The organism is Legionella santicrucis (assembly GCF_001468135.1).
Lineage (GTDB): Bacteria > Pseudomonadota > Gammaproteobacteria > Legionellales > Legionellaceae > Legionella > Legionella santicrucis.
The window spans coordinates 1-57,671 of sequence record NZ_LNYU01000009.1; the positions used below are offsets into that span (position 1 = coordinate 1).

The following is a 57,671-nucleotide window of genomic DNA, read 5'->3' on the forward strand; positions in this document are numbered from 1 at the left end:
CAAACTCATTGTTAGAGCAAACCAAATTGCTTGGCAGGAGCTCAAAAATATGACCGCTTAAAACTGAGTGTGCGTAACATGAGTTAATTATCTAGTTCATTCTGATCTAAGTTTAATTCAAGTTGAATGCCCTCATGGATTTTCTCTTGCTTCAATTTGATTCCGATACCTAACAATCTTACTGGTATCCGTTTTCTCAAAAATCCTTCGTGTATGAGTTGGCATAAACTATTTAAATCGAGTCTGTCATGCATGCATTCCACCGTGGTTTGCTGAAAATCATTAAATTTTAATTTAACAAAAAGAGTGTGTATTGAAGAGGAGGCTTCCGCGCGCTTAATTCGTTCTTCAAGACGCACCATTAATTCAGGTAAAGCAGTAAAACAGGCTTCCACATCCGGTAAGTCCTGTAAATAAGTTTCTTCAACACTAATGGATTTGCGAATGCGCTCAGGATTAACAGGACGCTCATCAACTCCACGTGCTAAATCATAAAGTCGCTGCCCCATTACACCAAATTCATTGGATAAATACTCCATGGAATAATGGTGTAAATCACCACATGTTTTAATATTTAACGTCTTTAGTTTTTCCTCCATTTTAGGGCCGACGCCAAATAATTTGCGGACCGGCAAGTCGATCATAAATGCCGCAATTTCCTCGGGCCGAATTACCTTCTGTCCATTAGGTTTATGCCAATCACTGGCAATTTTTGCCAAACTTTTGTTCGGGGCAATTCCGGCACTCGAGGTCAAGTGTCGTGTCTGATAAATTCGCGCACGTAGTTCTTGTGCCATCCACGTAGCACTTCCTTTGTAATTAGGAGAATCCGTCACATCAAGATAAGCTTCATCCAAGGATAAAGGTTCAATAAGATCGGTATATTCTTCAAACAAGGCTCTGATGTACTGACTTTCATTTCGATAAACCTCCATACGCACAGGCCGCAAGACGAGATGTCGACATAATTTCAATGCCTGTGCGGTGGACATGGCTGAGCGCACACCAAATGCTCGTGCCGCATAATTGCACGTTGCAATAACTCCTCTTCGGTCAGCTGCTCCTCCTACCGCGATGGGTTTATTCGCAAGCTCAGGAAAATCACGCATTTCGATTGCAGCATAAAAACAATCCATATCAATATGAATGATTTTTCTTATCGGATTTCTATCCTTTAGTTCATTCATAATTTACTCTTTCAACACAAATGAACTTGGGGTTTTCCCGCATATCCAGCCCAAACTGGCAATGAACACTTATATCTAATGCTCATTAACTTAATGATTATTTTTTCGTGTATTTGCTAATTTTGAAATTTAAACCCATTATAGAGAAACAAAGTTAAATTATATAACCTTGTTACTCATATCCACTTTATATTAAATTCCTTATAATTCAGGAGGGCGTGGCTGCTCATCTGCCGGGGGATTATGTAATCTAGTATTAGCTACTTTAAAAAAAGTATGTATTGCAGAGGCGACAGATCTTGTTTCAGAGTAATCCGTTAATGCTGCGCGATAAGTATATAATATAGATGCTTGTGTTGTTGGAGCATCAGCGATGGCATCCTGAATAATATTTTTCATTGCAGGATCAGAGTGAGCGAGCTCTTCGAATCTGTCACTAGCTAATTTACGATTTTCTTCTGTTTGAGCTTGATCTTGGACTACTTGATATAATTGGACTAATTCATTATATAAAGCTGTTTTCATTTACTTGACTCCAAATTTAATATGTCCATATTTTAAACTATTTGGTAAGTAAATACAATATCTATGGTGTTATCATGGTGTTATGGCTATATTTGTAGCTCACTGTATGTTTTAAGCATTTTCAGAATAAGTGATTTCTTCATTTTTTACTTTGTCAATAAATGCCTTAAGTGATAAATATTTGCCATAACCTAAGTGTGTTCCAATAATTTTTTGAATTGGTACACCAAGTTTATGAAGATGAAGAATCTTATCTTTGTCTTTATCGTACATAGATGCTTGAATAACCCCCTTGGGCTTGCCAAGCTTGATGCCTTTGGCAACACGCGCACGTAATCCCTCTTTGGTGCGTTCGGAAATAAAATCTCTTTCTAATTCGGCAAGCGTGGAAAAAATAGTAATCAGCACTTTATTGGCCACATTGTTTTTAGCAATAGGATTTAAATCTAGGTTTTGTTTGATCAAAATTAATCTTGCCTGTTTATCTTGAGTAATCGTTTCTATTGTATCAAGCGTTTCCTTAATTGAGCGTCCAAGCCGTGATAATTCAGAAGAAATAATGACGTCACCTGGTAATAATTTATTTAATAGCTCATCGATTCGACGATGCGCGGTGGACTTCCGTGAAGACATTTCCAGCTCTATCCATTCATCAACCATCAGTTTTTGATCAATGCAATAGCGACTGATGCTATTTTTCTGACTATCAACACTTTGATCTTGGGTGCTCACCCGAACGTATCCATAAATCATATAAATTTCATCCAATTTTTTATTTCTTTTGTATTAAGGTCATTTTGACACATAACACCATAGATTTTATTATCGTTTATAATGCACCAATATGACATAGTTTCTCGCCCAATAAAACGAGCGTTAAAAGAATTAAATTTGATTTCCTGGATGTACCTTAATGGCAAAGCTTGAAATACTGACCCCGGCAGAACAAACTATTTTCAATGCTCCGCCAAATTTTTCCCCGTATGAACAAAATAAATATTTTGGTTTACCACCAGAGTTAACAGCCTGGCTGGAAAGCGTGGATAGCATCATCAATAAAGCTGGATTTATTTTATTGTTTGGGTATTGCCTGGCAGGAGCGCGATTCTACCAGCCAAGACAGTTTTATGAATCTGATCTCAAGGCCATATGCCAGCAATACGGCTTTGATAGCAATGAGGTGCAACTAAAAAAATATAATCAACGGACGTTTAATTACCACAAACAGAAAATTCGTGAATATCTTGCGATAAAACCCTTTGATGAAGAGGCAAAAACATTGTTCAGGGAGAGCATCCATGATCGCGTTGCCCGTCGTTACCCACCAAGACAGATTTTACAGGATGTATTCGATCTTCTGAAAGCCAGGCGTATTGAGATCCCTCGCTATAATCGATTTGCCTTGAGCATCACAGAGATAATCAGTGATTATGATAAACATCTGGTTTATATGATTGAGGATCAATTATCCGATGATCAAAAAATCAGTATGGATGCTCTTCTAAAAATAGAGGATGCTGATTCTTCAACCATTGCCAGACTTAAAACCATTAGTCACTCAAGAAAACCAAAGGAAATCAAGGAAAGTGTCGAGGATTATCAACTAATCCAAGGCCTATATAATAATATCATCCCCTTGCTGGACAGACTAAATCTTCACAATGATACAATCAAGCATTATGCAACCTGGGTTCGCAAGGCCAGTCTGTTTCAGATTAATCAGCTTCAGTCCGATAAACGCTATCTCCATATAATCTGTTTTCTGGTTCATCAGTATCAGTTAAGACAGGATATTTTTGCAGATATTTTACTGAACTGTGTGAAGGCAACGGAAAACGCCGCTACGAAAAATGAAAAGGAACATATCTTTAAACAAAAAGACCAGCAAAAGGAAACGCTGCAATTATTATCAGATGCAAGAATATCCTATAAGGCTCAATTGAAAAAAATTGAAAAGCTGGCAACATCACCTATATTAAGTGATTCGGAGAAGGTTCAGCAAATCAGGCAACTGCTGGAGGAATATCACCAACACCTGGAAATCCATCCACCGGAACCAAAACTGGATGAATGTACAAAACAGGCGCTCGATGAGATGAACGCACAAAACTATTACCAGATTCTGGAAGATTTATCCCTTAAATTACAGAACAGAGTGGCTGATATTTTGCGCAATATTGCATTTGATATTTCGGAAAATCAGGATATTCCTGCCATTTTGGTAGCTATCAAACACTATCAGGCTAAAACAGGTAACGTGGGGAAAGAGGCGCCAGTCAGCTTTTTATCTGAAAATGAGCAGGCGGCACTCTATTCCAGTGAAGGTAAATTCAGAGTATCCCTTTATAAGGTTCTTCTGTATTTTTACACGGCAGATTCTTTAAAAGCAGGTGTTATCAGTTTGAAACCAGCCTATCGCTACCTGTCACTGGAAAATTATTTACACCCAAAAGAACATTGGCAGGCTAACAAAAACCGGCTATTGGAAGAAGCAGGGCTGATCGGTTTTGCAGACATTGATCAATTAATGGCAACCCTTCAAAAAAAGCTTCATGGGGCATATCATAAAACCAATCGCCGTATTAAGGCAGACAAAAATCCGCACATCAAATTTGATTCAAAAGGACGAATGGTTCTGGCAACACCTAAAGTCGAAAAGATAAATACGCAGTCGGTATCTTCTCTATTTGCTGATCAGAAATACACATCGGTACTGAAAATATTGAGTGATATTCAACGGTTAACTCGTTACCTTGAGTGCTTTCGCCATCATAGCGTTAAGGACAAGAGAATCTTACCCAAAACATCCATATTTTATGCGGCAATTTTAGGGATGGGATGCAATATTGGCATCAGCAAGATGGCTAATGTTTCCAAAGGGATTACGGAAGATGTCCTGGAAAACTTTGTAAACTGGCACATGAGTCTTGATAATATTAATGCAGCCAATCAATGCATTCTTGATCTGCTTGGTAAGCTATCATTAGCCAGCATCTATCAAAAAAATCCTGGTGAATTACATACATCAAGCGATGGGCGAAAAGTCAGCGTAGTTGTTGAGTCATTGAATGCTAATAAATCGTTCAAATATTTTGGTAGTGGCTCAGGATCTTCCCTCTACAGCTTTATCGATGAACTGAATCGCCTGTTTTATACCACATCCATCAGTAGCTCCGAGCGAGAGGCAGCCTATGTCGCCGACGGGTTACTACATAACCTTTCAATAAAAAGTACCATCCATTCCACTGATACACATGGTTATTCCGAAGCAATTTTTGGAATATTGAACATGCTGGGAATTTATTTCGCACCAAGAATTAAAGGTCTGAAGAAAGCAACCCTATACAGTTTTAACTCTAGAGGCACCTATGAAACCAAAGGGTATAAAATACTCCCGCATCGCTATATCGACACGGATTTAATTAAAACACATTGGGATGATATTTTACGTTTGATGGTTACGATTAAACTTAAATCCACAACGGCATCACAACTGTTCAAGCGTCTCAGTTCATATTCTAAACAGCATCCATTGTACTGTGCCATCAAGGAATTTGGACGGATCATTAAAAGTCTGTTTATTCTTCGGTATATTGATGATGTGGAATTACGGCAGGCTGTTGAAAAACAGTTAAATCGCATTGAGCTATCGAATAAATTCTCAAAAGCCATCCTGTTTGGTAACAACCAGGAAATTCAATACAGCAGTAAAGATGAACAGGAAATGGTTGTTGGTTGCCAACGCCTAATCCAGAATGCAATTGTATTATGGAATGAGCTGTATCTTTCGCAAAAATTGGCTCTGCTGGAAGATGAAGAAAGCCGAAAGGCGCTGTTAACCATTATTCGCAATGGATCGACTTTAATCTGGCATTACGTCAATTTGCATGGGGAATATGATTTTACTCAGGATATTGAAGAGCAGGATATGTTGTTCGATATAGATAAAATATTGGCACTTAAGGTCGCTTAACTATCTCATTGCCAGTTTGGGCTGGATATGCGGTAAAACCCAACTTGAGGAACTTCAGACCATCGCGTGGTATAAGCAGGTGATTTAAGCTCGGCACGCATTGCCCAGGGTTTTGAATATCCTTCAGCTGCGAGTCGAATCGTGCTTCTTCCATACTTTTGATTGATATGATCAAACACACTCATCAGCTGTTCTGTATGATGTAATTGCTCATCACTGGGCTGATGAAACATATCCAGCTGGCGAGGGTTTTTAGGAATTAAATCTTCAAGACAAACACCTGCTTTTTTATAGTAATACCCGGATTTAAAAATTCGTTGTAAGCAGTGTTTGGCAATTTTGGTAATTAGACGCAAATCATCGGTTGCATTAACAAAACGAAACTCCATGGCTTGAAAGTGTTGTGCCAAATCCTCCCGAAACCGATTGGTATGTACAAATACAAACATGCGCTGTGCCACCAAGTGCTGGTTGCGCATTTTCTCAACCGCTCGGGCACAATGACCACTCACCGATTCGGCAATAGAAGCGTATCGGGTTTGCATCTGTCCAAAACTTTTTGACGACATGATACTTTGTTTTGGCTCAACTTCTTCTAAACCATTACAAGAAACTCCTTGAAGCTCCATGGCCGTACGCATTAACACGACATTAAAACTCCTCTTCAAAAGATGAGTATTGGTCATTGCCAAATCATAGGCAGTATGAATACCTCGCGATATTAATTTATTTTCCCATTGCCGCCCTACTCCCCATATGTCCCCTACTGATATTTGCTTTAATAATTGCTCACGATTTGACGTGATATTAAATACAGGAATCTTAAAAACCTTTTTGCATAAATGATTGGCCACTTTAGCCAGCGTTTTGGTGGCTCCAATACCAATTGAGGTAGGTATTCCCGTATGTTTTAAAATTTTCTTCTGTAATTCCTGGCAAAAAGTGTCATGACAATCAATCGGTAAACTTCTTAAATCAAGAAACGCTTCATCAATGGAGTAGATTTCCACGTGCGGCCAGTTTTCTTCAATAGTGCACATCACACGATGACTTATGTTGCCATAAAGTGTGTAATTTGAAGAAAAGGCTATCACTCCATGCTGCTTGCATAAATTTTTAATTTTGAAATAAGGCTCGCCCATTGCAATACCCAATGCCTTGGCTTCATTTGAGCGTGCAATGCAACAGCCATCATTATTAGACAGCACCACTATGGGAACATCTCTTAAATCAGGGCGAAATATACGTTCGCAACTGGCATAAAAGTTATTGCAATCGACAAGGGCAAACATGTTAGGCAAGCTCATGAAGAACTAAAGTGACCACACCCCAAATCACCATCTCACACTCTTGCGTAATATCGATGGGTTTAAATTTGGGATTAGCAGGAAGTAATTGCACCCTACCCCCTTTTTTCGAAAGACGTTTCACGGTGAGCTCGCCATTAACTGCTGCAATTACAATGCGCCCGTCAGAAGGCTCTATGCTTCTATCGACTAACAACCAATCACCTGAAAAAATTCCCGCATCCACCATAGAATCTCCCGTGGCCTGCAGAACAAATGTGGCGGAAGGATGTTTAATGAATTTGGTATTTAAATCGAGATATCCTTCGATGTAATCATCTACAGGGGATGGGAATCCTGCTTGAACTTTACTTGCAAATATGGGCAATTGATGCGCTGTGCGATTCTTTAATTGTTCTAATTCGGCAATTGTGGCTACCGGAAGACGAACTGCTTTGGTAGGCTCCCCTCTAGGACGCCCTGCACCTGCCCTTTTTCCGCCTCGTGGTGACATGATGACTCTTTTTTTGATTTAAGTACAAGTATCATAGACAAGGAAAAATAAGCTGTAAATCCCACATCAAGGCCACATGAGCTGAAATCACCATTAAGTCTTCGAGAATATTAAGAAAAAATATTTTTAACTTTTTTATTTAGATAATAGTTCCATCGCCAAGGGATGGTCAAAGTCTGCCTTATTCATTAAATTAGTGACCCGATATCCTTCCAAATCCTCATAAGGATAAGGTTTCAAAAGTCCTATCAATTGTGCTTTATCACATTGCGTGTTATTAAGCCAAATGGCTTGAGCCTCTTCATCTAAAATAACAGGCATCCGATGATGCACTGGCATCATTAAGGGGTTCGCATCAGTAGTAATGAGACAACAGGAATGGATTACTTCTTCTTCATGCTGCCAGGTATCCCAAAGAGCCGCAACAGCCAGTAAGTCACGATTCTTTTTTTGAAAGAAATAAGGTTGTTTAATCCCATCCTCTTGGTGCCATTCGTAAAAACCACTCATGGGCATTAAACAGCGTTTGGATTTCATCGCTTGACGAAATGCTGGTTTTTCAAAAAGGGTTTCGGCGCGTGCATTAATGAGGCTACCTATTTTTTTTCTATCTGTTGCCCCAAGAAGGAAGAAGTCCCCAGTGCAATAACACACTTTGAATTTCATGAGCTTCGATTTCTACAAGACACACCAACTCAGCCCCTGGTGCAATATTAAATCTAGGGGTAATTTCAATCGAATTAGAAAGATGAAATTGATATTTTAACTTGTGATAAGACGCGACATAAGCAAATCGACCGCACATGTTTTCATCCATTTAGTAAGTTTTATCAGTATAGTCCTTAATCCCGATTAATGAGAAAAGTCTCATGAACTACTCATAAAGAAAATTTATAGCGTTTGCTTGATTCAGGAAATTAAAACACAGCTCAAAAAATTTGAGTTAATGGAGGGGAAATTTTTTGCTCATTATTTACGCAAAAAATCTTCTCATCGAAGGATGATGGCAATGCCAACAATAAGGAAAAACCATCCAAGTGATTTTTCTTATTGAGACGCCATCCTAAGCGATGCATTTTCCTGCCAATTTATAATGTAAGGATTTTCATATCCTTCAATTGCAGCAACTTGCAATGCCCATTGTTTTTCCCAGGAACTTGGAGGAAATGTTTTATTCCAGACCATAAACAATTGTTTTTGCGAGGAGCTTAAGGATAATCCATAATGTTCCGCCATAAATAAGTAAGCACGTGCCACCACTCCTTTAGCAGAATCAGGCGGTTCAGCACGTCGCAATTTTTTATCAATTTTCATGGTACATCCCAAGTAATCGGGTTGTGTAGGTAGCACGCTAAATCGATAGTTCGATCGGGCTTGATTCACCACCCCTACTTCTGGCCATAAATTATAAAGTTCGGCTTCCACATGACGAAATTGTTCATCGATTTTTTCACAACATCGTCGCCCTTTATAAGGTTTTCCATGTTTGTCGTCGCACATGAGTTCACGCCAACATGCAAATTGCCGCCCAAAATGTTCAGCAGCCATAATATGCTCCCACTCAATGCGATGTGCTCGTTTGTATGAATCAGCAGCTTGCATGCCACAACTGGCTAAATTGACTTCTTTATCTTCATAACTACATTGGCAATATATAGTTTGAGGGTGTTTCTGAAATAACTGTGCCGCAATTTTCTTAGATTGTGAAAAAGAGCCTGGAGACTGGGCATAACTTAGAGAGATACAGCACAGTAAAACTAAGATTCGAAGCATAAGATACCATGAAGAAAAAAATAGGTGCCATTATAAAATGATTCTTTGTTTTTTCTATTAGAAAATATCAGTGCCTTGTAAAAGATTAAGTAGGATTCAGGCTTGCATACACCACAATACCACCTATTTTTAGTATTCAGCCCAATCAATAATTGTTGGAATCCTGAATACAGAATATCCCAAGCTTGTTGACCAAATTGCTGCTTAACCTGCTCACGCTTTTGTTCAAAAGAATCTAATAAAATTGTATACCAGTGAATAAAAGTGCTCGCTGAGATCAACACTTTCTTTAAATGTCCATCCAGTTGCAGAGAGCCGCTTCTTTAATTCAGGTAAATAAATTGGATTAAAACGAGAGGCTGTTTTTGACCATGGAAAGGGGCTTTGAATTGGTATCACATCGGGTCTTGAATAATCAAATAAAACAAGTGTCCCTTGAGAATCTGAAAGCTGTGATAATTTTTTTAACGCAATTTCTTGAGACTCAAAACAAAAAAAGGCACTGAAGCTATAGATACATTGAAATGATTTGTGGGCAAGCTTCGTGCTGCTCAAAATATCTTCGCATATAAATTGTACATCAGGATAGCTCGTCTTTGCATGATCAATAAGATTTTTAACGATATCAACGCCAGTAACTATGCCCCATCCTTTTTGTTGTACATAATGAGCAGTCCCAGCTAATCCACATCCTACATCTAATAAAAGTGCCTTCTTGTCTTTAATAATAGGAGACATTGTAAGCTCAATCGCTTCAATTTCACCAGGATGGGCAAAATCACCTTCTCTTAATGTCGCCAATATTTGTTTGGTGTATTCCATAATGTTAACCCAACGCGATGGCATATTAAGAATATCATATGTTCATGCCTGACGATACCTTACGCTATACATGTATGTATAGCATTATTGTAAATGAATGGGCTACTGTTAATAATCATCTACGTTATTTGATCGAGCATCACGAAACAAAATCTATTTTTAGTGATTAAACATTAAAACTCTGAACGAGATAACGGATAGAATGAAGATACTCATTGATACTTTTTTAAATCTCATACTCAAAAATCACAGGATATCTATCTTGCATCATAGGAGATTTTTTAACACCGATTTTAATACATCCCATTTTTTTATAGAATGGTTCAGCGCCAGGATCACTCCATAAAGTGAATCTGCTGACCCCAATCAATTTAAAGTCTTCTATCATCGTAGACCACATTTTCTTCCCCAATCCTTTACCTATATGATAAAAAAATTATCACATTCTATCTCTTTGTTACTAACCCTAAAACTATAAACCCGATTGCTTTTTCACATTGATCATGCTCTGAAATATAAAAAAGTTTTACAGTATTTCTTTCAAGATATTCTGTCGTCATTTGAAACAATACCATGAATTTTTCCATAAACTTACGCTCATATCCCCAATACGATTTTGATCGATACATTAAGGTATTGATTTTGTTTAAATCATCACGGGCGGCTTGTACACTTTTTACAACTATAAATCACCTAAAAACAGACCATGCCAAAAAATTCATTTACTCACGAATATTACACATCTTTATCAACAGATTTTGTGGATAACTTACGTTAAATTTTCATTAGCCTATCTGTGAATAGCATTATCCACAGAGTCAGTTCCAGTGATAAATTTAATCTTTCTGAATATGTATAATGAATAATATTTACTCAACAGCCTCTTCTATATTTAATTCTTCTTTTTGCTGAAGGAACATTTCAATCGAAGGCATCTCTGCATTTTGCATCACTTCTTGTATAAAAAGATGAAATCTATCTTTTATAAGAATATTTTCCATTCCATTTTTTTCAAATAATGAGAAATAGACTGTCTTTTTTATCTTCGCTTGAAACTGTTGAACTAGGTTGTTCTTTTCAATTTCGGATAAGTTGTTGAACATAGTATCAATATGCTTGCGTTTAAATAGCTCATATTCCTCTATATTTTTTTTATTAAAAATCTGATTCTTAGGATTATCTATTTGTTCTTTTGAACTTACTGGTGATTGGTAATCATCTTTTAATGCCGCCATTAAATATTTTGATAAATTTCTAATTACACCATTTTTATATGGTTCGCTATTAGTTATTAAATTGATTTTTTCTTCTATGTATAATTTATCAAATAGTTTAAGGACCTCATCGATTTGTTTCGATGAAAAGCCGAATTTTTGCTTTAGCTTATCTATTAAATCATTAGATGTATCTTGATCTAAGATTGAATTTTGTTGTTGTTTTTGTCTTATAAGAAATCTAAGCGAAACAACTTGACGGTTAAGCTTCTTAAATTCTGCCTCCACTGACATTAATGTATATTGATTAACTTCATCTACTGCTTTTTTAATAACCCTATTATTCAAATCCCTAAATATCTTATACAAGCCATTCTCAACACCCATTAGCTTTCTAAATGTGTCAAGATCAAACCAAGGAGTATTTCCAATGGATTTATATCTATTACAATTTTCATAAAGAGTTAATCCGTAACTTGATTGAAATTTTGTCTGGATATTAAGATCAATTTTACCGTATCGTACAGGATGGTATAATAATTTCCTCATTTTATTACTATATGAGTATCTACATATAGAACCTCTAATTGATACATCAGAAATAATTGAACTTGCATTCCATATTTCACTATCCTCTGATAACTCATCAATAACATTCCACTCAATTACTGTAGATAAAAGTTTTAATAATGCATCTTTTACTTTTCGATGATCATTACTATCGAATCCGACAAGCTTTGTTAGTTCGGAAATTTGAATTACATGTTCATCTTGAGTCATCAAATTATGATATGCATGAAATAATAATGCATTAGCAATTTTCCTCTGTAGTAAAGTTATCTTTCCATGACAGTGGATTGCCGCAATATGTTTTTTTAATTCAAATTTCTCTTTATTTGTTTTTGTTATTGTCATTTCAAGTCCTTTGTAGACTTCACCTCAAGAAAAGTTAAGCCACTTAACTTTATCCTGTAAACGTCACATCTCGTCAAATATTCTAAAAAATATACAGTAATCGGTCGTAGAGGAAAGTTAAGTGACTTAACTTTATCCCGTAAATGTCACATTTGAATAATTTACATTTAATCTATCTATGTCATTAACCCAACCAAAAGATAAGTCAATTAGTTTTAGCCAGAAAACATCTCAATTTATTACGCATGTCCTAAAAAATTAAGTCGCACCCACTGTAAAGTTAAGTCACTTAACTTTTTCCTGCAAACGTCACATTTGCGTTCCTACATAATTAGAAATTTATAAATTCTGTTTCAACATTAAAAATAATTTCACCTATTAGAATAAAATAGATTAAGACTTGATTAATCTTTGCAAAATAGCTGTTCTCAATATCTTACTTTGAACACCTTCAAGAGAAGGGTAGTCTGTCCTTATATTGATCACTGCATCACTAATTAATGTTTTAAAAGATCTATCTACTGAGATATAGTCCAATTTTTCAAACCCCTGCATTTGATCACTTAACATGACAAGTTCTTTATAATTAGTCATATTTAACAACTCATGTACTGCTTCACAAATCCATTTACTTTTTCCCTTTAAATCATATCCGCTCTTTATCATATCGTTTTTTAAGTCCGATAAGATTAATTCAGAAATCAAGTAACTTATTCTGGCTTTTGTATTTTTTGAATCTAGCTTAATCATTAACTTGTTCCAAATTTGAAATAATAGTTTTTAGGGCTCTTGAAATATCTCTTGGATTATCCATATTTACTTTGGCTAGATTTGTTTTTAACATGCTGTCTTCAACATGATCTAATAAAATACAGAATATTTTCTTTGCTGCATTAATATTATTAATTGAACCCAAACTAATTTTTTTACCTCTTACATAAGACGAAACTGTAACATTTTCATGTTGGTGATTTTTATCAAAATTTATTTCAAGATATTTTTTTAAATCAGCAAGTGTTGCTCCATTCATTGCGTCCTGTATTGCCTTGTATCTGAGATCTAAATCTTTGATTTGGCACAATATAGCAATTTTCTCAATATTAGATATCTTATTTTCAGCGATTATCTTTCTGATATCTTGATCAGCAGCTAAGAGTAACTTTAAATTTGAAGCATGAGGTTTTGAACAACCTATTAAATTACTAATATCTATTGACCGTATATCATTAATATTAAAATTAGAAGCTTTCGCATAAGCGTTTACAATCATTTCAAAATTAAGAAGTCTATCGTGCAATGAAAGGTCTGTTCGTTCGGAATTCTCCACCCATTGCAATAATCTAATTTTAAGCTCATCAGGTTTTTTATCTATTATTTTGGCTTGTATATCTGACTTGCCAATTAAAATAGAAGCTAATGTTCTGCGTTCACCAGCAATTAAACGATAGCTTGCATTTGATTCATACACTATGACTGGATTTAGAATACCATGATCATTTATTGAATTTGCTAATGATTGTAATTCTTCTTTTTCTTTAGATTTTATTTCCAATAAAGGATCGTTCTCAGAAAATCCTTGAAGCAGATCATTCATAGAGATCGTTAATGTTCTTGGATTATCAGGATCAACTTCTATTTTACTTAAAGGGATAACATCAATCCGTAATTGATTTGAGTAGTTTTGAGCTGCAGCAAAAGTCTGTTCTAATCCATCTGATAAAGAACTACCTATAGAAAATACCTTTTTCTTAGCCATTATTAAATACCTTATTCGTTATATATTGACATACATTTTCATACTCAATACGTTCTATACTACTTTCTGAAAGCTCGAAAATACTTTTAGGATTTGCATTTTCAGCAAGTATTTCTGTATAGACAGATCTTTTCTTTATCTCATGAGGAATAACATATTTAGAGGTAAATTCTTTATTTCTTAGATCATTTAGAAAATGCTTATGAATGTTAATATTTCGCACTTGATTAGGTAAAATTCCGATCAATTCAATGGGGTTATCTTTCGATCTTGCATAAGTTTCCTGTTTCCAAAGTTGCAACATCCCATAAATTCCCTCAATAGAAAATTGTTCCATTTGTGCTGGGATAACTAAATGTGTTGCAGCTTTGATTGCTGATATTGTTAAAGGACCTTTTGATGGAGGAGTATCAATAATAATCACATCATATGCTTTTTGTACTTCAGGATCCTCTACAAATTTTTTAATTTGCAAATGTACTTTCTCTTTAACTTCGTGTTTCGTGACAGCTTCAGCTTCTTGTAATCTAATTGAGTGTGCAGGTGCAATTTCAAGATTATTAATCTGTGTAGGGTAGGGAATAACTCCTTCACCATAGAATATATTTGCAATGCCGCTTCTGCCATCCCAGTCTATATCGACATCAGGCTCATAGTCTGGATGCAAAGGAGGGATTTTTCCTCCTTGATAAGCTGGATCATACGTCATTTGAAGATAACGACCAGAAAAGTTAGCCTGTGGATCTAGATCCATTGATAGTACTTTTTTGTTTTTTATTAGCGCCAAATATTCAGCCAATACAATCGAATTGGTTGTCTTTCCCTCACCACCTTTGTGAGTTGCATTTACAATAACTTTTGCCATATTGTTATTATTAAGTAGGTTATGTAAAAACATAATATATGCATTTGCATGTTATATGCAATATAAAGTCTTATAAAAAACAACAACTAACAGTTTGTTTTTTTGTTTAAGTAGTTTAAATAGTTTAATCTATAGTAATTAATTGTTTTTAAATGCTTTTCTTAATTGATATGTGTCATTTACGGGATTTAATGTGACATTTACAGGGAGTTAAGTGACATTAGCAGGATAGATTTGTGACATTTGCGGGATTTTAATGTGACGTTTAGAGGAAATGTGACGTTTGCAGGATTCTTGTCATATGCTCTATGGAGATTCGATTAAGTTATAACATCGAGTCGTTCTTTCTGTCATTTAATGATGTTGTTTATTGCTTTTTCTCATATAATTACTTACTTTTGATAGCAAAATTATTTGTCACTATAAATTGGTTAAGCCACGTTCTTCCTGAAAAATTAATTAGCATAGGTGGGCTTACCATAATGGGGGGGTAGGGCGTTAAATGGATGTTGGAGAGAAGGCTTCTAAAGGGATAGTATATTTACATTGGCTAAACGGAATAACAACATTTAGTTTTGCTATCCTATTTTCATCATTGTCTCTTTACTTAACAAAAAGAATTGGGCTGAGCCAAACAGAATCCAATGGAATTGTAGGTTTTTTTCTTGCTTCGAATTTTATTCTACATTTTGCATCTGGGTATATTGGTGATAGGTTGCTAAGTAATAGGCTATTATTTGCCGCTTCAATTATAATACAAGCGTTTGGGGTAATGGTGCTTAATTGCACTGATTCACTTGTCTATTTAGGATTGAGCTTATTTCTTATTGGTTGTGGCTTAGGTTCTACCTGTATAAACTGCTTAATTACACAACAATTTAATAGTCATGAAGATCAATTAAGGGAAAAAGCCTTTTTTTATAATTACAGTGCAATGAACATAGGTTTTCTGGCGGGTTATATTTTGAGTGGATTCATTGACTTAAAGGATAATTATGAAAACTTATTTAAGGTAAGCAATTTAATTAACGTAATAACAGTATTTCTGATAATCAAATCATGGAAATATTTAATAAGAAAGCCCGCTGAAGCAAAACGGGATATCTACAAAGAAAAACTCGGTATTTTATGCATACTATCAATTATTCCCATTCTTTATATTGGCTTTCATTTTTCTTGGTTAGCAAATTGTCTAATTCTCCTTATAGGAACCTCAGCATTATTTTATATAGCGTTTTTAGGATATGGTTCAAAAGATAAATTTGAGAGAAGAAGAATTTATTCATTCTTATTTTTAACAGTGGCATCAATAATATTTTGGATGCTTTATTTTGTTGGGCCAATGGGCGTCTCTCAATTTTTAAAGAACAACGTTAAGTTATATATCGGGGGTTATTATATTCCTCCACAGTGGATTATGAATTTAAATTCGATATTCGTTATTATTGGTTCACCCATAATTCTTATGATTTTTAACGGCTTACGAAGAAAAAATATAGCGATTTCAATTTCCAAGCAATTTGTAATTTCTCTATTATTTATTGCTTTGTCTTTTCTGATGTTGGCCATTGGTATTCTGGATTCTAGCCCTAAAGGTTTAACAGATATAAGTTGGATAGTTGTGCATTACATTTTTCAATCAATAGGTGAGTTACTAATTGCTCCAGTTGGTTATGCAATGATAGGTAATCTAGCTCCTGAAAAACTTCAAGGTATAATGATGGGGGTATGGATGATGGTTTCTGGAATATCTGCCACATTATCGAATTACTTTTCTAATTTAATGACACAATCTGAGTCAATAAATCCTTTAGTGAGTAATGAACACTATACTAACGCATTTATCCAATTGGGATTGTATGCTTTTTTGGGTGCTTTCATATTATGGATATTTTCTAAAACTGTTGAGAGCAGCATTATAAAATCAAAGATTCAACCAATTGAAATTGCTGCATAATCTACTGTAAAGATAATTCACCTCGGATTTTGGATAATTTTACTTCTTCTTGCATCAATATTTTTAAGAAATTTTCCAATATATTGGGGTTTGTTATTGTCTTGATGTCCCTTTTAATTCCATTAACTAGGCTTTGTTGTACTTGTAACGATGTTTGCAAGTTACTTTTAGGGCCAGGACTATAAGTCAAATCATCCACATTTTGCAGTCGCTTGCTTATAGTCATAGGATCTAAACCAGAGTAGTTAAATTCTTCTTTTTTTATTTTCAATCGAGCAGTATTTTCTTGATCGACTTTTTCTTGATAACGTTGAGCTTCAGGAGAGTGTTTGTTAAAACCTTTAGGTGTTCTCCAACGATTATTACGAAGAAGTTGAGAAACGATATTTATTTTATGTTGGAAAGTATCAATATTTTGAAATTGTTGTTTATTACTTAAGGAAAAAACAACCTCATCTAAAACCTTTTGAGGGGATGATAGCTTTACTCCGTGTTGTTTTTGAATATTCAATAGCATCCCTTTAACTATATTGAGTTCGCTTAGAGGGAGTTTAGTGTCTAATTGATTATGAGTAATATTATTAATTACTCTATTTTTTTCTTTATTATTGGTATCTTCTGAAACAAGATAATCCATTCTCTCGTTTATATCATTTCCAATATTCGCGGTTTTTTCTTTTATTTCTATAGTACGCTCAGGCTCGTTGGGAGATAATTGTAGTTTGCTTTGCAGCGTATCAGTAATTGCTATAAAAGATCGAGGTACACCATAATATTTAAATCGCTTTCGGATAATCAGCCCTTCTTCTAGGTTTTTTAGGTAGATATAAATCCTGCTTTCACTAAATCCGAGTTCTGCAGCAAGATCAGGAATTTTCCTTGTAAACCATAATCTATTTTCACGTTTTAAAAGGGTGCCTTGGTGATGGAATATGATTTTATCTAAAAGCAGAGCTTCTTTAGGGCATTTGGTTAATGAAAGCAGCTTATTAAAACCATGATAATAAATTGAATTATTCATAGTACATCCATGTTTAAAAATATTACTTAATTAATCCAGAAGTGGCCAACATATAGATTAGTTGGGGCGTGGTTTTGCAATTAAAGCTTGTTTTTAAGTCGCTGAGTCGATAGAGAATGTATCTTTTTGATTTTTTTGTATCTTCCGCAATGTCATTAACATGGCTGCCGTTTATTATCATTTTAATAATTTGGCTATCTACATGATCTATTACCATTTAAAACTCCGTTTTCATCTAAAAATGCATTCCAAGTAACATAATTTATAACTTGAAACACATTAATGCAATAAAAATAATTGTTTTTACTAATAAATTTTATTACATGAAATACGGGTTCATTGAATACCCTCATATTCTCTTGTATGATTCATTTATTAATAGGATTTTATATTGATGCCATATGAGTGAATTATCGTGGGATAAGATAAAAGGGGATATAGCTCGGATAAATAAACGCCTCTATGAAATATTAGAGACCATAGATGGTATTCAAAATATGCTTTTTACTGTACTTGAATATCAATATGGACAAATCATTGCAGATGAACATTATTTTTATTTACCAAATACTGGTGGCAAGCTATCAGCAGTTCCTTTCTCAATGGTATTAGAAAAAAATCTGGAAATGTTTATTGAGTTTAAAGGGAAGTCAAGTACACACCAAATCTATAAAGAAGGTGATTTTTTAAGTGTAAGTTCACTTTATAATGCTTCAAATACTCATCATCCTACCGATATATTACAAATATCATCGGGTGCGAGGAATACATTCTTGCTTTGTCCTGTGGCGGATTCAAGGCCTCATGCTAGTTTAGAAAAGTATTTTAAGGCGGATATTCCAGTCCCAGATGATCTGGGAAATCATTATTTAACCTTCAAAAGCTTATGTGATGCGGCTAATTGTAATTGGCGTTCAAGATTATTGGTATTTCCTTCTGAAATTGTAACCTCAATAAAAGAAAATAAATTACCTACTCTTTTAAGTTTAGTGATGGAGTTTGACTCTAATCAGACAGGATATTATGCAAATCTACCTTTTTATAATTATCTAATGGCTTATGTACGAGCAAATAATCCCGAAATATCTCAAAATGAATTCACTAATAATGCGATTAGTCAATTAATTACCATAGGAACAGGACAAGTTCCTGGCTATGGATTGGCTGTAGGTGATGATTTGCTACCCTTAGATTTTATTGTTGACGTGTATCGCAACATATATAAATCCAAATACACTCCCTTTGTTATGGAGCCTGTTCATTTTGATAAAAATAAGAACGATCCTGTTTTTTATTCAATACTCAAAGAAGAAATGGCTTTCAAACCAACATCATTTTCAAATAAACCACAACGCTGTGAATTAATATACGATACTTACTTACAATATTCGGATCATATAAATAAATTAGGTCATTTCAAGAGTACTCCGTTTTTTGAAAGTGCTACAAATCTGGATTTAACGCTTTTTCATGAAAAAAATAACCAAGTGACTAATAACCTATTTAAGTTGCCTAGAGACACAATTTTTTCTTACGATCCTCGGTTTTTAGAAGTAACTGAAAAGCTTGGTTATTCAGTTGAGCAGTTTCCTTCGAAAACAACATTTTTAGTAGGATGTTTTGGTATTAAATACAATGAAAATAAAGAAACTGTTATGCATTGATACCCTTCAGGATTATGAACTAATTGGTTGTGATCAACTCGTTCAATTAGGGATTTCTCCCATTTTTTTGATTAAAGATGCATCTAAGTTTGTTAAAAACAGAGAAAATGTATTAGTAAGCTCATTTTCATTTGAAGATCTACTAGCTATTTGTGATTCGATTCGCCCTGATTATATAGTCTGTTTTTCGGAAGATATGTTTGTTGATATAGCAAAAGTCAGGGAAAATCTAAATATTGCAGGTATGGGCTTGAATACATCGATGCTATTAAGTCATAAAGATCTTATGTATCAAAAATTGGATGGTCTATTTTCATATCCTAAAACAACTACATTGATTGAATCTTCCAACCTAAAATCAATCAAAGAAAAGATAGGTGTACAAGAGATATTTATTAAACCTATTAATTCCTCTGGTTCTTATGAGACATATCATATTAAAACCGAGGAGGAGTTTTGTAATTTTATAACTAATAAGAAAGAGAGTGACGAAAATTATATAGCTCAGGCTTATGTAGCAGATGATTTATACCATTCAGAATTGGCAGTATTTGATGGGCATATATTATTTGTAGAAGCTAGAAAATATACTCATCCAAATCATTTAATGGTCAGTAAAAATTTACCTATATTTAGTCTGAATATTTTAGATGCACATCAGAGAAAATTGATTTTAGATGCTTCAGTTAAGGTGTGCCAGTTATTAGAATTCAATAACGGGATACTTCACACTGAGTTTTTCATGAATGAGGATGGTTATATTCAATTTATTGAAACCAATGCTAGACCTCCAGGTATTGGTCTTAATAAGTTATACCAGAAGAAATACTCCATAAGCCTTGAAACAATTTTATGTTGTATAGTTTGTGGAGTTGAACCTCCTCGTTTAGTAAAGAATAAAAGCCATTATGTTTGTGGTTATTTTCCTAGAAAGAACGGTGTTATAAAAAAAATTAATAAGCCTGAACTTTCTGTACAAAATGAGTGGACACTTTTTGTTAGGCCTGATGATACAAGCGAGCAAATGGCGCATATGTCTAAGTCGGCGATGGTGATTTGTTGGGACGACTCTATTACTGAAATAAATCAAACAGGAAACTTTCTGGCAGAGCAAGATATTGTAGAAATATATTAATTCTAAAAATGGATTATAGCCTCATTTTGGCTGCTGATGAGTTTTTAGTAAGGTCTTTAAACAGTTGTTCGTTCATATTTTCGTCACAATTGTTAAAAATATAAATAAATTATATATGTCGTTTATAAAAAAATCTACGGGTTATAAGAATGCATGAATATCAATTAATAGAGTTTAATTCAGATAGAAAACAAATCCAATTGGTTTCCAATAAATCAAATTTGCAACAAGTATTAGCAGAATTTTATAAAGAAAATTTTGAAAAGATGTTTGACGAAAGTGGTTGTTCAAAGGGATACATTTCCGTATTTGTTAACTCAGGACAGATCTCATCCATTAAAGACATCACTCTTAACCCTAATGATCAGGTGTGTATTGTAACTTCTATTTCAGGAGGGTAGTAGAGTGGATAGATACAAACGCCAAATTTCTGTTATTGGAGAGCAAGGTCAAAAACTTATAAATAATGCAACAATCATGATTGTTGGGCTTGGCGGTATTGGAAGTCCAGTTGCTCAATATCTTGCTGCAGTGGGTATTGGAAAGTTAATTCTTGTCGATTATGATAATGTAGAACTTTCTAACTTGCATAGACAGATTTTATTTAATGAAGCCGATATTGGGTGTTATAAAGCCGAAAAAGCGAAAGATGTTTTAAGTAAAATTAATAAAAATGTGGTTATAGAGGCGTACACTAAAAAATTTGATCTAGATTTTGGCTATTCTTTAGTGTCAGATGTAGACTTGATCATCGATGGTACAGATAATTTTGAAACGAGATACCTTATTAACGATATTTGTGTTTTAAAGAAAAAAGTATTTATCAGCTGTAGTATTTTGGTCAGTATCATTCAGCTTGCTTTATTTGATACAAAGCACCTTTGTTATCGTTGTCTATACCCTAATCCACCACCTATAGGTGTAATACCTAATTGTTCTGAAGCGGGTGTGTTAGGCACTGTGACAGGAATAGCAGGAACCATGGCTGCTAATCTTGCGTTAAATTATTTACTCAAGATAGAGAATGAGAAAGTATCACAGATACGAATAATAGATGCAAAAAACTTCAACATCTCTTCCATGCCCATAAAGCAAAATAATAACTGTTTTGCATGTAAACAAAGAAAAATCAGCTTAGGGTATCTGCAAAATCAAAACGCTGATTATGGAATTTCCTTGGAGCAACTTGATAAAACCAAGCATTTTCTGGTTGATATAAGGCAAAAAGAAGAACGAGAGATTGCTAAGTTAGATGATGATCTATTTTTTCCTATAAAAGAAAATACTGATTATTCGTTTTTCTTATCCTATAAAGATAAAAAGTTGGTATTTTATTGTGCATCAGGATATCGAAGTAAATTGTTTGTATCAGAACTTAGAACCTTAGGCATTGATGCCTATTATCTTAATGAAAGGCTTTCTAAATGATTTTTGAGCAGACAGAAACGTCTTTAAGAGCTCGCAATTACGGCGAAACACTAAGCGTATTGTCTCATTTCAAAAAACTGGCAGGAATTACACGATTAGCTGATTTAACCCATTTGGATTACACAGCGCTACCTGTTTATACTGCAATAAGGCCTAGAGCAAAATCGTTAACTACGAGTCAAGGAAAAGGATTTACAAAAGAAGCGGCTCAGTGCTCGGCATTGATGGAGTCTATTGAAGTATATTTTGCTGAAGAATTAGTCCCACAAGTAACTAATAAGTCAGAGCTTGAGTTAGTTCAAGATAAGGCTGTTTTTTTACCAATAAATCATCTTTCAAAGTCAGTACATTGTATAGATTTATCAAGACCAATGAATTGGGTACAAGCTGAATTAGTATTTGCAGAAAAAACCATTCTCGTACCTTTTGCTGAGTACTCACTAAATTCTTATTTGCCGGAAGTGTTGATTTACTCTCCTGATACAACCGGACTTGTGGGGGGAAATAATTATAAAGAAGCCCTTTTACATGGTATTCTAGAGGTGATAGAACGACAAAATGCGCAACAGATCTCTGAGATCGCTTTTGTTAATGGCAAAATGGTCAAAAATATAACAGAAAAATTTGATTGTCATATTTACTTTCATGAAAATATTTATGAAATTCCTTCATTTGAGGTATTGATTAAATCAAAGAATCCTTTTGAAAATCAAATCCTATTTAAAGGAGGTGGATGTCATCTCAATAAACAAATAGCTTTAAATCGTGCACTAACTGAGGCCATTCAATCGCGAGTAACCACAATAGCAGGCTCCCGCGATGATTTGATTCATACTAAGTATGATTTTAAAACTAGTGAGTTTCCTGTAGTCATAGATAAAAAGGGGTTTGCTGAATTACCCAATTATTCGGTAGAGACGATAGAAGCTGCCCTTTGGTCGCTGTTTGAAAAGATTAAGGGGAAGAATCAGGATATTTTAGTTTATAAATACTATGACAAAGAAATATGCATTTTAAAAGTAAAACTAATTTCTATGGATTTGATAAACCATGTATGAAACAGTAGTTTTCTTAGAAACTTCGTTAACTCATCAAGAGGCGATACATCTACTTCCCAATGCAACGTATTTGCCTTCAATCAAAAAGGGAGATGTGCTTAAGGCAATAAAAGAAGGGTACAAACGGATTGTTATCATCGATGGAAATTTTTCCTGGGTTCCTTCTGTGTGGCATAAAGAAATATTAACAGCATTAGACTACGGTATTGAGGTTTGGGGTTCGGCTTCAATGGGTGCTTTGAGAGCAGCGGAGCTGAATGCTTTTGGCATGAGGGGGCATGGACGTATATATGAGATGTATAAGAATGAAGAAGTAGATGGTGACGATGAAGTAGCTATTGCTTATTCTAAATTCAATAACGTGCAAACTATTCCTTTGATCAATATCCGCCTAACGCTTGAACGACTAAATAGTATTAATAATGAAACTGTTTTAAATTCAATACGATCCATTTTTTATGCTGAAAGAACCTGGGAGAAAATTGCTCAACACGTGTCAGAAGATCTTTATCATTTGATTAAATCTAATTATATAGACGCAAAAAAAGAGGATGCAAAGTCGTTATTGCTTTCCTTAAATCAACAACACATTCTTTTTACGGTTTCTGATTTAAATAGAAAAAAAAGAGAGTTTACTCTTTTTGAAAAAAAATTAATTGAGTCTACTTTGTCTCCTGTTTGGTTGCGTGCTCCTATGCATGAGCAGACAGAATGTTCAGCTTCTCTACAGAGGGCGGAAAATATTCTTAAATTACTATCAATTCCTGAAACAAAAAAGAATAGGATCCGTTATCAATACTTACTGTCTCTTCTTGATCAACAAACGTATGCAATTACAGAATACGAGCTTATATATCAAGTCGAACAATTTAGAGAGGAGCATAATTTGTTAAAAGGAGAGGATTTTTTTAACTGGTTAAAGGACATGGGATTGCATGAGTCTAACCTAGAACAACTCTTTATCGATTATGTAAAACTGATGAAACATTTGATAATTACCTATGATTACAATAGTTACTTTAATTAGCCTATTCATTCTAAAAAAATATTTTCACTTTTTTCATATCCTTGCACCTAGGTGAATGCACCTTCATTTAAATGATGGTTCAATAACCTTTTCGCTTATCAAAATAATCCATTATGACTGTAGAACAAGAAGTATTCGATATTTTAGAGAGTTGTATTTCCTGTTTGCAACAGGCAGCCCTAAACATAGGTGGCTTTGATTTTGATAAACATGCACAAGCGGCGATATATGCATATTCATTATTAAAAAGGCAGCAGTTGTTTTTAATGTATCCGTTTGAAAATGAGACAGTACATTAAGGGATATAGCTAATAGATCAGTATGATCGCTTGGACAAAACGAGGTAAAGGCATTCAGATAAATCGAACAAAATTTTTTAAATGAATAAATATTTATTCATTAATCGCTAGATTAGAACGCAAAAAAATTAAGAAATTTAAAAAATGGGCATCCTATGATGCTCAGAGGATTTCTTTAACCAAAAAAAGGAGGATGTGATGCAAGTTGCTCAAGTAATAAATGATTTTAGCCTATATCGGAATTAAATCAGGCAATTACAAATGAGGGAGCTATTTCAAAATGTTAGTTCTATCAAGCGAAGAGGGTGAAAGCATCATGATGGGTGACAATGTTTGTATCACTATTCTTAAGAATGTTGACGGCAAAGTTGATGTTGGTATATCTGCCCTACGGGAATGGCTGTTCATAGATTAGAAAGGGGGTAAATATTCGTAATAAAAGCTCTGAAAAATAAAAACGTAATATCAATTTGAATTAAAAAAGCTGTTTTATTTATATTAAAGGGAAAAAAATGGAAGCTAAATCGGCTTTGGCTTATTGTCAAAAAAAATATGTAAAATCACTAAATGGTCTGAGTGGAAAGAAAGGAAAACAGATCAATGAATCCTTTCTTGTTTTGGATCAAGAAATAAAGAAGCTCGATCCTATTACTCAAATTAATCTTTATTCAATAACAACTCAGCTGTTAGAAAGTTTGATAAATGAGCCGCATGATGCGATTAATCCAATTGACGTGTTTAATTTAAGATGCCAATCAATCTTGGGGGCAAAATATAATAGCTCCTATTATATCGCTCTAGGATTGGCTCTGATTGGTATTGCCTGTGCTGCATTAGTTACAGGAGGTGCCATAGGTATTGGAATCGGAATTTTGGCTGGCTTGTGGCAAACCCCTCTGATTTATTTAGCATCATTGATGGCTTTTGAAATGCCTGCGCTAGGCGTTGCGGCTCTTAGTGTATCGTTAGGTCTGGGCGTTGGCTTAGCTTCTGGTTTTTTATTTTTTAAAGAGCCCCAAATAGTCACGGCAAAGAATGATTGCATTGAACTGGTTAAGGAAAGTTATTTAGATGATAACGTTGATGAAATAGAAAGATCAGCGTTAACTCATGCATTGGATCAATAAAGATAAACCGTACTCAAATATGTTTGTTTAAAAAATCATTAATGTATGAAAGGGTATAAGGATATTAATATGAATTTTCTTTATAAGAATAAAGCGATAATTGCCAAATCAATTTTATTAACACCAGTTATCATAATGCTTGTGTGTTGCGCTGCGACACAAACGGCGTTGGAGCATCGCACTCTAGAGGTCAGCACCAAACAAAGTGAAACGATTTTTTTAGATCCAGTCTCCAATAATCAAAAAACCGTTTATGTTTCGGTAAAAAACACCTCTGACGAGGAATTGAATATTACGCCACAATTAAAAACTACTTTAAGCTCTCATGGTTACAAGATAGTTAATAACCCCAATTCAGCATATTATCTGCTGCAAGCCAACGTACTCAAGATAGGAAAAATGAGTGTTGCTGCGAGTCAATCCGCATTAGACGGTGGTTACGGTTCCGCGATTGCAGGTGCGGTAGCGGGTACTGCTGCCGGGAGTTTTACTAACTCAAGTACCGGCATGATTGCAGGTGGCCTTGCTGGCGGTGTCATTGGTTTGGCTTCGGACTCATTAGTTAAAGATGTGAATTACACGATGATTACAGACGTGCAAATCAGTGAGCGAGTAGGGAAGGGAGTTAAAGTCAATGAACAATTCCAATCCAATTTAAAAAACGGCAGCAGCTCAGTGACTACTCAAACCTCATCGCGCGATAGCCAATATCAACGCTATAGAACTCGTGTAGTGTCGAATGCTGATAAAGTAAACCTTAAATTTCCAGAAGCACGTAATGCGCTAGAGCAGGGATTAACTAAGGTGATTTCTGGGATCTTTTAAAGAGCGTCCAGAGTTCTAATTTGAAAACAAAGTGACTTATATATGCCCATGAAAAGCGGGTGATAGGATTTTTTTACTTAAAAAAAGGAGAAGAAGCGAAATGAGGCAAAATTTATACAAAAAATCAGCGCTATTTGTAAGTTCTATTGGGTTGTCTGGGGCTGTGTTTTCAGCCTCTGTTGATAAAGACGAATTGGCGAATGAGTGTAAATACCTGGGAGCCAGTTTAAGCCAATTATCCAACGCGAATACGAAAGAGCATTGCTCCGTTGATGTGAGTTATTCAGGCGTCATGATGGAGCAATCTGCTGCATTAATTAAAGAAAATCGGATTCAATTTGCATTAGATAACCTTGGTTTGGTGTATCGAACCCTAGAGCGAGCCCGTTCAAATCACGAGTGTAGGTATTTTTCTTCGATGATGATGCCTTATTTAGAAAAAGCAGACACTTTAGCTCGTGAATTAACGTCAATACCTCATGATTTAGCAAATTAGCAAGGAACGAACTGATATGAACAATTTATTTTCCACCCTTAGAAGCAGGGTATCCAAAATGATGTTTAGTGTTTCAATGGTTATTTTTTCAGGGTTTACCTTTGCTGCACCCTCTCAAGGTGAGGACATCGTAAAAATGTTGGTTGGTGGTTCTTTAGGTAAATCTTTAGGAAAAGATGGGATGATTTGGGTTGTACTGACCGCCGTAACTTTGTTATGCGGTGCCTTCTGGGCCGCAATAAAACACGATCCGAAAGCCTTTATTCCCGCGTTTATTACAGCCGGAATCATTTCAACTATTGTAGGCGTTTTTATTACTTTTTAGTGAGTAAGAAATGGAAAATGAGGAATTATTTTTGATACTTCGTCATTTAGATGAGCCGAAACGCATATTAGGTTTAACTCTGGATGATTGCATTATAGGTGGCTTCTTCATATTTTTGGCCATGCTTTCATCTCTTAAGGTGAAAATCATCCTGTTTTTTGTAGGAGTTGGTTTAAGAATGTTTGTGAGAAAAATGAAAAAGGGAAATCCACCAAGTTACTTATTACTGATGATGTATTGGTATTTTCCTCATTCTCTTACAAAACATTTTTTAAAAGGACTGCCTCCATCACATCAACGATATTGGATTAGTTAGGAGAAATGATGGATTTTCATATTCAAGAAAGCAGGTTATCACAAGTATCTGCACGACTTAATCTGATGGTGGTTTTAGTCTTAGGGTTAATGCTGAGTAACCTCATTTTGGCGTACATGGCATTACATGGTTTAAAACACCAAAAGCGTGAAATTGTGCCTTTTGGATCAAGTAAAGGATATGTGCTGAGTGATGCGTCAGTTGATATTCATTACCTTAATTTAATGGCAGAAAATTTTGTATACACGCGTTTAAATGTGACCCCTGACAATGTCGGCAAAAATCATGGGCAGCTTTTAAATTATGTTGATCCGCTTATTTATGCACCATTTAAGAAAAAATTAGCGAAAGAAGAGTCGGTAATCAAATCAAAAAAAATATCCAGCGTTTTTGAAATAACAGACGTTAACTCAAACAGCACTGATTTATTCACGGTGCTTAAAGGGAATTTAAAGCGCTATGTTGGGTATCGTGCACTTAATGCAGAAGAACGAATCTATCGAATTCAATATCGTTATCAACAAGGGCAATTAACGATTACCGGATTTGCTCAAGAAAAAGGAGAGAGCAATGCCTAAAGTGGCTTTATTATTAATATTACTTTGTTCACTCGCTGCGGCCCATGCGACCAATCAGCGTCCATTTAATGACAATGAGACGCTTACAGTTGAATTAAGTAAAACAAATTACAATCGCTTGCTAGTCAGTCAGGATCGTATTGCCAAGGTACGTTTCCCCGATAAAACGTTAGCCGTTGAATATGCCCCAGATGGAAGTGTCTACATGGATTTGCTCATCGAAGAGCCATTAACGGTATTTGTGACTACACGGGCGGGGCATAATTTTTCCATGACCGTAGAACCTAAAGACTCTTTAGGGAAAACGGTGCAGTTTATCCCTAAAACACCAACTCTTAAAGCCCGCAAAGTGGAACAAAAAACTACCCATGATGAGTTAGTAACTCAGCTAATACAAGCCATGGTAACCAACCGTGTACCTGAGGGGTATGGTGTTCAGTCGCTGTCTACGAGTTATAGACCAATCAATAAAGAATTAAGTTACAAATTAACAAAACAAATTATTGGTTCATCGTATACGGGGGAAGTGTTGACTGTATATAACCGCTCAAGAACACCTCTCGAACTCAATGAGTCATTATTTAAAAGCAAGGATATGAGGGCTTTTTCCGTAAGCAAAACAACCATAGCTCCTCATGGTACGGAAACAATCTATGTGGTACGGGAGAAGGAACATGCTTAAGAATATGAAAATTAATGAAAAAATTAAGAAAGGGCAATTGTTACGGGTATTAGGTTTTGGATTCGGTGGCGTATTGCTTTTGAGTTTTCTTTTTATCGCGACTAAATCAGGACATAAAAAGGGCAGTGCTCCAAGTAAGGTGGACTTTACTGGGGTGATGGATTCGCAGTTTTCTGAAGCTGATGGCGAGAGTGCATTAACCTCACAGCAACTGGATTTAGAAAATCTTCATAAAAAAAATGCGCAGCTTGAAGAGCGAGTAAAAAAATTCCAGGAGCAAAATGAAGCGTTGCTTAATAAGCTGGGAGAAAAAATCATGATGGAAATTGCACAAATCCGTGCCGATAATGAGGTAAAAAAAGCAGAAGCTCCAGCGAATCACACAGTTCTTGCTGCAAATGAGTTCGTACCAGGAGGAGCTGTTCTTTCTGATGCACTGCCTCAGAATCAAACTGTTTTAACGAGCCGTCATAAGTCGGATCACATACATTCCGCCTCTTATCCGTATCGGAAACGAAGGGCAGCTAACCTTTATCGAAATCCAGAAAATTATGTCCCAAGCGGGACTTTTGCGAAAGCGGTGGTATTAGGTGGTGTGGATGCTGATGCTTCAGTGGATGCCCAGATGAAGAATAACGGAGTAATGCTTTTTAAAATAATCAATTCAGGAGTATTACCCAATGGAAAGAGATCCCATTTGGGTGGTTGCTTTGTTACGGCAAGTGCTTATGGCGACATATCCAGTGAACGTGCTTATGTTGCGTTAAACAAAATATCCTGCGTGCACGAAGGAAAACCAATCGTTGATAAAGACATCATCGGATGGGCCTTTTTTGGCGGTAAGGTAGGTATTAAGGGGATTCCGTTGATGCGCGACAGCAAAGTTGTTGCCTGGGCGGGAATTAGTGGGGCACTTTCCGGCGTTGCACAAGCTGCGCAATATGCTCAATCGGTACAGAGTTTTGGCGCTTATGGGGCTACGTCTATAGTTCCTTCAAGTAGCATTGCACCTTTTGCAGGGTATGGTGGGGCGTCAAAAGCCGCTGATCAGTTATCACAATATTACATTAAACGCGCAGAACAATACCACCCGGTGATTCAAGTGGGTGCAGGAAATGTGGTGAATATTGTGTTTAAAGAGGGATTTTATCTTTACGATGAAGAGCCTCAAGAAAAAAATAGATCCCATCAGGACATGTCACGAAATAACGATCCCATTATTCCTAAAGAAGTGATGGCTCAAATTAATCAAGCGCAGTTAGGTGACAAATTGCCCTCATCAGGAGCTTCCGAATGAAATCTTTAATGTATCTGATGTGTGTTATGGCAAGTAGTTTATTGGTGATGTCCTGTTCCAGTATGAACTCAAAATTCAGTTGTAATTTAACTGCTGGGGATTCATGCATGTCGATTGATGAAGTCAATGCATTGACCGAAGGAAAAACCATACACATTATTCGTAAAACACAAATTGCTCCTCCTCCCGTAATAAAAATACAGATTCGGCGCGTTTGGATTGCACCCTTTATTGATAATAAGGGCGTTAAACATGAGGGAGCCTGGATGAATGTGCCTGAAGTTTCAACCAAATAATGTGTTGAAATCACTCAATTCACAGGTTTAAAAAAACACAAAGTAGGATGTGACTATGATTACCACACTTCGTGATAAGAGCCGAAATTGGTCTTATAAGATTGCAAAATGGATGGGAGAGGATGTTTATAGCCCAGACTCCTTAAGTACGATAAAAGAGGCTAACGAAACGTTTCCACTCAGTGCCGCGGCATTTCAGCACGTGCTTCCCTATGAATCCGTCACTCAAGATGAGATTTTTATCAATAGAAAAAGCATCGGATTCGGGCTTTATATTGCTCCAGGTTCAGGAGCAGATATTGCCTTGATTAAGGCACACGCAGAATTAATAAAACATCGTTTGCCAAAAGGTTTTGATATGACCGTGATGCTTTATAAGCATCATTATGTTGCAGAAGAGTTATTCCGTGGGTTTAAGCCGATGATTGAGCAAGGAGGAATTTATGCATCCATTGCTGAGATGAGCCTACGTTATCATGCAAATGCGCTCAAATCAGGATATAAAAATAAACGCAATATTCCCGCCCAATTAACTGATTATCAATGTTATCTCTTTGTGTCCACAAAGAATACAAAAGAAGGTTATCAAGATTTGTGTGATACACGTCTTGATTTTGAATCTGAACTGTCTGTGATGAGCTATCATCATGCGCGGATTTCGGGCGTTGATTTTAAAAAATTAATTCACGTTCTAACCTCACCGAATTTGAATGAATTGGAGTGGCCTGAATGTGATGACCATTCTGAATCTTCTTTGTCTAAAGGTATTATACCTCCAAATACATCAGTTGTAGTTGGTGATGACTCGATTGATATTAATGTGATGGACAGTGATGGTGTGTTGCAGAAGACACGCGTGGTTAGTTTGATGATTGAAAAATGGGCTAAGAAATTTAGTCTTTGGTCACAGCCAGACTTGTTTGCCAACATATTTAAAACGGATAAAGGAATTCAATGTCCCTTTTTAATTAGCTTTACCGTGCGTTCTGTAGATGCAGAGCAGATGAAGGATGAGAGTAAATCAAAATTTGAGTCTTTAGAAAAAGGGAATAACAAAGTACAACGAATGCTCAATCCCAATTTAGAGGATGAGCTAAAGGAGTGGAAATACTGTTACGATCAAATGAGCAAAGGAAACCTGGTATTAAACCCAACGTTTTATAATGTTGTACTGTTCACCAATGAAGCGAATGAGCGAACTCATGTGACTCAAGCCATCAACAGCTATCGTGAATTTGGTTTTGAATTAAATCGAAAAGAGATGGGTTCTTGGTTCCGCTTCTTGGGGAGTTTGCCCTTTATCTTGACGGAAGGGATGTTTGAAAGCCTGGAGCTTATCAATCATACCAAAAGATTAAATCATTACGCATGTGCCAATATGATGCCTTTAATTGCAGATTTTAAAGGTTCTCCTAAAGGGATGTTATTGCCAACCTATCGCCACCAGCTAGCTTATGTCGATACCTTTGATGATAAAAACTTACCCATCAGTAATTATAATTTTGTAACTGTGGGTTCTTCCGGCTCGGGAAAGTCACATTTTACACAGTGGCGGATTTTAAATGGCCTGGCACAAGGGGAAAAAATATTCGTTATTGATTTGGGTGACTCATACAAGCATTTATGTGAAATGTCTGGCGGAACGTACATTAATGCATCGAATATCACGCTTAATCCATTTACCTTATTCGACTTTGATGGGGAAGTCGATATTGATGGTCAGGTTATGAATAACCACACTCAAATTCGAGATTTATTGGCGATTATGGCGAGCCCCCATGCCCCACTGTCAAGTATTCAAAATGATTATTTATTGGATGTCGTCCTTTCCTGTTGGAAAAATTACGGATCAAAAACCTGCATGGATGATGTCTTGCATGAGCTGCAATTAATGAATGATGCTTCATCCTCAGCTCAAGATACCCGATTAACGGATTTAATTATTCATTTGAAAAAATTTGCTCGGGATGGCGTATACGGTCATATGTTTAATAGCGATACCCCATTTATCGCCAATCCTCAGTTCGTGGTATTGGAAATGGGTGAGTTTGAGCAAAATCCAGAGCTACTCGCAATCATCATGTTTGTGATGATTATCATTATTCAAGGGCAATTTTATCATTCAGACAGAATGCTAAGAAAGCTCTGCATTATCGATGAAGCATGGCGATTTTTGGCGCAAGGTTCCAATCCCGTTGCCGCGCGTTTTATTGAGCAAGGATTTAGAACGGCTCGGAAATATAACGGAGGGTTTGGGGTTAACTTTCAACAACTTGAAGACATGATGGGATCAATTCAAGGAAAGGCAGTAGCTTCATCGAGTGACATTAAGTTCATTATGCGACAACGAAATATTGAGCAGTTCTTAACGAATAATCCTGAAATGTTTTCAGAGCGTGATGAACGGCTAATTAAATCATTTGGCGAAGCAGCACAACAAGGTTTTTCCAACCTAATGATCCAATATGGCACCGCAACGACTTTTCACCGTTTCTTCGCAGATCCGTTTACCCGCGTTTTATTTTCCTCAAAAGCAGAAGAATTTGCGGCAATTGAAACATTACAAGAGCAAGGCCTATCGTTGCAACAAGCCGTATATAAAGTGGCAGAACATTATTACGGAGATGAATTATGCGAGGCTTAAATCATCGAGCAGTGATTCTGTTGGTGCTTGCTTTAAATGTATGTGTTCTTGCAGGAATTGGGTATTGGACTGGTTTAAAACCCTCGGTGGTTACTTTTGACAATAAATTGATCATGAAGCAGTTTGTAACGCAGGTGAGCCAAAAAAATTTAAAGGAAGAGCAAACCCAAGCTCTTTCTAAAAAATTTGCCCAGTCGCTCAAGGTTGCATTGGAAGAATACACGCACGCTCATCACAGTATTGTTCTTAAAAAAGAACACACTATGGGATCAAGTAATGACATTACGGAATACATTGCGGTGCGTGTTGCTGAAAAAATGAGAGGCCAACCATGAAAAGGCTCTTCGGTGCGGTTATTTCAATGTCTCTGTGCTGTACCTGTAGTGCTAAATCCCTAGGCGTACTAGGACACACCTTTCCTGTTAAAGAAAAAAGCCTTCTTGTTTTGATTAGTGAGCGGGTACAGATGATGCAAAAAGATGGTCAGTGGGAGGACTTGGAGAGGCGTTGGAAAGATAAGGTGTCCTCTCGCGTTCTAAGACCCAGCCCACTCAATTTGATGCGAGCGAAGCAGAATGAAACCCATTACTACTTGCCCGAGGCAATTGCTTATAAGGACATTCTGAACGATAAAGGCGAGGTGATTGTATCCAAAGGAACACGTGTTAATGCGTTATCTCAACTGCCTTCCTATAGCCCTGTATGGTTGTTTATAAACTTTGATGATCCAGCACAGCAACGATTTGCTCAAAGAATCATTCAGAAACATCCAGAGGTTGATGTGATTTTAACGGGTGGCAATGTTGCTGAGGCGGAACAACAAACGAATCAACCGATTTATTTTGATCAAGAGGCTCGAATTACAGCAAAGCTAAAAATCAATCATGTGCCTGCTTTAGTAACTCGTATTAATGACTCGTTAAAGATAGAGGAGCTGGTAATCGGGGAGAATGGACATGCGCTTTAGACTTTTTATAGTGGTTATATCCTTTTGCTCCTTGTCCTTTGGCAGTCCGTGTACGGGCAATTTTGTCAACCCGATCAATTTATGCTGGAAATGCCTTTTTCCAATTACGATCGGAAATTCCGCTATTGTTCGAAACAAAGACTTACAAGACACGGAAAATCCTTCGAACCCTATTGGTATTTGCGGTGCTCGTGTGGGATTAAACATCGGATTTTGGGAACCCTTTTCAATCGTAGATGTAACCGATACGCCTTATTGCTTGGTTAATTTAGGTGGTCATAAGTTAAATTTGGGCATCAAACAGGGCAAGGGTGGGGTGATGCCTGAGCCTCTAGGAAGCGCTCATGCGTTTTATCATGTTCATTGGTATAAATACCCAGTAATTGCCTGGCTTAATCTTATTTTATCCGCAGGATGCCATGAGATGGGCGATTTTGATGTGGCCTACATGTCGGAACTCGATCCAACCTGGCGTAATTCACGAATGAGCTTTGTATTAAATCCTGAAGCCATACTCTTTTCAAATCCAATTGCTCAAGCTTCTTGTGCCGCGGACAGCATTTCAGTCGCTACATTAAAACAACCTAAAGATAAGTTGTATTGGTGTGCTGGAAGTCAAGGCAGTATGTATCCGTTAAACGGCCATGTCAGTGCGCCTGTTTCTCCGATTCAATCCGCATTACTTTTAGCAGAGCGTATGAATTTTAAGTTACATCAAGAGCATTTGATTGAAGATTCAACGCCAATAAATGGGAGTGTATGTCAGGCACATCATTATCCAGTTCTTCCAAAATCACGTTATCGCTATGAGCTTGTGAATCAAGTCCAGGATGGAAAGCACTGTTATCCCTATGGGTATCCAACACTGGCCTGGGAAGCAGGGAAAATAAAACCCAATAAGCCCCACCAGTTCGGATTTTTAATGTGGCGTAAACGAAATTGTACTTTTTTATGAGGGAAAATATGCGCCGATTAATAATGATTATTTTAGTTGCATGGTGTCAATTTGGATATGCGTCATCTCAAGCGCATCTGTTCATCAGTTTTTCCATGCCCCAACAATTATTGGAAGAAGCCATTCATGATGCTGCAAATCACCACGTGCCTGTAGTATTAAATGGGCTGTATCAAGATTCGATGCGTGAAACGGCAATCAAGCTTTTTGAACTGGCTAAGAAAATTCCGAATGCATCAATACAAATTGATCCTACCGCGTTTGAGCGTTTTAAAATTAATCAAGTTCCTGCGTGGGTTGTGGAGGGAAAGCGCTCTTTTGATGTGGTTTTTGGAAATATTACTTATGACCACGCCCAGGATGAATTTTCTCGTCACGGGGATGTAGTGAAGGAGCATTCATGATCAATGGGCTCATTCTCGGATTAATGATGGTTTCAACGGCTCATGCCAATGATTATTTAGATGGACGAAATGATGCATTAAATGCTCAAGCGAATGCAATGGCCACTTTAGGGCAAATCAATCCCAATGACTATGTCAATCAATACACGGAGCATCCCGCAGAGTCGGGCATAGATCCCCATTCTATTGAGGCCGCAGGTAGAGCAAAAGCAACTACCGATGAAGTAGCACAACAGATTATTGCTAATGAACAAACTGGAGATCATGTTTCCCTTGATCTGAACTCCGATGAAATGAATCAAACAGGACAGGCGATTGAGGGGGCAGATGTTGAAGTTGGCTCGAAACAAATCCCTTGCCATGATGGAACCTGTTTGCCTTTATCGGATGAACCAGGCGATGATTTTAGTGAGGGGGTTACTCAGCTAGGGGCTTTGGGAGGTGTATCAGATGAAGTTCGCTCAATCAAAAATAGTAAAAAAAAGAGACTTGGAATATTTTCAGGTCTAAACGCACAATGTCGTACTGTTGTTAAGCCCATAGGCAGTTGTTGTAATAACAAAGCACATTTAATGCGGTGTAGTAAAACTGAAAAAGCACTTGCCATAGCAAAGAAGGAACATCGAGCTTTTTATGTAGGTACTTATTGTGTGAAGAAAGTGATTTTTTGTCTTGGGTACAAAGAGTCGTGGTGCATGTTTCCAACAAAGTTATCGAGCATCATTCAAATTCAAGGCCGATACGGACAACTTCATATTAATTTTGGAAAAGCTAAAAAAGATTATAACGAAGCGAATTGCCGTGGAATTACTCCTAAGGAGTTGCAACGAATCGATTTTCAAAAGCTAGACCTTCGAAGTTTGACGGAAGAGTATAAAGCACGAGGAACTCCGAAAGACTCTGGCGGTATAGACTCAAAGACAAAACAAAAAGTAGAGCAAATGGAACGAGAGGGGCGACATCATGGTTAGAATCGTAATGCTCCTAATCGGACTTTTTTTTGCACAAAATTCTTTTTCTGAACAGCCTATTGGGTATCTTTGGTATAACGTACCAAAAAAGGAATTCCCCATTAAGAAAAAACAAATCCAGGGTGTTTCCTTTAAATCGTTAACCTATCGCCAACAAGATGCGGTTTTGGCTTATTACACCAAAGAGGCATGGCATAAGGCGATGAACCTACAAACGGTGTCCAATATGAAAAACTATTTGGCATTGCAGCATTACTGGACTGAGCGAGCCACGCAAACCTCTCGGTTATTCGAAAAAACCATGCTTTATTACCCTCAATATCATTACGAAACCAGCCATCCTACGAATGCTATTGGCGTTAAGATTTCTGATGCGCTTCAAACGCAAAAGGAAACCCTGGCTATTACAGCACTTGCAAAAACACACGGGCTATTTTACTTCTATCGAGGTGCGAATCCTTATGATCAAAAGCAAAGCCCAATTATTGATTATTTTGCAAAAAATTATGGGATGACCGTTATTCCAATCAGTGTTGATGGCGTTGTTGATCCCGTATTTCCTAATTCACGTAACGATTCAGGCCAGTCTAAAAAGTTAAACATTCGTTTTTTTCCGGCTCTAATTTTAGTTAACCCCAATACAGGCACAACACAACCTGTTTCTTATGGATTAGTGACTCAAGATACGTTAGCACGCCAATTTTTACTTGTAGCAACCGATTTTGCAAAAGGAGAGCTGTAATGAAAAGATGGAGCCTATTTCTGCTTTTTTTTAGTATTCCGGTGATTGCCCTGGCCCTACCTGGTTCCGCATTGAAAAGCTTGGAGACAGTGCATTATGATGAGAGAAAATCCATACAAGAGATTGAGAAAACTCCAGAAATCAAAAAAGTTGACACATACATTCTCGTTTTATTTTTTTCAAATCAATGCCCGCATTGTGTCTCTTTTGCTCCTGTAGTGAAGCAGTATGCACAAATCAATCACTTATCGATTGAACCAATAACCTTGAATGGCCAAACGTTGCCCGAATTTCCCAAGGCCCAATTTGCTACTCAGGAAATGATTGATTTAGCTTACCAGGGGAAACCCGTTGTTTATCCCGCGTTATTTCTTGCCAACATCAAAAAGCACACGCTTTATCCCGTTTCATTCGGTGAGATGACTTATTCCGAACTATCCGAGCGAATTAATCTGCTCAAAAATCGGGTTGTAGATTATGAGAGGAGCCATTAATGAAAACAAGGATTGCATCCCTGATGCTTTTGGCAAGTTCCATGACGCTTCATGCTGGAATTAGCAGCGATTTAAACAAATTTTTTAATGGCATTGGGTATATGACGAATGCAACAAGTCCGGGGGCTTATTATTCACAAGCAGCAGGTTCGTATGCAGGTGGGTCTTTCTTTGCTCGTAATCCGGTACGCGATTTTCAATTGGTTCATCTTGATTTGCCCAGTTATCGTGCAGGTTGTGGTGGGATCGATTTATACATGGGAAGCATGAGCTTTTTGAGTAAGGACAACATGCAAGCATTATCAAAATCCATTATGAGTAATGGAACGGCATATGCATATGAACTGGCTATGGCAACTACGATTCCCGATCCAAAACATGTAAAAGACATATTGCAGCAAGCAGAGCAGTTTTTGAATCAAAGCAGTATTAATTCATGTCAGTTAGCTGAAAATGCACTGGGCGGTATTTGGCCTAAAACTCAAGCGTCACAAGATAAAATTTGTAAAGACCAAGGAACTATGGGTAAAGAAGGCTTTTTTTCTGATTATGTTCAAGCACGGATGGGATGTTCAGGTGAAAAACATGATCAAGCTATGGATGCAGCCAGCAAAGATACAAAACGAAAAGAACAAGTAGTCTATAACAAAAATATTGTGTGGTCGTTGTTAAAGTCCAAATCATTTCTCTCATCAGATGATGAATTGTGTGAAATGATGATGAGCCTCACAGGAACCATTATCATCGATAAGAATGGGCATATTAAAGACGTTCCCTCATTAGCAAACAGTAAAAATTTGGTTAAAGCACTAATTGGCCGTGAAGGTGGTGGATCAGAAATAGCCAAAATCTGGTCTTGTGACGCCACTGATAAAAAATCATGTATGAACGTCTCGCTAACAGAGGTTGCGTTTAAAGAAGAAAATACGCTGAGATACAAAGTAAATGAGTTGATTCGCAAGATTAAAGACGCATTAAAACAACAAAGCCCCTCAGATAAAGACATTAAAGAAATAGGGGCTTTTGCCTCCATGGTACATATTCCCGTAGTGAAATTTACGGAAGTGTTATTGAGCACAGAATACGGGGATTCGATTGTCGATTTGTCTGAAATTTCCACATTAATTGCTGAGGATATATTACAGCAATATTTCAATGAGCTACTTCAAGAAGTGAATCAAGTTACTGCTACTAGTGAGTTTAATGAGGATTTAATTAAAGAGGTTACGAAACGTGTATCGAAGGCACGAACTGAAGTAAGTCGTCTTAATCCTGAAATTGGTCGTAAGCTTCAGCAAAAGTTTACGTTAATTAAAAACATACAAAATATTGAGCAACAGGTTGCAGCTCGTGTTGCTGATGAATTGGGTTAAGGAGAAAACATGGCAATAACAGTTTATGTCTTAGATTGCGGCGATTTATTTTTTCAGTTATTTAATGTGATTGCTGCGTGGATGAATGCCTCAAATTACATGAGCCTTGTCTCATTTTCGGTTGCATTTGGTTTTTTTGTAGCGGTAGTACGTTCCTTTAAATCGTTTAATCCAATGACCATGGTGAAATGGTTTATCACTTATTTTTTAGTGTTTCAAATCGCGATTCTCCCCAAAACCGATGTGGTGGTTCATGATGTATCGAATCAAAGCAATTATCCTGTGTCCAATGTTCCATTAGTGTTTGCGGTCTTTGCCGAAGGACTAACAGGGTTTGGTTATGGAATGGCACAAATCTTTGATAGCTTATTTGCTACATTAAATAATGCACCTCAAAGTGTGCAATATACTCAAACAGGGTTCTTATTTGGTTCTAAGTTGATTCAAGAATCACGGAATTTTAAGGTGACTGATCCGGTTCTTAAATCGGATTTATCCATGTACTTTAAACGCTGTGTCGTTGGTGATGTGTATGTAAGCCATATTTTATCGCCAACAGAGCTTAAAGAAAGTACTAATATTTGGGAAGCCATTTCAAAAAATCCATCGAAAATACGAAGAACCATTGTAACCAATGAAGAAGGCACTGGTGATAATTTAACGTGCGCTCAAGCAATCCCCAAATTAAAGGAGCGGTTACAAAAGGAAATCAAAAGAGCGTATACCATTTTTGGGATCAATCTATTTGGTAAACCCAAAAACACCCCTTACGAGCAATTATTTTCCACGCATTTACAAAGTGCATTTAATTATTATCAAGACATTCAAACGACAGGGAGTAATTTATTCCTTCAATCGATGATGATTAATTTTATTCAGGATGGGGTTAAAAACTACCAGTCTTATCTGAATTCTTCTGCGAGTGTGATGAATCACGAATTCACCAAGTCTCAATTACAACAAATATACTCTTGGATTATTGGTGGGCAAAATGCAGCATGGATTTTACCCCTGCTTCATAGTGTCATTATGTTTTTATGTATGGCCTTATTTCCACTGATATTGCTGTTTGTCATTGCTTTTAGTGGGCTTGAGTCCTTAAAAAGCTACGCTGTTTTATTTCTATCGTTACAGCTTTGGCCATTGTGTTTTGCGATCTTAAATTTCGTGATGGCTTATTATGGAAGTTCGGTTTCAGAAAACTACGGTGCGATGACGTTTGCTAACTTAGATGACATGGAGCGTCTGCATGCTCAAGTCTCTGCACTTGCAGGCTTTATGATGTTCCCGATACCCTGGCTTGCGTATGGAATACTTACTCGTATTGGTGATTCATTTAATTCGCTATCTCACTCATTTATTTCAGGTTTACAAGGGGCTACTTCTTCTGCCGCAAGTGAGGCTGCAAGCGCGAGTTTTAGTCTGGGGCAAACGAGCTTTTATAATGCGACAGGCAATACGCTTTCAGCCAATAAACATGACACGAACTTCACGTCAATGGCGGGCAATACAACGCGCATGCTTGATTCTGGAGCGACCCTCACCAGAAATACGGATGGGACGGAAGTCATCGATGCATCAGGAACTGTATCGAAAGGAACTACATCAATTAGTAGCAGTAATGCCATTAATGGCATGTTAAGTAATGCGGCTGAAGTTAATTCACAAGCCATTGCGTCTAAATCAAAACAAATGAACTCTTTAGTTTCCGATGGATTTAACCAGTTAAGTCAATTTTCTCAAATGAATAGCCATGATCTACGTTTGGGCGAAGGCGTATCTGAAAGTGAGACGGCACAAATGCAACAGGCCGTTTCTAATGTTTTAGGTTTAGCTAGTACTGTGGCTGAAAAAACTGGAATGACCAAAGAGCAGGCTCTGACAGGCTTAGTTAATGCTGGAATACAAGGGCAGATTGGCGTTAATTCAGAACGTTCCATTTTAGGAAAAGCTGCTGGTTTACTATGGGGAGCTGATGGCAATGTGTATGCTCGTGCTGGTTATGAGAAGTCAGATTCAACCTCAAATCGGTCTTATGACGGATTTGATAAGGTATTGGATTCACGGCAAATGCAAGATTTTAGGCACGATTACAGCATGATGCAGAACTTTTCCAAAACCCATCATTTGGATACTTCAGACTCCAAAGGAGCGAGCCTTATCAATCAAGCTGCGGCTGATTTTCGTCAGGCAGAGCATATCTCATCGAGTTTGGATGCTAATTATTCTCGGGCTGAGCGCATTTCACGCGCTCAAAGTGTTACCCAGACAGGTGGTGCTGCAATTAATCAAAACCTGGATCAAATGTTCCAAGAGTACGTTACCTCGAAGGTGGGACAGGATCAAAGAAATTATCTTTACGGTCATCCAGGTGATCCAGGGGCTAATGCGATGTTATCCGATCTTGCCAATCAATTTATTAGCGATGAAGGCATAAAAAATAAAATTATTGATACTTATGGAAATACTCATCATCAAATTAACCCTGACAAACGTTATGGTTCGGATAGCCACTCCATTGAAGCTCGTGAGAAAGAGTTGCGCGCGCGTTTTTTGGGCAACAAAAATCAATTAACCAGTGAGGCAGAAAATAACGCAGTATCCTTTAGTGAGTCCTCAGCACATGGTTTACAAAACAGAGTAAACACATCCATGACGGGATTGCAGCATGCAACAGGAAACGCAGAAAACGAGTTGGCGTTTAAAACCAAAGTATACGAGCAGAAAGTAGGGAATGAGCTGCAAAAAGGACGAGAAAAATCTCATGCGAAAAGCATTATTAAAGGGGAATAACTATGAATAAATTAGACTATCGTCAGGCATTAAATCAGGATATTCAAACATTAAAGACCGCTCAAATGGAGATTCTTCCTGGTTCAAATGTGTATTATGAATTAAGTGGCATTGTCTTATTGGGATTTCTTTTTATGGTTGGATGCCCCTGGTTTCTTACGATTATCGCTTATAAGGAGACGTTGTCATTAAGTTTTTATGGAGCAGATTTGTTAATCATGGGGGGAATGTATTTGGTAGTCTCATTAATAGTACTGCCCCAAATAGCAGAGTATATTGTCATTAAAAAAACAGTGTTTCCTTTGTTAACTCTTTCTGCCTTATTAAAAAATCGATTGAAAATCTGTTTTACCTTGTTCATGTCCATCACCATTTTATGGTCTTGTGGTTATAGTTTTTTCTTTTTTACGCCAGACTTTTCACATCTCGGTGAGCGGATTTTAACTCTTGTTCCAGGGTTTCTTTTCGGAGTATTTGTTGCTTCAGTCGTCTTTCAAATTGAACTAGCACGAGTCGGATTAGGTACTTTATATGAGGTAATTAAAGCCATGAACACGCCATAGTAGAACCGCCAAAAAGGTAAAAACCAAAACAAAATGTATTTATTTGGTTCCGATAATAAGGATGCCTGGGATTACTTTAACCTAAGAAAATAAGAAGAAGAAAATGAGTCAAGATAAAACAAGTAAACAATTTACACGTGGAGGACAAACAACGTCACACGATTGGAGAATGTTTGTTCAGATAACTAAATTATTAATTTGTGTGTATTTAACGTTCGTATGCTTATTTACCGTGGGCGGTGTGTGGAAGGAAACATCACTTGAAAAAATTCGAAATACGGGCACTTTTTATTATGCACGGTTTTTGGCTGATCTAGGAGGGGCCAGCAAATTAAACATATCCGTGCAAGGGAAAGTTTATCCATTGCCTGTTAAAACGATTGCAATGAATCCATATATTCGTGATGTTGCCGCATCACTTAGGCAAAGTATTTACGATTCGTTTATCAGAGCGCTATTTATTTCCTTTTTTTTAAGTGTGCTTGTGGTGTTTTACTTTATTAAACGAGGAAAAGAACAAAAAGATAATCAATTTATTCGTGGTAGTCGAATTGAATCTTCTGAAGAAGTAAAGAAGGAGATTGTTGCTAAAAAATGCAATTCGGATATTCGTATTGACGGTTTTCCTATGATTAAAGGTTCTGAGGTACAACATTATTTAATTCATGGAACGGTGGGAACAGGAAAATCCCAACTGATCATGAAATTTCTGGATGCATTGCGTGCTCGTGGTGATCGAGTCATTGTTTATGATAAAGGATGTACTTTAATCCCTCATTATTATCGACCAAACCTCGATGTCATTTTAAACCCCTATGATGCACGTTGCCCCTATTGGGATATGTGGCTAGAAGCTCCGAATGATTCTGATTTTGAGAATATGGCGCAAAGCCTTATCCCGATGCAGGGAGAATCCGATCCTTTTTGGGTTAATGCGGCTCGAACGGTCTTTTCATGTTGTTCGTCAAAGATGCGCTCTGATCCAGATCGCAGCCCTGAAAAACTTCTGAAACTCACTGTTACGGGCGAGTTCTCTCATTTAGAAGATTATCTAAAAGGAACGGCAGCAGCCACTTTAGTCAGCGGGAAAATTGAAAAAACTGCAATATCAATACGCTCGGTTTTAACAACGTACTTAAAATCATTATTAACCCTTTCTGGGTTAACTGGAAAAGATAATCATTTTTCTATAAGAGATTATATCTTGAATCAAGATAACAACGGATGGCTATTTATTTCATCCAATGGAGAGCAACACAACACACTGAAACCGTTAATGTCCATGTGGTTGGCGCAAGCCTCTTTAACACTATTAAGTTTAGAGCCTGATAGAAACCGAAGAATTTGGTTTATCTGTGATGAATTACCCACGCTCCATAAATTACCTCATTTAGGAGAAACCATAGCGGAGGTGCGAAAGTTTGGTGGTTGTTTCTTATTGGGTATGCAAAGTCACTCTCAATTAACCCAAATTTATGGCCAATCGGGAGGTGCCAAAGCAATATTTGATTTATTAAATACACGGTTTTTCTTCAGAAGCCCTAGTAGCGATATGGCACGATTAGCGGCAACAGAGTTAGGTGAAGAGGATATTGAGGAATCACGTGAAAATTATTCGTATGGGGCTAATAGCATACGTGATGGGGTTTCTTTAGGACGACAACGTGTATCACGCCAAATAGTAGCTTACCCCCAAATTCAAGAGCTTGATGACATGAAATGTTATCTGCGTCTACCAGGCTCTTATCCAGTAACTCAGTTAGGGCTTAAATTGCAAGAACGAGCATCTGAGGCCGAAGGTTTTATTCAACGGGTAGTGCCTGGTGTTGCTCAAACTCAAGAAGATCCATCTGGAGCCACTGAAACACAAGATTCAGAAGCATCAAGTTCTCTCCATGCGATTAAAAATGGAGTGCGAGAAGTTGAATTCGAAGTGTAACGAGGAGTGAACATGGCGCTTTTATTAATCGAAAAATATCCAGAGCATTTTGAAGAACATCAAATACGAGTCGTAAAGGGATTAAGTGATTTTGAAAAAAACTTGTTGTCAGGGTTTTTCGTTCTGGATGAACTGCAAGAAAAAAATCAATTAAACGCCTTACATGCGCTATGTCGCATGATACATGAGCGTGATCTATGGATCCAATGTGATTGCATTAGAATAGGCCGAAAACCCGTTTTTCGTATTAATAAATCATCTGGGGGTAATCTTTATTTGCATCGTATTACTTCGCGTGCAGATCATACGAATACCTGTATTTTTAAAAGATTAATTTGTGAGAGTTCAGCGGATTCTTCGCAGATCACCAAACCGTTTCTTAAAAAAAACTCACCATTTAATCTTATGGGAAAGAAATCGGAAGGGTTATTAAAAAAGAAAGAAGGAGCCACCTATAAGAATAAAGGGAGCGGGACGCGTAAAACTAAGCTAGCACGAGTTCTATTTCATTTGTTAGAGTCCTCTGGACTCAATAGTGTTGTATCTTCTACCCAAGTGAACTCTCATCAAGCATTAGTCAATGCCTCAAAATATTTGGAATTAACTCATGGGGTTTCTGTAGCGGATTATTTGGAACTAAATCCGAAACGAATTAAATTTAGAGCATGTATGCTTAAAGAGGATGCGAATTTTGCAAAAGATTGCGAAAAACACTTTTTATCATTCGTACACGTGACTTCATTTGATGAACATTCGTTAGATGTGGTTTATCCCGATAAAACAATTCAAAAAATAGCGATTGCTCACCAAGTGAATCAATCTTCAGGGCGATTTTCAGCCAGGAGTGCTCCTTACCTCGCGTTGATTTTAATCGCGTCAACTGCCGAATCCCCTGGTTTTTATCAACCTGTAAAAGCTTATGTAACTCCATGCTATTCCACTACGTCTTATTTTCCTGTCGATAGTTTTTATGAGCGTGAAGTAATGCGTCATTTATATCGTCTGTACTTTGACTCCATAAAGAAAGGATCTCCTTTTCAAATAGTAAAACCGTTATTTGATATTGAGGTCGCTCCAAATTCTTCTAATGAACGCCAATTTGTACTTCCTGATTTTTTACTAAAAAAGGGAGATAAAACCTTAGTACTCGAAGTTAACGGTTCTGTTGAAGAGGAGTATTTAGAGCGCAAGCAGAGAACGCATTCTCTGATGAAGCATTTGGGAGATTTTTTAAGTATCGATGCGTATGAGGCTGAATCAGAACATCGTTTAAATCAAAAAATTTACCATCTAATGAATCAGATTAACGAATGGCTTGTACGTAGTTAAAACCGACACAAGGAATTTTTATGTTAAGTGTTCAACCTTTAAAGTCAGCTCAAGGTGCTGCTGATTATTATGCAGCGGCATTCAATTATTATGCAGGTGATGCACAAGCGTTAAGGTGGCTTGGAAAAGGAGCCGAGTATCTTGGTTTGTCTGGAGTGGTGGAAAAAGAACAAATGCTTCAACTGCTTGAGGGTAAATTACCTAATGGTCAAATATTGCAAAATAAAAAAGGAGAACACCGCCCAGGGTTTGACATGACTTTTTCAGCCCCCAAAAGTGTATCCATTTTAATTGGGTTACAAGCCGATCCGAAGTTGGAGCAGCTTCATGATTTGGCCGTAGAGCGTGCTATAAGTTTCATTGAAAAAGAATTTGCTCAGGCGCGGGTCGTTATTGATGGAAAAGTTCATTATGTTGATACAGGAAAACTTGTAGTAGCGGCTTTTAGGCAACCGTCATCACGTGCAAATGATCCCGCAACGCACACTCATGGGGTAACAATGAATATCACATTGACTTCCGAAGATGGTAAAGCTCGCTCATTAGCTTCTGACATTCATGGATATCAAGGAGTTGTTGAGCAATTACAAAAATATATCACTTTTGGGGGGCTAGTTTATCGCACAGAATTAGGCAATCTCTTAAAAGAGAACAACTATCGATTAGAATACGTGGGTAAAGGGATGTTTGAAATCGAAGGAATCTCCAGAGAAGTGTTACGCGAGTTTTCTACACGGCGTGTAGAGATTGAAGATGTTATGCAGGAGAACGAATGGGAAGGTGCACGCATGGCAAGCAAAGCCACCCTTCTATCTCGCCCATCAAAAGAAGAACATGATATCAACGTATTGCGTGCTGATTGGAAAAAACGGGCCGATCAATTGGGGTTTGATCCCCATGAATTTGTGAAAAATCACAAAGAACAGACGAAAGAAGCTCAAGCCCCAGGTCTTTTTAATTCATTAACGGACCGAATTTTTAATTTGTTTTTCGAAAAGGAGGATTTAATTGCTTTAGCTTCTAAAGAAGCTCTTTTTGTTGCTATAGAAACCATTTCCCAGCAAACCAGTGTTTTTGATGAACGAACGTTGAAAGAGATCGCATTGCGGCATACTTTAACAGGAAAAACTATTGTTCCAATTGATGCAATTGAAAAGAGGATCAATGTAGCAATAAAAAACCAAGACCTATATGAAGCACATGATTCGATAAGTAATAAACGACACTTTACTACCCCATGGGCATTAACTTTAGAAACAGAAACACTTGCACGTATTGAAAATAATAAAGGAACAGTAGCCCCTATTTCAACCGTGCATGCAGTGAATAAAAAACAAGAGATGTATGAGTCACAATCTTCCTTTTCCTTAACAAACTCTCAAAAAAACGCTCTGATGCATGTGTTTTTATCAGAGGATCGATTTAACGCCATTCAAGGATATGCAGGAGCAGGAAAAACCACCTTATTGCAATTAACTACCGAATTGGCAACAGAAAAAGGATTTACCTTGCGCGGGGTAGCCGTGACAAGCTCCGCAGTGAATGAATTGCGGTCAAAAGCACAAATTCATTCCGATGTCTTTCCTATAGTTCACCAAGAATTACAAAAGGCTAAGAACAACTCATTAGAAAAAACAATATATGTTTTAGACGAGGCATCAATGCTTTCGACTATTCAAGGCCATGAAATGATTAAATTAATTGAACAAAAAGGGGCGCGATTACTGCTTGTTGGAGATGCAGATCAGTTATCCAGTGTGAAATGCGGGCGTATATTTGGGCAAGCACAGGATTATGGAATTCAAACCACGCGCATGACGGATATTATTCGTCAAAACACGCCGATGGCAAAACAATCGGTGCATGATGCAATTACTAGAAACCTGCATGATTCGTTACAAAAGCTCAATCAAGTCCGCGAGTTAGGCACTCATGATGAGCGAATCGAATATATAGCATACCAGTGGTTAAATCTGTCTCCTGCTGTAAGAGAATCAACCTTAGTATTTGCGCCCACTCATCGAAATCGTCAAGAAATTACTCAAATAATTCGAGAGGAATTAAAAAAAGAAGGCGTATTAAGTGGCCAAGAGTTTCTATTGAATACGTTAAAAGCAAAGCCAATGGAAGAAATTCAACATCACCATCTCCAATATTATCAAAAAGGAGATGTGGTGCGTTTCAATTTAAGAATCCCAAGAAGCAAAATTAAAGCAGGAGATTATTTAATCGTTGATACTATTACTGAAAAGAATAAGCTCAATAAAACGGTTCCCCTCATTACTAAGGAGAATAAAACTGTTTTATTGCATCTTTCTGACCTACCAGAATATAAACCGACTCGGGCGGGCTTGAATCGTCCATTGGAATTTTACGAACAAAGAGAATTAGCACTATGTATCAATGATAAGGTTTTAATTACGAGAAACAACAGAAAAGCCGGAATGGAAAATTCATCATTGGCAAAAGTAAAATCTATAGGTGAACATTCAATTTTATTTCACTTTGAAAAAGACGATACAGAGCGCGAAATTGATTTATTGTCTGATGAGCTAAAGCATGTGGATCACGGATATGTGTTAACGAACATGAAAGTTCAAGGTAAGGATAAGACCTACGGTATAGGGCTTATGGAATCATATAATAAAGCATCTGCAACGTTAAGAAATTATTATGTGCAAATATCTCGTGCGATCACAAGTATGATGTTAATAACGGATGATAAAACGCGTCTACTTAAGGCATTGGAGTTCAATGACGATGAGGAGAAAACGGCATTAAATGCAGTAGAAAGCGATACTGTTTTGAAACATCAACAGCGATTTGAAGCACATAAACAATCCATTTCCATAACGCCTATTATGGATAAAAAGTTAGAGCAGGAACACTATGCTCTCCTTCAAAAAGAATTGATTCATCATTTCTCTTCAGCTAAAGAGCAACAAAAATCAGCCCTTGCTGCTAAACTGGCTTTAGAAATCACATCCGATAAAAAGACTCTGCTTTTAGCACGGCAGCAACTTGGGTACTCCGAATCAACCATTCGCCAAGATGCGCTCAAAATGGAAACGTTAAAGCTATATAATACTCTTTCTGATTCCGAACAAAAAAAATTGTTATTGGTTAAATCGTATATTAAAGCATGTGAGCAAACGTTTACCGCATATAAGTCGGTTCATAATGGGAACAAGTCTATTCTGCAACAATCGATTGCATTCAACCATAAATTAAAAAGAAACGAGCTTGCGCATCAAATATATGAGTCAATTGAAGAGTATAAGCCCTATTTAAGCCATTATTCTGTTGGAACCTTGAATCGATTAGGTTTGCCTCAGTATCAAATCCAAAAAGGGGAGGAGCGGGCATTAAAACGTTTAGTCAATTTAGGTGAGCATGCCCAAAACCATCAAGTATCATTAGCCATTAATACGTTTTTTACAACAACCAACTCAAAAGAAAAGGAGCATATAGGATATTTACTGAAAAGCCAGTCAAAAGCAGTACATCCGTTTCTAATAAAACAGAGTAATGAAACCACCGATTCGCTCAGTAGCTTATGGAAAACTATAAATATTGCGGCAAAAGAATATGAAGATCGCGAGTTTCGAAACACACTGAACGAAAAAGAAAAAAACTATTTTGATTGCATCAAAAACTATAAAAAACTGAGTCGAGAAGTTGCAGTACACTTTTCCAGTAGCCTCTATTATATGGAGTCTGGAAAGGAAATTCCTGAAGAACATTTACAAAAGCAAAATGAAATTTCTACGCTACGAAGTGAAATTGCTTTTAACATACAAAATACAAACGATACGGATAAGACTCTCAATTATTTTAAGATAGATAAACAATCACTCACAAACAACGCGTCACGTCATGCAAAACGACAAACGGTAAGTGAACTAAAAAATAATTCCCATTTTGAACGTAAAAAGGTGGTTGCTCATCTAATCGCACACGATCTAAAAGGGCATTATCCTTTTATCAAGGAGCTTGGAATTGATACAAAGAAGTTAAATGCTTTAATACGAATAGAGAATCGAAAGGCTTATCTTAATGAATTAAATGATACCCAGAAAAAAGAATATTTAAGTGTGGTGGAGTATAAAACTACTCGAAAGAAAGCTTCTATCGCATGGAAAAAAATCTTTTCAGATAAAGAAAGAAATGAATTATCTAGCCATTGGAAGATACATCAAGCTCAAGAATTAACCGCTAAAAGGGATTTTTTAGCTTCATCTATTTGTAGAAATACAAACACTCATGCCTATTTAGAAAAAGAAAATCTAGATCTAATAAAAATTGAAGCACATGGAAAACAGCATGAGGCTCGAGTAAAAACCATTCAAGAAATGGCACAAAAGAAAGGAAATTTGTTGATTCAATTAGAAAACCGCATCTCAAAAATGAACGGTATGGAAGCCAAAAATTGGCATAAAAGTTGGGGTAAATTGACAGTTCAGTGTGACCGAATTTTTAATAATAATCTTTTGTATAGTAAGGCTATTGAATCTACAGAACTGTCATTAGACTCGTATACTGAAAAGCAAAAGCTATTACTAGATAAACATGAGCTTCTCAATACATCTTTTGCTAAAGAACCAATAAAATCAGCCTATATAAAGCAACATGTAAGCGTTGATAACCGAAAATTCTTTGATGCGAATGCTGTAAACGAATCATTAACTAGCAACCCGATTGAAACCTATCGCGCTATATTTGGCGAGCCAAAAAAGATTACTTCAAGAGAGATGCGTTATTCTGGAGGTCTAATTATCTCCTTAAAAGGGAGTAAGTCAGGGTGCTGGTATGACTTCTCAACGGGAGAGGGAGGAAACCCAATTCAGGCTATTATGCGAGAGCGAAATAGTTCATTTCCAGAAGCTCTAAAAGAAGGAGCGGCTATTTCAGGAATCACAACGTCTATGGTAATTTCTCCAATAAAAAGACAAAAAACGAATCATAAAAATCACGAAATTGAGGAAGAAAAAAATAAAATAACTTCTGCAAGAAGTATTGTAAAAGGAGGTATCTCAATAAAAAATACGTTGGCTGAACGCTACTTGAAACAGCATCGTAGAATTGAACATCCTGAACGATTAAATGTTTTATTTTGGCCTAAAGGTTCTGCATGGAAAGGTATTGATGATGATGGAAAGCTCTATGATAGAGTTAATAAAATTCCAGCTCTACTAATCCCTGCATACAATGAAAAAAATGAAATAACTGGTGTTCAACGAATCTATTTAGATTCTAAAAGCGGAAAGAAAAATACATTCCTGGAAACAGCAAAACTCTCTCAAGGTAAACTTGAAAATAGTGCGGCAATACTTCAAAAAGGGGATAAATTTGGACGCTTGTATTTGGTTGAAGGCCCAGAAACGGGCGCATCAGTTGCTATGGCAGATCCTAAAGCGACAGTATTAGTTTCTCTAGGGCTTTCCAATCTAAAAAACCTAAGTTTACTGATCAAAAAATTTAATCCTAAAGAAGTAATTATTGCAGGCGATAATGATACTTTATCAAAAAATAAAACGTTAAATATAACCTATGAGGCACAACAATATTATAAAGACCGTGGCATTGAGTCGCGAGTTTGCTTACCAAATTCTTTAGCCGGAATGGAAAAAACAGATTGGAATGACGTGCATAAAAACCATGGTTTATCAGAGATAAAAGCACAATTAGGACTTGAGATAGGCACGAGTTCAATGACAGATTTTTCTAAAATATATCACGGTATTATCGATAATAAAATCGATTCCTGTGTGACAAGATACAATGAAAAAACACTTCATAATGAAAGAGAACTATCCAATATAATGCGTGATATCGCGGATACAAAATCTGTGATTGGTAGCTCATCATTAAAAGAAAATTCACAAATTAAAATTAAGGAAATCAAAAACAACGAGCTATCAAGGAATCAAATTACATTAGATTTATAATTGAATTTAGCTAATATTTAAAGCTCTTCAGGCAGTGTTCCCATTAGCTCTTGATATTTAATTACCGATATATCCAAGAGCTTTTTAAACTCTTCATCACCATAATCTAGTTGGCGCTTAGCTAAGTTTTTAAGTAAGGCATTCATCTGAATCATTAGCTTAAAGCAATGCTTTTCTATATCAGAAAATCTGTCTTCAGGGTTTGTATTCTTTTGTTGATTCTCAGTAACCATAATGCCAATTTCAGCCATTTTTACAATGGTATAAGAAAGTGAATCATCATTGTTTCCTGCGTAATGTAGCAGCTTTTCATGTAGGTCATTAGGGATGGTTATAGTAACTCTTGGCATTAAAAATCTCCATATATCAAATTCTAAGGTATGCAATTGTGATGAACTGCCTGATGCACAAAGTATGCAGATTAAACCCTTATAAAGACTATATCATAGTATGGATCAGCATAACAAATAATTAAAATGATGCATTTCTGCTGCACATAATCGTATAAAATAAAACCTATTTACGGTTTATTATAAGAACAAACAGACCACTATAAGAACTTGCAAGATAGTTTAAAATTAACACCTTGCACCAAACAAATAAACCTGTATAAATCAATAAGTTATACGAATGCATTCTAATGCGAAAGGTGTGTTTGTTTCTAATTTATCCTTCCTTTTTGTCATTTAAATATATATTTGAATTAATTTGGATAAAGATTTTTTTATATAAAAAAAAGCGCATTAAGAATATGTTGCGTGTTGTGACATGTTATTGTTATATTTATGCTGTATTTTTCATAATTATTATTGCCTTAATAATGAGATTAAAACCATGAGCATTTTGAACCGAGTTATTAATTGGTTGTACAAAGAAAAAATATTTGAACATTATCCAGAAATTAAACTAGAATTTCTTAACAATAAAACAATTGATTTTGTAAAATATAATCCTGCGTCTGGTTTACCAATGGTTGGTGGGTTAGATATTGGTGGTAATTTATATGGAACTTATAGAACTGATGATTACATCAGATACCAAAGATAAATACTTTCGATAAATTGAATAAAAGTATAGGAATTTTTATGGCACTATTAGCACCAAAGAAAATAGTTGAACAAACTAAAATTAAATTAGAAATTGACAAAGAACTTTTCGATAAAATTAATAATTATTGTGCTTGGATTGGGATTTCAGATCTAAATGATTTTTTCACCCAATCAGCACAATTTATTTTAGATACAGATAAAGATTGGAAAAGTTATTTAAAAAGCATCGATAAATAAATAGTTCATAAAGAATCAATAGTGATTTATTCTTTGGTTACATGTAAAAGCTAAGAAACAATTTAAGCTTAATTAACGTTAACAAATTTATGAGTATTATGTCTTATTCAATAAAAATTCCTTTTATTTTGCAAGAAGAAGTTGCTCGTATAGACAATGCTAGTGATTATGAGCTCTTCATTTTAAAAAGTCATATCGAAAATAACATTTATACCAAACGCAAACTTGAAGTTTTGACCTCGCAAATTTCTATTGGAGCCAGTTTGATCTATTTTGATACTCAACTTTTAATGGAAGATGTACTTTTAGTCACTGAGTTAGGGGAGTTCATTAAAGGGATTCGCCAATCGGATAAACAAAGCATTTCTATAGAACCACAATCTTTTAATTTTACTCACAAGAACAACATCTCATCGATTGCTGAAATTAGAAAGCATATACAAGAAGAATGGGATCTTCCTTCTTATCATAGAGTAGTGGTCGACTGTCATGTTTATATTTTAAAAGGGTACTTTATAAAATACAATCATAATGGTAGCAAGTTAAAATTACTCGGCGGTGAAATAGTCAAGCTTCCTTCAAGGGTCCTATTCTATGAGCCATCCCCAGACGATATGGAAGATTTTATTCGCATAGAACAAGATCCTTTTCATCAAAACCTGGAGTATGAAAGAACCATTAAAACTATGCGCAGTAAAATGGGGCAATTGGATCCATCTAACAATGCTATAGATTATCGAAAACTTCTCCGATTCATGACAGGAAGAGGGTACATGCCCAATTATATTGAAAAGGCTATTGCAGAAGTATTTGGTATGAGAAAAGAAGAGTCACAAGCTCCATAGTTACACTACAAACATTTATATTTTAAGTAGGTCGCTTTGCTAATTTGTATCCGCGACTATGCTTAATAATTTTTGATATAACGGTATTAATCAATGAGTATAGGATTAGATAACTGGTTGGTGGTTGTTTATTTGAGTGGTGGGTTGGTTACCGTAATTAATTCTATTAGGTACCTCCTTAATATTAATCGCTTAAAAACAAATTCAAATCTTAATCGATTGTTCCAAAGAAGCGATATGTCTCTTTATTTGATAATTAAACCTATTTTGTGGCCTTATTTTTTTGTTACCGAAAAAAGTCCAACCGAACGTCTATCTGAACTGTTTTTTAAACATTATGGCGATGAAGGACATATTTACTTTGGCAATCAAGGGATTAAAAATTTTCTAAATGATTTAGTTAAAGGGAAGGAGCGTTACAAAGATTATTCTATAAAATCCATGTGCTGGTCTATTGATAAAGGATCTCAGGAATGGCTATCTTATAAAAAGGTATTTGGTGACGAACTAAATGCACAAATTATCTATACAAAAATTGAAGATACATATCTTTTAAGTGTTACCTGGACAACGGACAATACACCTCAACCCGTTACCTCGGTGAGCCGGTTTAAGTTAGATCGATGTGCAAGACTAAAGGAGTCAGAGTTTAAAACAAGAATAAAGCAAATCAACGCCGCTGAAGCTAATAGATTATGCTATGAAATAGAGTTAAAAGCTGATTAACTTTCATAATAAGAACACTTTGGTTGATAAGAAGCCACTACTTGCTCAAAGTTATGTCAGCAATTCTGTGTATGTTGTTAAGCATTAGCTTCCGATTAAATTGGTTCTCTAAATTAAAGGTATAAAGTATGAAAAAATTTTATTTTACAGCTCCAACTGCTACTAAAGTTGAAAATATTAAAAAAAACTCAAAAGAATTTGATAAAAATCTGAGGAAGTTAATAGACGGGCTACTAATTTTTTAGAAAATAATCCGTCATCTTCGGTACAAACTTCAGCTTCATTTACTGGCATGTCCATTAGATTATTTAAAACTTCAGAAGAGAAGAAAAAGTTTTTGGAAGAAGTACTCAAGTCTACAACGCCAACAAATACTTGATTTTTAAGCACTTATGTAGCCCTGAAGTAGCGGTTTACGAACATCTCAGATTCCATAAAAATTGGACTTTCTTTATCGCTGTGAACGCTCTGAACAGTTATATCATTTGGTCTGATTATCGAGTAATCAGACCTAAAAGGGTTATTTTGTGTGCGATTTGAACCCGCTCCCCTCTTCCTATGTTTATTTTTAAAATTAATCAGACTTAATATACTCATTTCTGTAGTTATTTTAATTTTGATATATAATTGGCTCGGCTTTATCCTGCGTTTTTTAAACTATTTATATCTATATAGCCAAATTTAGTTGATAATCGAAATGTACTCTGAAAATAAATGAGTTTTAATTAATCAAAACTAATGATTTAATTTTATGCAAAAAATATTTTCATATATAATTTATTCAAAGAGATACTATTTTATAAATTAATATAAACTTAAATAATTATGAATGCTCAATTAAATTTATCCATTGATGAAGATTCCATTAGCCCCTCTATTGAAATTGGAGCTTTTGAGGCATTATGGTCCAATCGAGAAACCAATATTTCATCTTTCAAACAATTGCGAGAAAGATTAGATGCCTTATCTGCTAAATTACCAAGTGCATTAGTTGATACAGAGACAGCCCTATCTTTTTATAAGAAAGCGATAGGCAGACTTAAAGAATGTGGAATTAATAATTTTGGTATTAAAATTGATGGAACATTTGACTTTCCTACTAAACTGCACGATGCCGATTATCCTTTAGCCCTTCTTTACTATATTGGTAACTGGGATTTGGTTTTTACACGAGGCGTTTCGGTAGTGGGCACAAGAAATCCTTCATTAAACGGTATTAAAAGAACTCAGAAACTAGTAAAAGGTTTAATTGATCAGGGATTTACCATTTTTTCGGGACTTGCTAAGGGAATTGATACCACAGCACACCAAACGGCAATTGAATACGGTGGTCAAACAGTTGCGGTGATTGGAACACCCCTATGTGTACATTATCCAAAAGAAAATACAGCACTCCAAGAAAGAATTGCAAAAGAGTTCCTTCTTATCAGCCAAGTTCCAATTGTTTCTTATGAAAATAAAGATATTAAATTTAATCGTATATTTTTCCCAGAACGCAACAAAACCATGTCAGCCTTATCAGAGGCAACAATTATAGTGGAAGCAGGTGAAACCTCTGGATCTCTCATTCAGGCTAGAGCAGCATTAAAGCAAAATCGAAAAGTTTTTATTTTAAATAACAATTTCGAAAATCCCAAATTAACATGGCCTAATCGCCTCCTAGAGGCCGGTGCATTTCGCATCCATAGTCTTGATGATATTTTGCAGGAACTACAGTAGTGCTAGAACCAAAATTATTAAAAATAGATGAAGTCATTCGTAGTAACCACTTTTATCTTCAATCTAATGATCTATGTTATTATTTTGGAGACTACTATGCCAGGCAAGGCTACGGCCATAGCCCAATGAACCAATTGATATACAATTTCAAAAAGTATATGAATCGCAAAGGAAAGTCTGATTGGCACTTTAAAGAGGATGCCATTAAAGAAGTTGCAAAGACCATTCATTGCTTAGATGTTTGGAACAAACTTAAGCAATATACGTGGGTTCCTCTTCCTTCTTCAAAATTAAAAGATGATCCCGAGTTTGATGATAGACTGATGCGTACTTTATTATGCCTTAAGGAAAAAGAACCCTATTTAGACGTAAGAGATTTATTTAGCATCAAAACAGGCCGTATAGCTGCACATAATCCAGATATAATTTACAGACCTACTGTTCAAGATCATCTAAGTAATTTCCAACTCAATAGAAATTTGCTTGAGCCTTCCCCAAAAGCTATTGCCATTTTTGATGATGTGATTACAACTGGAGCAAGCTTTCTAGCTGGAAAAATGCTATTAAATCAGGTTTTTCCTGACACTCATCTGATAGGTATTTTTATTGCTCGTAATATTCCAAACTGAATTAAAAATAAACTGTAAGCAGTCCTTTTCGTCAGGATCCCAGCCGAACCTCATGATTCAAATTCTGGGGTTCCCCAGACGATGGTGCAACATTACTTAGATCATGAGTCACCAGAAATGACCGCTCGTTATGCTCATATACATAATGAAACCATGAAAGCTGCTTTTGTTGAATATCAAGAAAAGCTCGTTAACACCCAAGGTAAAATTGAATCATCAGATGCTCAAATTAATGCTCGGTGGCTAAAGAAAAACATCATGTCTCAAACTCTCCCTAATGGTCTCTGCTCCCTACCCTTACGCTGCACGTCATGGAAGGCTGAAAGCCGAGGCGTGTAGTCCGCGATATCCCGCGATTTTATTGACATACCGAAGGTAAGTTAACAAAATCAGTTTCAGGGCGTAGAGTCATTGTGGTAGGCAAACGATTTGCTCGTTCAGAGCAAACGTTAACGGACGCAGGACAGTCGCGGCCTTTTAGCTTCGCGCGTTGGCGAGTCGATTTTAGCCAGGGATGGCTTAAATCAATCACGAGATAGCGCGACCATCGGCCTTATGCAGTAGTCGATTTTTTATTGAATGGCATTCCTTGGGGTTCATTCCTTTCTTATTGGCTATAGCTTTAGCAACTCTTTTCTGACTATCTATAGCCCAATATTGCTTCCCCTCTTTCCCCATACTCCAAACATTACTAACTTGTTTTTCTAAAAAAGTTAGATAGTTTTCCAGATCTTCGGGATGAGTGCTAGTTAACGCTGTACGCTCACGCGCTCTACAGCGTTTATGCCAAACTTTTTTATCTTGCCGTTCACTAAATTCGGCAAGCTCTCTTTTCTTACGTTATAAAAAGTTAAATTGACGGAGGACCTGGACTTAATTAAATGTTAATCAATTTAATTTATAATTAGTCAATTGCTTAATTATTAAATCGAGGCTCAGATGCGTTCATATTCTATCTTTTTTTCTTCCGTAAATGGTAGCTC

General features: G+C 36.4%; 57 protein-coding genes and 1 pseudogene (1 of these 58 running past the window's edge). 41 read left to right on the forward strand and 17 right to left on the reverse strand.

The features are described 5' to 3' along the window. Window positions 1-83 precede the first annotated feature (83 nt). The 3 genes from dinB to Lsan_RS01925 all read right to left on the reverse strand — a co-directional run bounded on the left by dinB (window position 84) and on the right by Lsan_RS01925 (window position 2,465). Window positions 84-1,187, reverse strand: coding sequence for a DNA polymerase IV (gene dinB, locus Lsan_RS01915; RefSeq protein ID WP_058512856.1), 1,104 nt, complete (start codon window positions 1,185-1,187; stop codon window positions 84-86). A 201-nt stretch (window positions 1,188-1,388) separates the two neighbouring features. Continuing rightward, a complete protein-coding gene (locus tag Lsan_RS01920) occupies window positions 1,389-1,712 on the reverse strand; it encodes a hypothetical protein (protein ID WP_058512857.1) in 324 nt (107 codons plus the stop codon). A 111-nt stretch (window positions 1,713-1,823) separates the two neighbouring features. After that, entirely contained in the window at window positions 1,824-2,465 is a 642-nt protein-coding gene (locus Lsan_RS01925; RefSeq protein WP_058512858.1) for a recombinase family protein, read from the reverse strand. Window positions 2,466-2,625: 160 nt separating this feature from the next. Between Lsan_RS01925 and Lsan_RS21380 the strand changes: the two genes are divergently transcribed. Beyond that, window positions 2,626-5,685 carry a Tn3 family transposase gene (locus Lsan_RS21380; protein ID WP_058512859.1) on the forward strand — a complete coding sequence of 1,020 codons (3,060 nt, stop codon included), beginning with the start codon at window positions 2,626-2,628 and terminating at the stop codon, window positions 5,683-5,685. 5 nt (window positions 5,686-5,690) lie between these two features. Here the strand turns inward: Lsan_RS21380 and Lsan_RS01935 are convergent, their stop codons facing one another. The 10 genes and pseudogenes from Lsan_RS01935 to Lsan_RS01975 form a co-directional block, all read right to left on the reverse strand. Continuing rightward, on the reverse strand, window positions 5,691-6,992 hold the full coding sequence (locus Lsan_RS01935) for a Y-family DNA polymerase (RefSeq protein WP_058512860.1): 1,302 nt from the start codon (window positions 6,990-6,992) through the stop codon (window positions 5,691-5,693). Continuing rightward, complete coding sequence (locus tag Lsan_RS01940; RefSeq protein ID WP_058512861.1) at window positions 6,979-7,485, reverse strand: LexA family protein; 507 nt, start codon at window positions 7,483-7,485, stop codon at window positions 6,979-6,981. The genes Lsan_RS01935 and Lsan_RS01940 overlap by 14 nt, the downstream gene beginning before the upstream one ends. Before the next feature lie 135 nt (window positions 7,486-7,620). Further along, window positions 7,621-8,290 (reverse strand): annotated as a pseudogene (locus Lsan_RS01945) (SOS response-associated peptidase). 242 nt (window positions 8,291-8,532) lie between these two features. Further along, entirely contained in the window at window positions 8,533-9,258 is a 726-nt protein-coding gene (locus Lsan_RS01950) for an endonuclease (protein ID WP_058512862.1), read from the reverse strand. Window positions 9,259-9,483: 225 nt separating this feature from the next. Next, window positions 9,484-10,080 (reverse strand): class I SAM-dependent methyltransferase, encoded by a 597-nt coding sequence (locus Lsan_RS01955; RefSeq protein ID WP_058512863.1) that lies wholly within the window; start codon window positions 10,078-10,080, stop codon window positions 9,484-9,486. 226 nt (window positions 10,081-10,306) lie between these two features. Beyond that, window positions 10,307-10,480: a GNAT family N-acetyltransferase gene (locus tag Lsan_RS21385; protein ID WP_083505064.1), complete on the reverse strand. Its 174-nt coding sequence runs from the start codon at window positions 10,478-10,480 to the stop codon at window positions 10,307-10,309. Between the two features lie 469 nt (window positions 10,481-10,949). Then, on the reverse strand, window positions 10,950-12,209 hold the full coding sequence (locus Lsan_RS01960) for a replication initiation protein (protein ID WP_058512864.1): 1,260 nt from the start codon (window positions 12,207-12,209) through the stop codon (window positions 10,950-10,952). A 393-nt stretch (window positions 12,210-12,602) separates the two neighbouring features. Then, window positions 12,603-12,959, reverse strand: a complete 357-nt coding sequence (locus Lsan_RS01965; RefSeq protein ID WP_058512865.1) for a hypothetical protein — start codon at window positions 12,957-12,959, stop codon at window positions 12,603-12,605. Continuing rightward, complete coding sequence (locus tag Lsan_RS01970; protein ID WP_058512866.1) at window positions 12,952-13,965, reverse strand: ParB/RepB/Spo0J family partition protein; 1,014 nt, start codon at window positions 13,963-13,965, stop codon at window positions 12,952-12,954. Before Lsan_RS01970 ends, Lsan_RS01965 begins: the two co-directional genes overlap by 8 nt. After that, window positions 13,958-14,863, reverse strand: a complete 906-nt coding sequence (locus tag Lsan_RS01975; protein ID WP_058512867.1) for a ParA family protein — start codon at window positions 14,861-14,863, stop codon at window positions 13,958-13,960. Before Lsan_RS01975 ends, Lsan_RS01970 begins: the two co-directional genes overlap by 8 nt. Before the next feature lie 469 nt (window positions 14,864-15,332). Here Lsan_RS01975 and Lsan_RS01980 point away from each other — a divergent pair, with 469 nt between their 5' ends. Then, window positions 15,333-16,787, forward strand: coding sequence for a peptide MFS transporter (locus tag Lsan_RS01980; protein WP_058512868.1), 1,455 nt, complete (start codon window positions 15,333-15,335; stop codon window positions 16,785-16,787). 1 nt (window position 16,788) lies between these two features. Here Lsan_RS01980 and Lsan_RS01985 read toward each other — a convergent pair whose 3' ends face one another. Together Lsan_RS01985 and Lsan_RS01990 are read right to left on the reverse strand one after the other, a co-directional pair. Continuing rightward, window positions 16,789-17,808, reverse strand: coding sequence for a hypothetical protein (locus Lsan_RS01985; RefSeq protein ID WP_058512869.1), 1,020 nt, complete (start codon window positions 17,806-17,808; stop codon window positions 16,789-16,791). A 22-nt stretch (window positions 17,809-17,830) separates the two neighbouring features. Continuing rightward, window positions 17,831-18,025, reverse strand: coding sequence for a hypothetical protein (locus tag Lsan_RS01990; protein WP_058512870.1), 195 nt, complete (start codon window positions 18,023-18,025; stop codon window positions 17,831-17,833). A gap of 184 nt (window positions 18,026-18,209) precedes the next feature. On the opposite strand from Lsan_RS01990, the gene Lsan_RS01995 reads away from it, so the two are divergent. The 31 genes from Lsan_RS01995 to mobF all read left to right on the forward strand — a co-directional run bounded on the left by Lsan_RS01995 (window position 18,210) and on the right by mobF (window position 51,483). Beyond that, window positions 18,210-19,472 carry a hypothetical protein gene (locus Lsan_RS01995; RefSeq protein ID WP_058512871.1) on the forward strand — a complete coding sequence of 421 codons (1,263 nt, stop codon included), beginning with the start codon at window positions 18,210-18,212 and terminating at the stop codon, window positions 19,470-19,472. After that, window positions 19,444-20,607, forward strand: coding sequence for an ATP-grasp domain-containing protein (locus Lsan_RS02000; RefSeq protein ID WP_058512872.1), 1,164 nt, complete (start codon window positions 19,444-19,446; stop codon window positions 20,605-20,607). Before Lsan_RS01995 ends, Lsan_RS02000 begins: the two co-directional genes overlap by 29 nt. 149 nt (window positions 20,608-20,756) lie before the next feature. Continuing rightward, window positions 20,757-21,008, forward strand: a complete 252-nt coding sequence (locus Lsan_RS02005) for a ubiquitin family protein (RefSeq protein WP_058512873.1) — start codon at window positions 20,757-20,759, stop codon at window positions 21,006-21,008. A gap of 4 nt (window positions 21,009-21,012) precedes the next feature. Beyond that, window positions 21,013-22,035, forward strand: a complete 1,023-nt coding sequence (locus tag Lsan_RS02010) for a HesA/MoeB/ThiF family protein (RefSeq protein WP_058512874.1) — start codon at window positions 21,013-21,015, stop codon at window positions 22,033-22,035. After that, window positions 22,032-23,093 carry a YcaO-like family protein gene (locus tag Lsan_RS02015; RefSeq protein WP_058512875.1) on the forward strand — a complete coding sequence of 354 codons (1,062 nt, stop codon included), beginning with the start codon at window positions 22,032-22,034 and terminating at the stop codon, window positions 23,091-23,093. Before Lsan_RS02010 ends, Lsan_RS02015 begins: the two co-directional genes overlap by 4 nt. After that, a complete protein-coding gene (locus tag Lsan_RS02020) occupies window positions 23,086-24,120 on the forward strand; it encodes a TfuA-like protein (RefSeq protein ID WP_058512876.1) in 1,035 nt (344 codons plus the stop codon). Before Lsan_RS02015 ends, Lsan_RS02020 begins: the two co-directional genes overlap by 8 nt. Window positions 24,121-24,233: 113 nt before the next feature. Next, window positions 24,234-24,419, forward strand: a complete 186-nt coding sequence (locus tag Lsan_RS02025; RefSeq protein WP_058512877.1) for a hypothetical protein — start codon at window positions 24,234-24,236, stop codon at window positions 24,417-24,419. Window positions 24,420-24,699: 280 nt separating this feature from the next. After that, window positions 24,700-24,834: a carbon storage regulator gene (locus Lsan_RS23470; RefSeq protein ID WP_083505065.1), complete on the forward strand. Its 135-nt coding sequence runs from the start codon at window positions 24,700-24,702 to the stop codon at window positions 24,832-24,834. Window positions 24,835-24,931: 97 nt separating this feature from the next. After that, window positions 24,932-25,546 (forward strand): hypothetical protein, encoded by a 615-nt coding sequence (locus Lsan_RS02030; RefSeq protein ID WP_058512878.1) that lies wholly within the window; start codon window positions 24,932-24,934, stop codon window positions 25,544-25,546. 69 nt (window positions 25,547-25,615) lie between these two features. Further along, window positions 25,616-26,371 carry a complement resistance protein TraT gene (locus Lsan_RS02035; RefSeq protein WP_058512879.1) on the forward strand — a complete coding sequence of 252 codons (756 nt, stop codon included), beginning with the start codon at window positions 25,616-25,618 and terminating at the stop codon, window positions 26,369-26,371. Between the two features lie 100 nt (window positions 26,372-26,471). Continuing rightward, window positions 26,472-26,867 (forward strand): hypothetical protein, encoded by a 396-nt coding sequence (locus Lsan_RS02040; RefSeq protein ID WP_058512880.1) that lies wholly within the window; start codon window positions 26,472-26,474, stop codon window positions 26,865-26,867. Between the two features lie 58 nt (window positions 26,868-26,925). Next, window positions 26,926-27,192, forward strand: coding sequence for a hypothetical protein (locus Lsan_RS02045; protein ID WP_058512881.1), 267 nt, complete (start codon window positions 26,926-26,928; stop codon window positions 27,190-27,192). A 10-nt stretch (window positions 27,193-27,202) separates the two neighbouring features. Further along, on the forward strand, window positions 27,203-27,508 hold the full coding sequence (traL, locus tag Lsan_RS02050) for a type IV conjugative transfer system protein TraL (protein WP_058512882.1): 306 nt from the start codon (window positions 27,203-27,205) through the stop codon (window positions 27,506-27,508). 8 nt (window positions 27,509-27,516) lie between these two features. Next, entirely contained in the window at window positions 27,517-28,086 is a 570-nt protein-coding gene (gene traE / locus Lsan_RS02055) for a type IV conjugative transfer system protein TraE (protein ID WP_058512883.1), read from the forward strand. After that, entirely contained in the window at window positions 28,079-28,768 is a 690-nt protein-coding gene (gene traK, locus Lsan_RS02060; protein ID WP_058512884.1) for a type-F conjugative transfer system secretin TraK, read from the forward strand. Before traE ends, traK begins: the two co-directional genes overlap by 8 nt. Next, complete coding sequence (locus tag Lsan_RS02065) at window positions 28,761-30,065, forward strand: TrbI/VirB10 family protein (protein WP_058512885.1); 1,305 nt, start codon at window positions 28,761-28,763, stop codon at window positions 30,063-30,065. The genes traK and Lsan_RS02065 overlap by 8 nt, the downstream gene beginning before the upstream one ends. Then, complete coding sequence (locus tag Lsan_RS02070; RefSeq protein ID WP_058512886.1) at window positions 30,062-30,361, forward strand: hypothetical protein; 300 nt, start codon at window positions 30,062-30,064, stop codon at window positions 30,359-30,361. Before Lsan_RS02065 ends, Lsan_RS02070 begins: the two co-directional genes overlap by 4 nt. 55 nt (window positions 30,362-30,416) lie before the next feature. Continuing rightward, on the forward strand, window positions 30,417-33,005 hold the full coding sequence (gene traC / locus Lsan_RS02075) for a type IV secretion system protein TraC (protein ID WP_058512887.1): 2,589 nt from the start codon (window positions 30,417-30,419) through the stop codon (window positions 33,003-33,005). Beyond that, window positions 32,993-33,340 carry a TrbI F-type domain-containing protein gene (locus Lsan_RS02080; RefSeq protein WP_058512888.1) on the forward strand — a complete coding sequence of 116 codons (348 nt, stop codon included), beginning with the start codon at window positions 32,993-32,995 and terminating at the stop codon, window positions 33,338-33,340. The genes traC and Lsan_RS02080 overlap by 13 nt, the downstream gene beginning before the upstream one ends. After that, window positions 33,337-33,972, forward strand: a complete 636-nt coding sequence (traW, locus tag Lsan_RS02085; RefSeq protein WP_058512889.1) for a type-F conjugative transfer system protein TraW — start codon at window positions 33,337-33,339, stop codon at window positions 33,970-33,972. The genes Lsan_RS02080 and traW overlap by 4 nt, the downstream gene beginning before the upstream one ends. Beyond that, on the forward strand, window positions 33,962-34,927 hold the full coding sequence (traU, locus tag Lsan_RS02090) for a conjugal transfer pilus assembly protein TraU (protein WP_058512890.1): 966 nt from the start codon (window positions 33,962-33,964) through the stop codon (window positions 34,925-34,927). The genes traW and traU overlap by 11 nt, the downstream gene beginning before the upstream one ends. 8 nt (window positions 34,928-34,935) lie before the next feature. Continuing rightward, complete coding sequence (gene trbC / locus Lsan_RS02095) at window positions 34,936-35,331, forward strand: type-F conjugative transfer system pilin assembly protein TrbC (protein ID WP_058512891.1); 396 nt, start codon at window positions 34,936-34,938, stop codon at window positions 35,329-35,331. Beyond that, the gene (traN, locus tag Lsan_RS02100) at window positions 35,328-36,302 is read left to right on the forward strand and encodes a conjugal transfer protein TraN (RefSeq protein WP_058512892.1); all 975 of its coding nucleotides are present in this window, start codon (window positions 35,328-35,330) and stop codon (window positions 36,300-36,302) included. The genes trbC and traN overlap by 4 nt, the downstream gene beginning before the upstream one ends. Further along, the gene (gene traF, locus Lsan_RS02105; protein ID WP_058512893.1) at window positions 36,295-37,044 is read left to right on the forward strand and encodes a type-F conjugative transfer system pilin assembly protein TraF; all 750 of its coding nucleotides are present in this window, start codon (window positions 36,295-36,297) and stop codon (window positions 37,042-37,044) included. The genes traN and traF (Lsan_RS02105) overlap by 8 nt, the downstream gene beginning before the upstream one ends. After that, complete coding sequence (gene traF / locus Lsan_RS02110) at window positions 37,044-37,538, forward strand: conjugal transfer protein TraF (protein WP_058512894.1); 495 nt, start codon at window positions 37,044-37,046, stop codon at window positions 37,536-37,538. The genes traF (Lsan_RS02105) and traF (Lsan_RS02110) overlap by 1 nt, the downstream gene beginning before the upstream one ends. Next, window positions 37,538-38,911, forward strand: a complete 1,374-nt coding sequence (locus Lsan_RS02115; RefSeq protein ID WP_058512895.1) for a conjugal transfer protein TraH — start codon at window positions 37,538-37,540, stop codon at window positions 38,909-38,911. Before traF (Lsan_RS02110) ends, Lsan_RS02115 begins: the two co-directional genes overlap by 1 nt. 9 nt (window positions 38,912-38,920) lie before the next feature. After that, window positions 38,921-41,704 carry a conjugal transfer mating-pair stabilization protein TraG gene (gene traG, locus Lsan_RS02120; RefSeq protein WP_058512896.1) on the forward strand — a complete coding sequence of 928 codons (2,784 nt, stop codon included), beginning with the start codon at window positions 38,921-38,923 and terminating at the stop codon, window positions 41,702-41,704. 2 nt (window positions 41,705-41,706) lie between these two features. Beyond that, a complete protein-coding gene (locus Lsan_RS02125) occupies window positions 41,707-42,267 on the forward strand; it encodes a hypothetical protein (RefSeq protein WP_058512897.1) in 561 nt (186 codons plus the stop codon). A gap of 103 nt (window positions 42,268-42,370) precedes the next feature. Then, window positions 42,371-44,206, forward strand: coding sequence for a type IV conjugative transfer system coupling protein TraD (gene traD, locus Lsan_RS02130; RefSeq protein ID WP_058512898.1), 1,836 nt, complete (start codon window positions 42,371-42,373; stop codon window positions 44,204-44,206). Window positions 44,207-44,218: 12 nt separating this feature from the next. Then, window positions 44,219-45,535 (forward strand): hypothetical protein, encoded by a 1,317-nt coding sequence (locus Lsan_RS02135; protein ID WP_058512899.1) that lies wholly within the window; start codon window positions 44,219-44,221, stop codon window positions 45,533-45,535. A gap of 20 nt (window positions 45,536-45,555) precedes the next feature. Further along, window positions 45,556-51,483, forward strand: coding sequence for a MobF family relaxase (gene mobF, locus Lsan_RS02140; protein ID WP_058512900.1), 5,928 nt, complete (start codon window positions 45,556-45,558; stop codon window positions 51,481-51,483). Between the two features lie 17 nt (window positions 51,484-51,500). Here mobF and Lsan_RS02145 read toward each other — a convergent pair whose 3' ends face one another. Continuing rightward, on the reverse strand, window positions 51,501-51,833 hold the full coding sequence (locus Lsan_RS02145; RefSeq protein ID WP_058512901.1) for a hypothetical protein: 333 nt from the start codon (window positions 51,831-51,833) through the stop codon (window positions 51,501-51,503). Window positions 51,834-52,317: 484 nt separating this feature from the next. Between Lsan_RS02145 and Lsan_RS02150 the strand changes: the two genes are divergently transcribed. The 4 genes from Lsan_RS02150 to Lsan_RS02165 all read left to right on the forward strand — a co-directional run bounded on the left by Lsan_RS02150 (window position 52,318) and on the right by Lsan_RS02165 (window position 54,340). After that, window positions 52,318-52,530, forward strand: a complete 213-nt coding sequence (locus Lsan_RS02150) for a hypothetical protein (RefSeq protein ID WP_058512902.1) — start codon at window positions 52,318-52,320, stop codon at window positions 52,528-52,530. Between the two features lie 38 nt (window positions 52,531-52,568). Further along, entirely contained in the window at window positions 52,569-52,769 is a 201-nt protein-coding gene (locus Lsan_RS02155; protein WP_058512903.1) for a hypothetical protein, read from the forward strand. Between the two features lie 98 nt (window positions 52,770-52,867). Then, the gene (locus tag Lsan_RS02160; protein ID WP_162265582.1) at window positions 52,868-53,614 is read left to right on the forward strand and encodes a hypothetical protein; all 747 of its coding nucleotides are present in this window, start codon (window positions 52,868-52,870) and stop codon (window positions 53,612-53,614) included. 93 nt (window positions 53,615-53,707) lie between these two features. After that, window positions 53,708-54,340 carry a hypothetical protein gene (locus tag Lsan_RS02165; protein ID WP_058512905.1) on the forward strand — a complete coding sequence of 211 codons (633 nt, stop codon included), beginning with the start codon at window positions 53,708-53,710 and terminating at the stop codon, window positions 54,338-54,340. A 177-nt stretch (window positions 54,341-54,517) separates the two neighbouring features. On the opposite strand, the gene Lsan_RS21915 is transcribed toward Lsan_RS02165, so the two are convergent. After that, on the reverse strand, window positions 54,518-54,730 hold the full coding sequence (locus tag Lsan_RS21915; RefSeq protein ID WP_133134301.1) for a hypothetical protein: 213 nt from the start codon (window positions 54,728-54,730) through the stop codon (window positions 54,518-54,520). A gap of 435 nt (window positions 54,731-55,165) precedes the next feature. Here Lsan_RS21915 and Lsan_RS02170 point away from each other — a divergent pair, with 435 nt between their 5' ends. The 4 genes from Lsan_RS02170 to Lsan_RS02190 form a co-directional block, all read left to right on the forward strand. Then, window positions 55,166-56,059, forward strand: a complete 894-nt coding sequence (locus Lsan_RS02170; RefSeq protein WP_058512906.1) for a DNA-processing protein DprA — start codon at window positions 55,166-55,168, stop codon at window positions 56,057-56,059. Continuing rightward, window positions 56,059-56,688 (forward strand): hypothetical protein, encoded by a 630-nt coding sequence (locus Lsan_RS02175; RefSeq protein ID WP_058512907.1) that lies wholly within the window; start codon window positions 56,059-56,061, stop codon window positions 56,686-56,688. Before Lsan_RS02170 ends, Lsan_RS02175 begins: the two co-directional genes overlap by 1 nt. 81 nt (window positions 56,689-56,769) lie before the next feature. Beyond that, on the forward strand, window positions 56,770-57,027 hold the full coding sequence (locus Lsan_RS02180) for a hypothetical protein (protein WP_058512908.1): 258 nt from the start codon (window positions 56,770-56,772) through the stop codon (window positions 57,025-57,027). A 600-nt stretch (window positions 57,028-57,627) separates the two neighbouring features. Then, window positions 57,628-57,671, forward strand: the 5' portion of a protein-coding gene (locus Lsan_RS02190) for a LirA/MavJ family T4SS effector (RefSeq protein ID WP_058512909.1). The gene runs 907 nt beyond the window's last position; the window shows 44 of its 951 coding nt (coding positions 1-44); it begins with the start codon at window positions 57,628-57,630; its stop codon lies beyond the right edge, outside the window.

What these genes read in the sequence shown, in the direction of transcription:
- traN (WP_058512892.1), top strand. Translation starts at nt 35,328, where the DNA reads ATGATCAATGGGCTCATTCTCGGATTAATGATGGTTTCAACGGCTCAT.
- Lsan_RS01925 (WP_058512858.1), bottom strand. Translation starts at nt 2,465, where the DNA reads ATGATTTATGGATACGTTCGGGTGAGCACCCAAGATCAAAGTGTTGAT.
- Lsan_RS02145 (WP_058512901.1), bottom strand. Translation starts at nt 51,833, where the DNA reads ATGCCAAGAGTTACTATAACCATCCCTAATGACCTACATGAAAAGCTG.
- traW (WP_058512889.1), top strand. Translation starts at nt 33,337, where the DNA reads ATGAAAAGGCTCTTCGGTGCGGTTATTTCAATGTCTCTGTGCTGTACC.
- Lsan_RS01950 (WP_058512862.1), bottom strand. Translation starts at nt 9,258, where the DNA reads ATGCTTCGAATCTTAGTTTTACTGTGCTGTATCTCTCTAAGTTATGCC.
- Lsan_RS02005 (WP_058512873.1), top strand. Translation starts at nt 20,757, where the DNA reads ATGCATGAATATCAATTAATAGAGTTTAATTCAGATAGAAAACAAATC.
- Lsan_RS23470 (WP_083505065.1), top strand. Translation starts at nt 24,700, where the DNA reads ATGTTAGTTCTATCAAGCGAAGAGGGTGAAAGCATCATGATGGGTGAC.
- Lsan_RS01990 (WP_058512870.1), bottom strand. Translation starts at nt 18,025, where the DNA reads ATGGTAATAGATCATGTAGATAGCCAAATTATTAAAATGATAATAAAC.
- Lsan_RS02150 (WP_058512902.1), top strand. Translation starts at nt 52,318, where the DNA reads ATGAGCATTTTGAACCGAGTTATTAATTGGTTGTACAAAGAAAAAATA.
- traD (WP_058512898.1), top strand. Translation starts at nt 42,371, where the DNA reads ATGAGTCAAGATAAAACAAGTAAACAATTTACACGTGGAGGACAAACA.
- Lsan_RS02080 (WP_058512888.1), top strand. Translation starts at nt 32,993, where the DNA reads ATGCGAGGCTTAAATCATCGAGCAGTGATTCTGTTGGTGCTTGCTTTA.
- Lsan_RS21385 (WP_083505064.1), bottom strand. Translation starts at nt 10,480, where the DNA reads ATGTGGTCTACGATGATAGAAGACTTTAAATTGATTGGGGTCAGCAGA.
- Lsan_RS02040 (WP_058512880.1), top strand. Translation starts at nt 26,472, where the DNA reads ATGAGGCAAAATTTATACAAAAAATCAGCGCTATTTGTAAGTTCTATT.
- traC (WP_058512887.1), top strand. Translation starts at nt 30,417, where the DNA reads ATGATTACCACACTTCGTGATAAGAGCCGAAATTGGTCTTATAAGATT.
- traF (WP_058512894.1), top strand. Translation starts at nt 37,044, where the DNA reads ATGAAAAGATGGAGCCTATTTCTGCTTTTTTTTAGTATTCCGGTGATT.
- Lsan_RS01985 (WP_058512869.1), bottom strand. Translation starts at nt 17,808, where the DNA reads ATGAATAATTCAATTTATTATCATGGTTTTAATAAGCTGCTTTCATTA.
- traU (WP_058512890.1), top strand. Translation starts at nt 33,962, where the DNA reads ATGCGCTTTAGACTTTTTATAGTGGTTATATCCTTTTGCTCCTTGTCC.
- traK (WP_058512884.1), top strand. Translation starts at nt 28,079, where the DNA reads ATGCCTAAAGTGGCTTTATTATTAATATTACTTTGTTCACTCGCTGCG.
- Lsan_RS02115 (WP_058512895.1), top strand. Translation starts at nt 37,538, where the DNA reads ATGAAAACAAGGATTGCATCCCTGATGCTTTTGGCAAGTTCCATGACG.
- trbC (WP_058512891.1), top strand. Translation starts at nt 34,936, where the DNA reads ATGCGCCGATTAATAATGATTATTTTAGTTGCATGGTGTCAATTTGGA.
- traF (WP_058512893.1), top strand. Translation starts at nt 36,295, where the DNA reads ATGGTTAGAATCGTAATGCTCCTAATCGGACTTTTTTTTGCACAAAAT.
- Lsan_RS02160 (WP_162265582.1), top strand. Translation starts at nt 52,868, where the DNA reads ATGTCTTATTCAATAAAAATTCCTTTTATTTTGCAAGAAGAAGTTGCT.
- Lsan_RS02135 (WP_058512899.1), top strand. Translation starts at nt 44,219, where the DNA reads ATGGCGCTTTTATTAATCGAAAAATATCCAGAGCATTTTGAAGAACAT.
- Lsan_RS02030 (WP_058512878.1), top strand. Translation starts at nt 24,932, where the DNA reads ATGGAAGCTAAATCGGCTTTGGCTTATTGTCAAAAAAAATATGTAAAA.
- Lsan_RS21380 (WP_058512859.1), top strand. Translation starts at nt 2,626, where the DNA reads ATGGCAAAGCTTGAAATACTGACCCCGGCAGAACAAACTATTTTCAAT.
- Lsan_RS02020 (WP_058512876.1), top strand. Translation starts at nt 23,086, where the DNA reads ATGTATGAAACAGTAGTTTTCTTAGAAACTTCGTTAACTCATCAAGAG.
- Lsan_RS02015 (WP_058512875.1), top strand. Translation starts at nt 22,032, where the DNA reads ATGATTTTTGAGCAGACAGAAACGTCTTTAAGAGCTCGCAATTACGGC.
- Lsan_RS02025 (WP_058512877.1), top strand. Translation starts at nt 24,234, where the DNA reads ATGACTGTAGAACAAGAAGTATTCGATATTTTAGAGAGTTGTATTTCC.
- Lsan_RS02045 (WP_058512881.1), top strand. Translation starts at nt 26,926, where the DNA reads ATGATGTTTAGTGTTTCAATGGTTATTTTTTCAGGGTTTACCTTTGCT.
- Lsan_RS01970 (WP_058512866.1), bottom strand. Translation starts at nt 13,965, where the DNA reads ATGGCTAAGAAAAAGGTATTTTCTATAGGTAGTTCTTTATCAGATGGA.
- Lsan_RS01935 (WP_058512860.1), bottom strand. Translation starts at nt 6,992, where the DNA reads ATGAGCTTGCCTAACATGTTTGCCCTTGTCGATTGCAATAACTTTTAT.
- Lsan_RS02165 (WP_058512905.1), top strand. Translation starts at nt 53,708, where the DNA reads ATGAGTATAGGATTAGATAACTGGTTGGTGGTTGTTTATTTGAGTGGT.
- Lsan_RS02000 (WP_058512872.1), top strand. Translation starts at nt 19,444, where the DNA reads ATGAAAATAAAGAAACTGTTATGCATTGATACCCTTCAGGATTATGAA.
- Lsan_RS02035 (WP_058512879.1), top strand. Translation starts at nt 25,616, where the DNA reads ATGAATTTTCTTTATAAGAATAAAGCGATAATTGCCAAATCAATTTTA.
- Lsan_RS02180 (WP_058512908.1), top strand. Translation starts at nt 56,770, where the DNA reads ATGGTGCAACATTACTTAGATCATGAGTCACCAGAAATGACCGCTCGT.
- traL (WP_058512882.1), top strand. Translation starts at nt 27,203, where the DNA reads ATGGAAAATGAGGAATTATTTTTGATACTTCGTCATTTAGATGAGCCG.
- Lsan_RS01955 (WP_058512863.1), bottom strand. Translation starts at nt 10,080, where the DNA reads ATGGAATACACCAAACAAATATTGGCGACATTAAGAGAAGGTGATTTT.
- Lsan_RS02070 (WP_058512886.1), top strand. Translation starts at nt 30,062, where the DNA reads ATGAAATCTTTAATGTATCTGATGTGTGTTATGGCAAGTAGTTTATTG.
- Lsan_RS01960 (WP_058512864.1), bottom strand. Translation starts at nt 12,209, where the DNA reads ATGACAATAACAAAAACAAATAAAGAGAAATTTGAATTAAAAAAACAT.
- Lsan_RS02170 (WP_058512906.1), top strand. Translation starts at nt 55,166, where the DNA reads ATGAATGCTCAATTAAATTTATCCATTGATGAAGATTCCATTAGCCCC.
- Lsan_RS02125 (WP_058512897.1), top strand. Translation starts at nt 41,707, where the DNA reads ATGAATAAATTAGACTATCGTCAGGCATTAAATCAGGATATTCAAACA.
- traE (WP_058512883.1), top strand. Translation starts at nt 27,517, where the DNA reads ATGGATTTTCATATTCAAGAAAGCAGGTTATCACAAGTATCTGCACGA.
- Lsan_RS01920 (WP_058512857.1), bottom strand. Translation starts at nt 1,712, where the DNA reads ATGAAAACAGCTTTATATAATGAATTAGTCCAATTATATCAAGTAGTC.
- mobF (WP_058512900.1), top strand. Translation starts at nt 45,556, where the DNA reads ATGTTAAGTGTTCAACCTTTAAAGTCAGCTCAAGGTGCTGCTGATTAT.
- Lsan_RS01995 (WP_058512871.1), top strand. Translation starts at nt 18,210, where the DNA reads ATGAGTGAATTATCGTGGGATAAGATAAAAGGGGATATAGCTCGGATA.
- Lsan_RS01940 (WP_058512861.1), bottom strand. Translation starts at nt 7,485, where the DNA reads ATGTCACCACGAGGCGGAAAAAGGGCAGGTGCAGGGCGTCCTAGAGGG.
- Lsan_RS01980 (WP_058512868.1), top strand. Translation starts at nt 15,333, where the DNA reads ATGGATGTTGGAGAGAAGGCTTCTAAAGGGATAGTATATTTACATTGG.
- traG (WP_058512896.1), top strand. Translation starts at nt 38,921, where the DNA reads ATGGCAATAACAGTTTATGTCTTAGATTGCGGCGATTTATTTTTTCAG.
- Lsan_RS02065 (WP_058512885.1), top strand. Translation starts at nt 28,761, where the DNA reads ATGCTTAAGAATATGAAAATTAATGAAAAAATTAAGAAAGGGCAATTG.
- Lsan_RS01975 (WP_058512867.1), bottom strand. Translation starts at nt 14,863, where the DNA reads ATGTTTTTACATAACCTACTTAATAATAACAATATGGCAAAAGTTATT.
- dinB (WP_058512856.1), bottom strand. Translation starts at nt 1,187, where the DNA reads ATGAATGAACTAAAGGATAGAAATCCGATAAGAAAAATCATTCATATT.
- Lsan_RS01965 (WP_058512865.1), bottom strand. Translation starts at nt 12,959, where the DNA reads ATGATTAAGCTAGATTCAAAAAATACAAAAGCCAGAATAAGTTACTTG.
- Lsan_RS02155 (WP_058512903.1), top strand. Translation starts at nt 52,569, where the DNA reads ATGGCACTATTAGCACCAAAGAAAATAGTTGAACAAACTAAAATTAAA.